Annotated in this window: 60 protein-coding genes (2 of these 60 cut by a window edge); 27 read left to right on the top strand and 33 right to left on the bottom strand. The window is 75.8% G+C overall.

The window, feature by feature from the left end:
* On the top strand, positions 1–293 hold the final stretch of the coding sequence (locus BMW27_RS09115) for a glycosyltransferase family 2 protein (RefSeq protein WP_245743414.1). Its footprint begins 589 nt before the window's first position; 293 of the gene's 882 nt are visible here — the last part of the coding sequence; the start codon falls outside the window, past its left edge; its stop codon occupies positions 291–293.
* Positions 294–361: 68 nt separating this feature from the next.
* On the opposite strand, the gene BMW27_RS23950 is transcribed toward BMW27_RS09115, so the two are convergent.
* The 4 genes from BMW27_RS23950 to BMW27_RS09095 all read right to left on the bottom strand — a co-directional run bounded on the left by BMW27_RS23950 (position 362) and on the right by BMW27_RS09095 (position 3174).
* Positions 362–655, bottom strand: a complete 294-nt coding sequence (locus BMW27_RS23950; RefSeq protein ID WP_245743412.1) for a TraR/DksA family transcriptional regulator — start codon at positions 653–655, stop codon at positions 362–364.
* A gap of 82 nt (positions 656–737) precedes the next feature.
* Positions 738–1415 (bottom strand): class I SAM-dependent methyltransferase, encoded by a 678-nt coding sequence (locus BMW27_RS09105; RefSeq protein ID WP_245743410.1) that lies wholly within the window; start codon positions 1413–1415, stop codon positions 738–740.
* Complete coding sequence (locus BMW27_RS09100) at positions 1412–2698, bottom strand: YibE/F family protein (RefSeq protein ID WP_091442600.1); 1287 nt, start codon at positions 2696–2698, stop codon at positions 1412–1414. The genes BMW27_RS09105 and BMW27_RS09100 overlap by 4 nt, the downstream gene beginning before the upstream one ends.
* A 50-nt stretch (positions 2699–2748) precedes the next feature.
* Positions 2749–3174 carry an STAS domain-containing protein gene (locus BMW27_RS09095; protein WP_091442597.1) on the bottom strand — a complete coding sequence of 142 codons (426 nt, stop codon included), beginning with the start codon at positions 3172–3174 and terminating at the stop codon, positions 2749–2751.
* Between the two features lie 244 nt (positions 3175–3418).
* On the opposite strand from BMW27_RS09095, the gene BMW27_RS09090 reads away from it, so the two are divergent.
* The 7 genes from BMW27_RS09090 (at position 3419) to BMW27_RS09060 (ending at position 8696) form a co-directional block, all read left to right on the top strand.
* Positions 3419–3916, top strand: a complete 498-nt coding sequence (locus BMW27_RS09090; RefSeq protein ID WP_091442595.1) for an Hsp20/alpha crystallin family protein — start codon at positions 3419–3421, stop codon at positions 3914–3916.
* Between the two features lie 73 nt (positions 3917–3989).
* The gene (locus tag BMW27_RS09085; RefSeq protein WP_091442592.1) at positions 3990–4358 is read left to right on the top strand and encodes a helix-turn-helix domain-containing protein; all 369 of its coding nucleotides are present in this window, start codon (positions 3990–3992) and stop codon (positions 4356–4358) included.
* A gap of 81 nt (positions 4359–4439) precedes the next feature.
* Positions 4440–4742 (top strand): metal-sensitive transcriptional regulator, encoded by a 303-nt coding sequence (locus BMW27_RS09080; RefSeq protein ID WP_012949613.1) that lies wholly within the window; start codon positions 4440–4442, stop codon positions 4740–4742.
* A 26-nt stretch (positions 4743–4768) separates the two neighbouring features.
* The gene (locus BMW27_RS09075) at positions 4769–4978 is read left to right on the top strand and encodes a heavy-metal-associated domain-containing protein (protein WP_175486441.1); all 210 of its coding nucleotides are present in this window, start codon (positions 4769–4771) and stop codon (positions 4976–4978) included.
* 25 nt (positions 4979–5003) lie between these two features.
* Positions 5004–5903 (top strand): hypothetical protein, encoded by a 900-nt coding sequence (locus BMW27_RS09070; protein WP_091442589.1) that lies wholly within the window; start codon positions 5004–5006, stop codon positions 5901–5903.
* Positions 5904–5914: 11 nt separating this feature from the next.
* Positions 5915–8218 carry a heavy metal translocating P-type ATPase gene (locus BMW27_RS09065; RefSeq protein ID WP_091442585.1) on the top strand — a complete coding sequence of 768 codons (2304 nt, stop codon included), beginning with the start codon at positions 5915–5917 and terminating at the stop codon, positions 8216–8218.
* Positions 8219–8309: 91 nt separating this feature from the next.
* Positions 8310–8696 carry a hypothetical protein gene (locus BMW27_RS09060; RefSeq protein ID WP_091442581.1) on the top strand — a complete coding sequence of 129 codons (387 nt, stop codon included), beginning with the start codon at positions 8310–8312 and terminating at the stop codon, positions 8694–8696.
* A 57-nt stretch (positions 8697–8753) separates the two neighbouring features.
* On the opposite strand, the gene BMW27_RS09055 is transcribed toward BMW27_RS09060, so the two are convergent.
* The 3 genes from BMW27_RS09055 to BMW27_RS09045 form a co-directional block, all read right to left on the bottom strand.
* Positions 8754–9860 (bottom strand): epoxide hydrolase family protein, encoded by a 1107-nt coding sequence (locus BMW27_RS09055; RefSeq protein WP_175486440.1) that lies wholly within the window; start codon positions 9858–9860, stop codon positions 8754–8756.
* 169 nt (positions 9861–10029) lie between these two features.
* Positions 10030–10959, bottom strand: coding sequence for a M56 family metallopeptidase (locus BMW27_RS09050; protein WP_091442578.1), 930 nt, complete (start codon positions 10957–10959; stop codon positions 10030–10032).
* A gap of 17 nt (positions 10960–10976) precedes the next feature.
* Positions 10977–11342: a BlaI/MecI/CopY family transcriptional regulator gene (locus BMW27_RS09045; protein ID WP_091442574.1), complete on the bottom strand. Its 366-nt coding sequence runs from the start codon at positions 11340–11342 to the stop codon at positions 10977–10979.
* A 114-nt stretch (positions 11343–11456) separates the two neighbouring features.
* Here BMW27_RS09045 and BMW27_RS09040 point away from each other — a divergent pair, with 114 nt between their 5' ends.
* The 3 genes from BMW27_RS09040 to cydC are packed head-to-tail and all read left to right on the top strand — an operon-like array spanning position 11457 to position 17424.
* Positions 11457–13007: a cytochrome ubiquinol oxidase subunit I gene (locus BMW27_RS09040; protein WP_091442570.1), complete on the top strand. Its 1551-nt coding sequence runs from the start codon at positions 11457–11459 to the stop codon at positions 13005–13007.
* Positions 13008–13042: 35 nt separating this feature from the next.
* Positions 13043–14059 carry a cytochrome d ubiquinol oxidase subunit II gene (gene cydB, locus BMW27_RS09035; RefSeq protein ID WP_091442568.1) on the top strand — a complete coding sequence of 339 codons (1017 nt, stop codon included), beginning with the start codon at positions 13043–13045 and terminating at the stop codon, positions 14057–14059.
* On the top strand, positions 14056–17424 hold the full coding sequence (gene cydC, locus BMW27_RS09030; protein ID WP_091442565.1) for a thiol reductant ABC exporter subunit CydC: 3369 nt from the start codon (positions 14056–14058) through the stop codon (positions 17422–17424). The genes cydB and cydC overlap by 4 nt, the downstream gene beginning before the upstream one ends.
* 5 nt (positions 17425–17429) lie before the next feature.
* Here the strand turns inward: cydC and BMW27_RS09025 are convergent, their stop codons facing one another.
* Positions 17430–17789: a hypothetical protein gene (locus tag BMW27_RS09025; protein ID WP_091442562.1), complete on the bottom strand. Its 360-nt coding sequence runs from the start codon at positions 17787–17789 to the stop codon at positions 17430–17432.
* A 119-nt stretch (positions 17790–17908) separates the two neighbouring features.
* On the opposite strand from BMW27_RS09025, the gene BMW27_RS09020 reads away from it, so the two are divergent.
* Together BMW27_RS09020 and BMW27_RS09010 are read left to right on the top strand one after the other, a co-directional pair.
* Positions 17909–18463 carry a dihydrofolate reductase family protein gene (locus BMW27_RS09020; RefSeq protein ID WP_091442559.1) on the top strand — a complete coding sequence of 185 codons (555 nt, stop codon included), beginning with the start codon at positions 17909–17911 and terminating at the stop codon, positions 18461–18463.
* Positions 18464–19105: 642 nt separating this feature from the next.
* Complete coding sequence (locus BMW27_RS09010; protein ID WP_091442557.1) at positions 19106–19333, top strand: hypothetical protein; 228 nt, start codon at positions 19106–19108, stop codon at positions 19331–19333.
* Positions 19334–19335: 2 nt separating this feature from the next.
* On the opposite strand, the gene rraA is transcribed toward BMW27_RS09010, so the two are convergent.
* From rraA to BMW27_RS08985, 5 genes are read right to left on the bottom strand one after another with little or no spacing between them, the layout of a single operon-like run.
* A complete protein-coding gene (gene rraA, locus BMW27_RS09005) occupies positions 19336–19830 on the bottom strand; it encodes a ribonuclease E activity regulator RraA (protein ID WP_091442553.1) in 495 nt (164 codons plus the stop codon).
* A gap of 60 nt (positions 19831–19890) precedes the next feature.
* Positions 19891–20976 (bottom strand): isocitrate/isopropylmalate dehydrogenase family protein, encoded by a 1086-nt coding sequence (locus BMW27_RS09000; RefSeq protein WP_091442550.1) that lies wholly within the window; start codon positions 20974–20976, stop codon positions 19891–19893.
* Between the two features lie 23 nt (positions 20977–20999).
* Positions 21000–22412, bottom strand: coding sequence for an NAD-dependent succinate-semialdehyde dehydrogenase (locus BMW27_RS08995; protein WP_091442545.1), 1413 nt, complete (start codon positions 22410–22412; stop codon positions 21000–21002).
* On the bottom strand, positions 22409–22855 hold the full coding sequence (locus BMW27_RS08990) for a cupin domain-containing protein (protein WP_091442542.1): 447 nt from the start codon (positions 22853–22855) through the stop codon (positions 22409–22411). The genes BMW27_RS08995 and BMW27_RS08990 overlap by 4 nt, the downstream gene beginning before the upstream one ends.
* Positions 22852–23166 carry a putative quinol monooxygenase gene (locus BMW27_RS08985; protein WP_245743408.1) on the bottom strand — a complete coding sequence of 105 codons (315 nt, stop codon included), beginning with the start codon at positions 23164–23166 and terminating at the stop codon, positions 22852–22854. Before BMW27_RS08985 ends, BMW27_RS08990 begins: the two co-directional genes overlap by 4 nt.
* Positions 23167–23231: 65 nt before the next feature.
* On the opposite strand from BMW27_RS08985, the gene BMW27_RS08980 reads away from it, so the two are divergent.
* Positions 23232–24293 carry an Ldh family oxidoreductase gene (locus tag BMW27_RS08980; RefSeq protein WP_091442539.1) on the top strand — a complete coding sequence of 354 codons (1062 nt, stop codon included), beginning with the start codon at positions 23232–23234 and terminating at the stop codon, positions 24291–24293.
* Positions 24290–25006, top strand: coding sequence for a GntR family transcriptional regulator (locus BMW27_RS08975; protein ID WP_091442536.1), 717 nt, complete (start codon positions 24290–24292; stop codon positions 25004–25006). The genes BMW27_RS08980 and BMW27_RS08975 overlap by 4 nt, the downstream gene beginning before the upstream one ends.
* A 138-nt stretch (positions 25007–25144) precedes the next feature.
* Here BMW27_RS08975 and BMW27_RS08970 read toward each other — a convergent pair whose 3' ends face one another.
* The 3 genes from BMW27_RS08970 to BMW27_RS08960 all read right to left on the bottom strand — a co-directional run bounded on the left by BMW27_RS08970 (position 25145) and on the right by BMW27_RS08960 (position 27920).
* A complete protein-coding gene (locus BMW27_RS08970; RefSeq protein ID WP_091442533.1) occupies positions 25145–25540 on the bottom strand; it encodes a universal stress protein in 396 nt (131 codons plus the stop codon).
* An 80-nt stretch (positions 25541–25620) separates the two neighbouring features.
* Entirely contained in the window at positions 25621–26319 is a 699-nt protein-coding gene (locus BMW27_RS08965; RefSeq protein WP_091442530.1) for a response regulator, read from the bottom strand.
* The gene (locus BMW27_RS08960) at positions 26316–27920 is read right to left on the bottom strand and encodes a sensor histidine kinase (protein ID WP_091442526.1); all 1605 of its coding nucleotides are present in this window, start codon (positions 27918–27920) and stop codon (positions 26316–26318) included. The genes BMW27_RS08965 and BMW27_RS08960 overlap by 4 nt, the downstream gene beginning before the upstream one ends.
* Positions 27921–28207: 287 nt before the next feature.
* On the opposite strand from BMW27_RS08960, the gene BMW27_RS08955 reads away from it, so the two are divergent.
* The 3 genes from BMW27_RS08955 to BMW27_RS08945 are packed head-to-tail and all read left to right on the top strand — an operon-like array spanning position 28208 to position 31340.
* Positions 28208–29215, top strand: a complete 1008-nt coding sequence (locus BMW27_RS08955) for a Bug family tripartite tricarboxylate transporter substrate binding protein (protein WP_091442523.1) — start codon at positions 28208–28210, stop codon at positions 29213–29215.
* Positions 29212–29724, top strand: coding sequence for a tripartite tricarboxylate transporter TctB family protein (locus BMW27_RS08950; RefSeq protein WP_091442521.1), 513 nt, complete (start codon positions 29212–29214; stop codon positions 29722–29724). Before BMW27_RS08955 ends, BMW27_RS08950 begins: the two co-directional genes overlap by 4 nt.
* Positions 29724–31340: a tripartite tricarboxylate transporter permease gene (locus tag BMW27_RS08945; RefSeq protein ID WP_091442518.1), complete on the top strand. Its 1617-nt coding sequence runs from the start codon at positions 29724–29726 to the stop codon at positions 31338–31340. Before BMW27_RS08950 ends, BMW27_RS08945 begins: the two co-directional genes overlap by 1 nt.
* 229 nt (positions 31341–31569) lie before the next feature.
* Here BMW27_RS08945 and eutC read toward each other — a convergent pair whose 3' ends face one another.
* From eutC to eat, 3 genes are read right to left on the bottom strand one after another with little or no spacing between them, the layout of a single operon-like run.
* Positions 31570–32325 carry an ethanolamine ammonia-lyase subunit EutC gene (gene eutC, locus BMW27_RS08940; RefSeq protein WP_091442515.1) on the bottom strand — a complete coding sequence of 252 codons (756 nt, stop codon included), beginning with the start codon at positions 32323–32325 and terminating at the stop codon, positions 31570–31572.
* On the bottom strand, positions 32322–33734 hold the full coding sequence (locus BMW27_RS08935; RefSeq protein ID WP_091442512.1) for an ethanolamine ammonia-lyase subunit EutB: 1413 nt from the start codon (positions 33732–33734) through the stop codon (positions 32322–32324). The genes eutC and BMW27_RS08935 overlap by 4 nt, the downstream gene beginning before the upstream one ends.
* Positions 33731–35200, bottom strand: a complete 1470-nt coding sequence (gene eat / locus BMW27_RS08930; RefSeq protein WP_175486439.1) for an ethanolamine permease — start codon at positions 35198–35200, stop codon at positions 33731–33733. The genes BMW27_RS08935 and eat overlap by 4 nt, the downstream gene beginning before the upstream one ends.
* 200 nt (positions 35201–35400) lie before the next feature.
* On the opposite strand from eat, the gene BMW27_RS08925 reads away from it, so the two are divergent.
* A complete protein-coding gene (locus tag BMW27_RS08925; RefSeq protein ID WP_139206861.1) occupies positions 35401–36126 on the top strand; it encodes a GAF and ANTAR domain-containing protein in 726 nt (241 codons plus the stop codon).
* Between the two features lie 10 nt (positions 36127–36136).
* Here BMW27_RS08925 and BMW27_RS08920 read toward each other — a convergent pair whose 3' ends face one another.
* Complete coding sequence (locus tag BMW27_RS08920; RefSeq protein ID WP_091442504.1) at positions 36137–37036, bottom strand: SDR family NAD(P)-dependent oxidoreductase; 900 nt, start codon at positions 37034–37036, stop codon at positions 36137–36139.
* An 89-nt stretch (positions 37037–37125) separates the two neighbouring features.
* On the bottom strand, positions 37126–37518 hold the full coding sequence (locus BMW27_RS08915; RefSeq protein WP_091442500.1) for a hypothetical protein: 393 nt from the start codon (positions 37516–37518) through the stop codon (positions 37126–37128).
* A gap of 108 nt (positions 37519–37626) precedes the next feature.
* On the opposite strand from BMW27_RS08915, the gene BMW27_RS08910 reads away from it, so the two are divergent.
* From BMW27_RS08910 to BMW27_RS08890, 5 genes are all read left to right on the top strand, one after another.
* Entirely contained in the window at positions 37627–38205 is a 579-nt protein-coding gene (locus tag BMW27_RS08910; protein ID WP_091442497.1) for a hypothetical protein, read from the top strand.
* 39 nt (positions 38206–38244) lie between these two features.
* Complete coding sequence (locus BMW27_RS08905; RefSeq protein WP_012949647.1) at positions 38245–38514, top strand: DUF2277 domain-containing protein; 270 nt, start codon at positions 38245–38247, stop codon at positions 38512–38514.
* An 81-nt stretch (positions 38515–38595) separates the two neighbouring features.
* Positions 38596–39135 carry a hypothetical protein gene (locus tag BMW27_RS08900; RefSeq protein ID WP_091442493.1) on the top strand — a complete coding sequence of 180 codons (540 nt, stop codon included), beginning with the start codon at positions 38596–38598 and terminating at the stop codon, positions 39133–39135.
* Positions 39136–39170: 35 nt separating this feature from the next.
* Positions 39171–39632: a PGPGW domain-containing protein gene (locus tag BMW27_RS08895; RefSeq protein WP_175486438.1), complete on the top strand. Its 462-nt coding sequence runs from the start codon at positions 39171–39173 to the stop codon at positions 39630–39632.
* Between the two features lie 248 nt (positions 39633–39880).
* Positions 39881–40396: a DUF6328 family protein gene (locus BMW27_RS08890; RefSeq protein WP_091442486.1), complete on the top strand. Its 516-nt coding sequence runs from the start codon at positions 39881–39883 to the stop codon at positions 40394–40396.
* 4 nt (positions 40397–40400) lie between these two features.
* Here the strand turns inward: BMW27_RS08890 and BMW27_RS23670 are convergent, their stop codons facing one another.
* Positions 40401–40646: a DUF559 domain-containing protein gene (locus BMW27_RS23670; protein WP_217638092.1), complete on the bottom strand. Its 246-nt coding sequence runs from the start codon at positions 40644–40646 to the stop codon at positions 40401–40403.
* Positions 40647–40658: 12 nt separating this feature from the next.
* Positions 40659–40889 (bottom strand): very short patch repair endonuclease, encoded by a 231-nt coding sequence (locus BMW27_RS23665; RefSeq protein WP_217638091.1) that lies wholly within the window; start codon positions 40887–40889, stop codon positions 40659–40661.
* 89 nt (positions 40890–40978) lie between these two features.
* Between BMW27_RS23665 and BMW27_RS08880 the strand changes: the two genes are divergently transcribed.
* Together BMW27_RS08880 and srmL are read left to right on the top strand one after the other, a co-directional pair.
* The gene (locus BMW27_RS08880) at positions 40979–42418 is read left to right on the top strand and encodes a glycosyltransferase family 39 protein (protein ID WP_245743406.1); all 1440 of its coding nucleotides are present in this window, start codon (positions 40979–40981) and stop codon (positions 42416–42418) included.
* A 216-nt stretch (positions 42419–42634) separates the two neighbouring features.
* The gene (gene srmL, locus BMW27_RS08875) at positions 42635–43762 is read left to right on the top strand and encodes a PheS-related mystery ligase SrmL (RefSeq protein WP_091442478.1); all 1128 of its coding nucleotides are present in this window, start codon (positions 42635–42637) and stop codon (positions 43760–43762) included.
* A 98-nt stretch (positions 43763–43860) separates the two neighbouring features.
* Here the strand turns inward: srmL and BMW27_RS08870 are convergent, their stop codons facing one another.
* The 7 genes from BMW27_RS08870 to BMW27_RS08840 all read right to left on the bottom strand — a co-directional run bounded on the left by BMW27_RS08870 (position 43861) and on the right by BMW27_RS08840 (position 51388).
* Positions 43861–45117, bottom strand: coding sequence for an HNH endonuclease signature motif containing protein (locus BMW27_RS08870; protein ID WP_091442475.1), 1257 nt, complete (start codon positions 45115–45117; stop codon positions 43861–43863).
* A gap of 223 nt (positions 45118–45340) precedes the next feature.
* The gene (locus BMW27_RS08865) at positions 45341–46003 is read right to left on the bottom strand and encodes a glycosyltransferase (RefSeq protein WP_091442473.1); all 663 of its coding nucleotides are present in this window, start codon (positions 46001–46003) and stop codon (positions 45341–45343) included.
* Positions 46000–46854 carry an NAD-dependent epimerase/dehydratase family protein gene (locus BMW27_RS08860; RefSeq protein WP_091442471.1) on the bottom strand — a complete coding sequence of 285 codons (855 nt, stop codon included), beginning with the start codon at positions 46852–46854 and terminating at the stop codon, positions 46000–46002. The genes BMW27_RS08865 and BMW27_RS08860 overlap by 4 nt, the downstream gene beginning before the upstream one ends.
* Entirely contained in the window at positions 46851–47636 is a 786-nt protein-coding gene (locus BMW27_RS08855) for an aldolase (protein ID WP_245743405.1), read from the bottom strand. The genes BMW27_RS08860 and BMW27_RS08855 overlap by 4 nt, the downstream gene beginning before the upstream one ends.
* Positions 47637–47656: 20 nt before the next feature.
* On the bottom strand, positions 47657–48730 hold the full coding sequence (locus tag BMW27_RS08850; RefSeq protein ID WP_091442466.1) for an ABC transporter ATP-binding protein: 1074 nt from the start codon (positions 48728–48730) through the stop codon (positions 47657–47659).
* 40 nt (positions 48731–48770) lie between these two features.
* Positions 48771–50204, bottom strand: coding sequence for an ABC transporter permease (locus BMW27_RS08845; RefSeq protein WP_245743403.1), 1434 nt, complete (start codon positions 50202–50204; stop codon positions 48771–48773).
* A 152-nt stretch (positions 50205–50356) separates the two neighbouring features.
* Positions 50357–51388 carry an iron ABC transporter substrate-binding protein gene (locus BMW27_RS08840; RefSeq protein ID WP_091442464.1) on the bottom strand — a complete coding sequence of 344 codons (1032 nt, stop codon included), beginning with the start codon at positions 51386–51388 and terminating at the stop codon, positions 50357–50359.
* Positions 51389–51542: 154 nt separating this feature from the next.
* Between BMW27_RS08840 and BMW27_RS23945 the strand changes: the two genes are divergently transcribed.
* Positions 51543–52364: a GNAT family N-acetyltransferase gene (locus BMW27_RS23945; protein WP_245743401.1), complete on the top strand. Its 822-nt coding sequence runs from the start codon at positions 51543–51545 to the stop codon at positions 52362–52364.
* Between the two features lie 130 nt (positions 52365–52494).
* Here BMW27_RS23945 and BMW27_RS08825 read toward each other — a convergent pair whose 3' ends face one another.
* From BMW27_RS08825 to BMW27_RS08815, 3 genes are all read right to left on the bottom strand, one after another.
* Complete coding sequence (locus BMW27_RS08825) at positions 52495–53472, bottom strand: bacteriorhodopsin (RefSeq protein ID WP_217638090.1); 978 nt, start codon at positions 53470–53472, stop codon at positions 52495–52497.
* A gap of 225 nt (positions 53473–53697) precedes the next feature.
* Positions 53698–54954, bottom strand: a complete 1257-nt coding sequence (locus tag BMW27_RS08820; RefSeq protein WP_091442460.1) for an RNA polymerase sigma factor — start codon at positions 54952–54954, stop codon at positions 53698–53700.
* 16 nt (positions 54955–54970) lie between these two features.
* A protein-coding gene (locus BMW27_RS08815; protein WP_091442455.1) for a YciI family protein crosses the window boundary here: on the bottom strand, positions 54971–55281 show its 3' portion. The gene runs 115 nt beyond the window's last position; the window shows 311 of its 426 coding nt (coding positions 116–426); its start codon lies off the right edge, out of view; its stop codon occupies positions 54971–54973.

Below are 55281 nucleotides of genomic sequence, written 5' to 3'. Positions count from 1 at the left end.
ACCACCAGGCGTCCACGGCGCGGGACTCCCACCGCCGGCGCCGCGACGGCATACGCAACACCCTCTGGACGACGTGGCTGCGCCGTCCCGCCCGCCCGGCGCTGCGCCGCACCGTGCACCTGCTGCGCACCCTCCCCCGCGACCGGGTGACCGCCCAGGGGCTGTGGGCCGCCACCCGCGGGCTGCCGTGGGTGCTCCGCGAGCGGCAGGTGCTGCCCCCGCACGCGGAGGCCCGGTTCGCCGCTCTGGAGCACGCCCAGCGGACCTCCACCGCCCGCCGCTACGTGAGCTGACCCGACGCGGACACCCCGCCCAGGGCACCGCCCCGAGCCTGCGGGGGTGGGGTGGACGGGGTCCTCCCTCAGGTCGCGCAGTCGATGCAGGTGCGCGCGGCGGGGCGGGCCGCCAGGCGCTCGGGCGCGATCGGCCCACCGCAGGACTCGCAGCGGCCGTAGGTGCCGGCCTCGACGGCGGTGACCGCGGCGTCGATGTCGGCCAGCCGGCGGCGCGCCTGCTCCAGCAGCGCCGCCACCTGCTGGCGCTCGAACGCGATCGTCGCGCCCTCCGGGTCGTGCTCGTCGTCGGCGTTCGACGCCTGCGACGCGGCGACGATGGCGTCGAACTCGCGACCCAGCGACTCGATCTGCGCCCGCACCGCGTCCCGCGCACGGTCGAGGGCGGCCCCGTCCGGGGCACCGCCCCGAGCCTGCGAGGGGTGGGGAGGACGGGGTCCTTGCTCAGTGCTCACGGCGCAGCAGCCGCAGCGACCCGGTACCGGCCAGCTCGGTGAACTCCCCCGAGGCCACCACCCGCCGGTAGACGCCATAGGGCGCCTGCCCACCGTCGGCGGGGTCGGGGAAGACGTCGTGGATGGCCAGCGTCCCGCCGACGGCGAGCTTGGCCACCCAGGCGTCCTGGTCGCGGCGCGCGGACTCCTCGGTGTGGCTGCCGTCGAGGAACAGCAGCGCCAGCGGCGTGGTCCACAGCGGGGCGAGCGTCTCCGAGCGGGCGACGACGGCGACGACGACGTCCTCGGCGCCGGCGTCGGCGATGGTCCGGCGGAACCGGGGCAGGGTGTCGATCCGGCCCACCGCGGGGTCGACCAGCGTCGGGTCGTGGTACTCCCAGCCGGGCTGGTGCTCCTCGGACCCGCGGTGGTGGTCGACGGTGACGACCTGCCGGCCGGTCTCCCGCGCCGCGGCGGCGAGGTACAGCGCGGACTTGCCCATCCACGAGCCCACCTCGAGCAGCGGCCCGGGGACGGCGACCGAGCGGGCCGCCTCGTACAGCGCCGTCCCCTCGTCGTCGGGCATGAAGCCGGGGGCGGCGCGGGCGGCGCTGAGCAGTTGAAGGACCCCGTCCTCCCGCCTCGCAAGCTCGGCGCGAGCCTCGGGACGGGGCCGATCCGCGCTCATCGGGCGAACCGGGCCCGCAGGGCGGTCACCCGCTGCTCGGTGGCCGCGCCGGCCGCGGTGCCGGCGGCCTTGGCGAAGAACGCGCCGGCCGCCGTCGTCACCGGGACGGCGAGCACCAGCGCGATCGAGCCGACCAGCGTGCGGATCACCTCCTCCGCCAGGTTGGACGTGGTCAGCACGACGTCCCACGGCTGGGCGTAGACCTCGAAGAGCATGAGCAGCGGCAGCGAGGCGCCGGCGTAGGCGAAGACGATCGTGTAGACCGTCGAGGCGATGTGGTCGCGGCCGACGACCATCCCGCGGCGGTAGAGCTCCCGCCAGGTCATCTGCGGGTCCACCTCGTGCAGCTGCCAGATCGCCGACGCCTGGGTGATCGTCACGTCGTTGAGCACCCCGAGCCCGGCGACGACGACGCCGGCGAGCACCAGGCCGGAGAAGTCCAGCGCCGGGTCGAAGGTCTGCAGCTGCGTGGTCTCCTCGCTGGTCAGGCCGGTCAGCCGCGCCGTGGCCACCGATACCGCGCCGAGGACGGCGACCAGCGCCAGGCCGAAGAGGGTGCCCACCAGCGCCGTCGTCGTCCGCGCGGAGAAGCCGTGCGCCAGGTAGAGGACGACGAACATGATCGCCGCCGAGCCGACCAGGCTGATCAGCGTCGGCGAGGAGTCGCCGAGCAGGCCGGGCAGCAGGAACTGCAGCATCACGAAGAAGGCGAAGGCCAGCCCGAACAGGGCCGCCAGTCCGCGCAGCCGGGCCACGGCCACGGTCACGACGGCGAACACGACGGTCAGCGCGACCATCGGGAAGTCGCGGTCGTAGTCGTAGAACCCGTACCCGCCACCGCCCTCCGCGGCGGCGTCCCGGGTGAGCACCAGGACGTCGCCCTCGGAGATGCCCGCGGCGTAGATCTCGGCCGGCAGCGTCAGTTCCTGGAACTCCCCCGCGCCGTCCCCGTCGAGCACCTGCACGACGACGGTGGCGCAGGTCAGCTGCTGCGCCACCTGGCCCTCGCCGCCGGGTACCGAGCAGTCGAACGGCTCGACGGCGGACACCCGCCCCTCGGGGTAGGTGGTGCCCGGCGGGAGGAACAGCTCGGCGGCCTGCTCGGCGCGGGTCGGCTCGTCGCCGGGCCAGAGCACCACCAGACCGACGACCGTGGCCAGCCCCACGGGCACGAGCAGCAGGAGCATGAGCCAGACCGCGCGCCGTCTCCGGGTGAGGACCTCCGGGGTCGGCGGCGGCGCGTCCGGGTCGGGACCGTGGCTGTGGGGGTGGCTGGGCGGCACCTGGTCAGGCTAGGAGTTCCACGCCGGCGCGCCCCCCGCGACACCGGTCCTCAGCGTGGACCGCCCTCCCGGTCCACGCGGTCGTCCTCCATCGCCTGGTCCTCCTCGATCGGGAAGCGCAGCCACAGGCCGGACAGCTGCAGCGGCCGGGCCACCGCCACCGGCGGCGCCACCAGCGCGACGTCCACACCCCGCGGCTGGCCGAGCTTCTGCAGCTGCACCAGCACGGCCATGCCGGCGGAGTTCAGGTAGGTGGCCCCGCGGAGGTCCAGGCGCACCCGCCGCAGGTGCGGTCGGCCGAGCATCAGGTCGGTCATCGTCCGGACCAGCGGCCGGCGGGCCCCCTCGGTCAGCTCGCCGCCCAGGGTCAACGTCGCGACGTCGCCGTCCAGGTCGGTGGTCACCTCCGGTTCCGCGTCGCCGTTCCGCTGCCGCTCCGGTTCCCCCTGCGCTGGGGAGGCGCTGGTGTCGTCCACGGTCGTCTCCTGCCCCGGGAGGCCGCAGCTCACGCGTGGGGCCCCGCGTCCCGCTCCCCCGCCACCGGAGCCGGGCGGGGGCGCCGGCGCCGACCTCCTGTGCCACCGCTCGACGCACAGTGGAAGAAATCTGCGAGATGGATGTTTACTCCAGTGCGTGCGCGAGGTAATCTCTAGTCGCCACAAGAGGTTCACCTCGGGCAGCGAACTCGCCACCAGGAACACACAGGAGGTTGACACAGCCATGGCCATGCTGACCGCCTACGACCCGTTCGCCGCCACGAACGCCGCCTTCCGGGCGCTCGACCAGCTGGCCGGCCGGGGCGGCGGGCTCACCGCCCGTCCGCTGTCCGGCATGCCGATGGACGCCTACCGCGTCGGCGACAACTTCGTCGCCCACTTCGACCTGCCCGGCGTCGACCCTGGCTCGATCGACCTGCAGGTCGAGGGCACCACGCTGACCGTCACCGCGGAGCGCTCGGTGCCGCAGCTGGAGAACGCCGAGTGGGCGATCGCCGAGCGGCCGTACGGCAGCTACACCCGGCAGCTCGTCCTCGGCCGCAGCCTGGACACCGACCGGCTCGAGGCCCACTACCACGACGGCGTGCTCACCGTGAGCATCCCGGTCGCCGAGAAGGCGCGGGCCCGCAAGATCAGCGTCACCCGCGCCGACACCCCGACCGCCGTCGAGGGGCGCACCATCGAGGGCGAGTCGTCCGAGCGCCGATCCGTCGAGAGCTGATCGGCGGCGACTCCGCGAGGGCCGGGTCCGGGCGGACCCGGCCCTCGCGCCATTCGAGACCCGGAGGACCGCCATGACCGCACCCGGCTCCCGGGACGGGGACCCGGCAGGAGGGCGGGTCGAGCGCATGGACGACCCGGACTTCCCCGTGCTGACCATGAGCCAGGCAGCCGCGCTGCTCGGCGTCCAGGCGGCCTTCCTGCGCAGCCTCGACACCGCCGGCGTCCTGCAGCCGCACCGCTCCCCCGGCGGGCACCGCCGCTACTCCCGCCACCAGCTCACCCTGGCCGCCCGGCTGCGCGGCCTGCTCGACGAGGGGCACACGCTGGCGTCGGCCGAGGTGATCCTCGGGCTGCAGGACGAACTGGCCGACGCCCGGGCCGACAGCGAGCGACTGCAGGCCACCGTGGACCGGCTGCGGGACCGCCGCACCCGCGAGTGACGGACGACGCACGTCACCATATGCCCTAGGGGGGTATGGTTCTCCTCGAGCGCCCACCGCGACGCGTCGGGAGGACACCCCTTGGAGAGCACCGGAGCCGGTCAGCACGGCTACATCCACCGCAAGGACGACTACCTCAAGCGGCTGCGCCGCATCGAGGGGCAGGCTCGCGGGCTGCAGCGGATGGTCGAGGACGAGAAGTACTGCATCGACATCCTCACCCAGGTCTCGGCGATGACGAAGGCGCTGCAGTCGGTTGCCCTCGGCCTGGTCGAGGAGCACCTGTCGCACTGCGTCGTCCAGGCGGCGCAGGCCGGCGGCCGCGAGGCCGACGAGAAGGTCCGCGAGGCGTCCGAGGCGATCGCCCGCCTCGTCCGGTCCTGACCCACCCACCCGAGAGGAACCCGATCGTGAGCACCGTGAGCTACACCGTCGTCGGCATGACCTGCCGCCACTGCGTCGACGCCGTGACCGAGGAGGTCAGCGCCGTCCCCGGGGTCACCGCCGTCGACGTCGACCTGGCCAGCGGCGGTCTGACCGTCACCAGCACCGAGCCCGTCGACGACGGCGCCGTCCGCGCCGCGGTCGAGGAGGCCGGCTACGAGGTCGCTGCCGGCTGAGCCGGCGCGCACGGGAGGATCCGTCATGCAGACGCCGGCGCGGCTCGCCGTGGTCGCCGGAGCCCTGGGTGCCGTCTTCGCCGCCGCGGTCGGCGTCGGCGCGGCGGTCGGGCCGATCGGCGCGGCGGTCGGGCCGATCGGCGCCCCGGAGGCGCACCCGTCCGCGGCCGCGCCGACGACCGCGCACCAGACCCCGGTGGGCACCGGGTACGTCCTCGACGTCCTCGAGGAGCGGCCCGCCGCGGGGACGGCGGCGGTGGAGTTCCGCGTCCTCGGCCCCGACGGCGTCCCGGTGACGGAGTACACCGAGGACCACGGCGAGGACCTGCACCTGGTCGCCGTCCGCAGCGACCTGACCGGCTACCAGCACGTGCACCCCGATCTCGGGGACGACGGCACGTGGCGGGCGCCGCTGACCCTCACCCCGGGCAGCTGGCGGCTGGTCGCCGACACGACGCCGGCCGCCGCGGACGAGGACCTCGCGCTGACCGCCGACCTGCAGGTGGCCGGCACCTACGACCCCCAGCCGCTGCCCGGACCCGCCCCGGTGGCCGAGGTCGACGGCTACACCGTCGTCCTGACCGGGGAGCTGACCACGGGCGCGGAGTCCGAACTCACCTTCAGCGTGAGCCGCGACGGGCACCCCGTGACGGACCTGCAGCCCTACCTCGGCGCCTACGGGCACCTGGTCGCACTGCGCGACGGCGACCTGCACTACCTGCACGTGCACCCCGTCGAGGACGACGCCGTCGCCCCTGCTCCGGGGCCGCACGTGGAGTTCGCCGCGACCGCGCCGTCCACCGGCACGTACCGGCTGTTCCTCGACTTCCGGCACGGCGACACCGTGCACACCGCCGCGTTCACGGTCCCCACCGCCGGGAGCGCGGCACCCGACGAGCCGGCCGGCCACGGGCACGGCGGCTGAGGAGACCCACGATGAGCACCCCCGACGTCCGGACCGGCGAGGTCGAACTGCTGATCGGCGGCATGACCTGCGCGTCCTGCGCCGCCCGCGTCGAGAAGAAGCTCAACCGGATGGACGGCGTGACCGCCACGGTCAACTACGCCACCGAGAAGGCGCGGGTCAGCTTCGCCGAGGACGTCACGCCCGACGACCTGATCGCCACCGTCGAGAAGACCGGCTACACCGCCCGGCTCCGGCCCCGTCCCGAGGCTCGCCCCGAGCCTGCGAGGGGTGAGGAGGACGGGGTCCTCCTACTGCGGCAGCGACTGCTGGTGTCGACCCTGCTCAGCGTGCCGGTGGTCGCGATGGCGATGGTCCCGGCGCTGCAGTTCACCTACTGGCAGTGGCTCTCGCTGACCCTGGCCGCGCCGGTCGTCGTGTGGGGCGGGCTGCCGTTCCACCGCGCCGCGTGGACCAACCTGCGGCACGGCGCGGCGACCATGGACACGCTGGTCTCCCTGGGCACCGGGGCGGCGTTCCTCTGGTCGCTGTACGCGCTGTTCCTCGGCACCGCCGGCGAGCCGGGCATGACGCACCCGTTCGAGCTCACCATCGCCCGCACCGACGGCAGCGCGAACGTCTACCTCGAGGCCGCCGCGGGCGTGACCACGTTCCTGCTGGCCGGCCGGTACGTCGAGGCCCGCTCCAAGCGCCGGGCCGGGGCGGCGCTGCGCGCCCTGCTGGAGCTGGGCGCCAAGGAGGTCACGGTGCTGCGCGGCGGCACCGAGACCCGGGTGCCGGTCGACCGGCTCGCGGTCGGCGACCTGTTCGTCGTCCGGCCCGGGGAGAAGCTCGCCGCGGACGGCGTGGTGACCGAGGGCGCCTCGGCCGTCGACGCCTCGATGCTCACCGGCGAGTCGGTGCCGGTGGAGGTCGCCCCGGGGGACACGGTCGTCGGCGCCACCGTCAACGCCGGCGGCCGGCTGGTCGTGCGGGCCTCGCGGGTCGGCGCGGAGACCCAGCTGGCGCAGATGGCGCGGCTGGTGGAGGAGGCGCAGAACGGCAAGGCCGAGGTGCAGCGGCTGGCCGACCGCGTCTCCGGCGTCTTCGTACCCGTCGTGCTCGCATTGGCCGTCGCGACCCTCGGCTTCTGGATCGGCGCGGGTGCCGGCCTGCCCGCCGCGTTCACCGCCGCGGTCGCGGTGCTGATCATCGCCTGCCCGTGCGCGCTGGGGCTGGCCACGCCGACCGCGCTCATGGTGGGCACCGGCCGCGGCGCCCAGCTCGGCATCCTCATCAAGGGCCCGGAGGTGCTGGAGTCCACCCGCGCGGTGGACACGGTCGTGCTGGACAAGACCGGCACCGTCACCACCGGCCGGATGACCCTGCAGGACGTCGTCCCCGCGGCCGGGGAGGACGCCGACCGGGTGCTGGCGCTGGCCGGCGCGGTCGAGTCCGGCTCCGAGCACCCGGTCGCCCGGGCCGTCGCGGAGGCAGCCGCCGAGCGCGCCGGGCCGCTGCGGCCGGTCACCGGCTTCGCCAACGAGGCCGGGCTCGGTGTGCGCGGGGTCGTCGACGGGACGGTGGTGCTCGTCGGTCGGGCCGGCCTGCTGGCCCGCACGGGCGTGACCGTGCCGGCGGAGCTCGAGCGCGCGCAGGCCGCCGCGGAGGCGGACGGCCGGACCGCCGTGCTCGTCGCCGCGGACGGCGTCGCCCGCGGCGTGCTCGCCGTCGCCGACGCGGTCAAGCAGACCTCTGCCGAGGCGGTCCGCCAGCTGCGCGACCTGGGCCTGCACCCGGTGCTGCTGACCGGCGACAACGCCACCGTGGCCCGCGCGGTCGCCGCCGAGGTCGGCATCGACGAGGTGGTCGCCGAGGTGCTGCCGCAGGACAAGGTCGACGTCATCCGGCGGCTGCAGGGCGAGGGCCGGGTCGTGGCGATGGTCGGCGACGGGGTCAACGACGCCGCGGCCTTGGCGCAGGCCAACCTGGGGCTGGCCATGGGCACCGGCACCGACGTGGCGATCCAGGCCTCCGACCTCACCCTGGTGCGCGGCGACCTGCGCGCGGCGGCCGACGCCATCCGGCTGGCCCGCCGCACCCTCGCCGTGATCAAGGGCAACCTGTTCTGGGCGTTCGCCTACAACGTCGCGGCGGTCCCGCTGGCCATGACGGGGTTGCTGAACCCGATGATCGCGGGCGCGGCGATGGCGTTCAGCTCGGTGTTCGTGGTGACCAACAGCCTGCGGCTGCGCCGGTTCGCCCCGCTGCCGGGCAACGCGGGTGCGACCACCGCCGTCCCGGCCGGCCGCCGCGCCGCCGTCCCCGCGGCCTGACCACCCCTCCTCCCCCGGGAAGTCGTGCTCTGCCCACACTGGTGGGCAGAGCACGACTCCTGACCAGGACCACCTCGGAGGGTCGACGACCATGGCCGGGTACGACCAGCGCCGCCTGCTCACCCGTCTCCTCGCCGGGGCCGGAGCCGCCTGGGGACTCGCGCTCCTCGTGCGGTCGGACCGGGTGGTCGGCGCTCTCTGCCCCGAGCTGCCCCGGTCCCGGCGCTGGGCGGTGAAGCTGCTGGGCGCCCGGCTGGTGGTCCAGCACGCCGTCGTGCTGGCCGTCCCGGAGGCGCGGACCGTCCGGATCGGCTCCGCGGTGGACCTGCTGCACGCGGCGAGCATGGTGCCGCTGACGCACTCGGCGCCCCACCGGAGGGCGGCGGTCATCAGCGGAGCGGTCGCGGCGGGGTACGCGGTCCTGGCGCCGGCCGTCGCACCTCGCCCGGAGCACCGGCAGGAGCCAGGGCGCCGGTAGCACGACCGGGGTCGTCGGCAGGACCGGCCGAGGCCCCCCCGCGGCGACCGACCCCGCTCACCGCGCGACCGCGCGCACGAACCGCCGGAGCTCCTCGACCAGCAGGTCGGGGACCTCCATCGCCGCGAAGTGGCCACCGCGGTCGAACTCGGTCCAGGAGACCAGGTCGACCACCTGCTCCACGGCCGCGCGCGACGGCCGGAAGAGGTCGTGCGGGAGCACCGCCACCCCGGTCGGCACGTCCCGCGACCAGCCGGGCGTGGGCGCGTGCGCGCGCTCCCAGTAGAGCTGCGCCGACGACGGGCCGGTGCGGGTGAACCAGTAGACGGCGACGTCGGTCAGCAGCTGGTCGGCGTCGATCTCGCTCGCCGGGTCGGTCCACTCGGCGAACCGTTCGGCGATCCAGGCCAGCAGCCCGGCCGGCGAGTCGGTCAGCGCCGGGGCCAGCGCCAGCGGCCGGGTGCCCTGCAGCTTGGCGTAGCCGGACAGCTCGCGGGCGTAGTGCGCCGCCTTCCCCTCGGCGGCCGGCTCGCCGTCCACCGGCACCCCCGGCGCCATGGTCACGTGCAGACCGACGACGTGCGCCGGGTCGGCGGCGGCGAGGTCGCGCCCGACGTGCGAGCCCCAGTCGCCGCCGTGGACGACGTAGCGGTCGTGACCGAGCCGGGCGACCAGCTCGGCGATCGCCCGGGCCATCCGGGCCGGCGTCCACCCACCGTCGGGCGTCGGCCCGGAGAAGCCGTACCCGGGCAGCGACGGGACGACGAGGTGGACCGCCTCGGCCGGGTCGCCGCCGTGCGCCGCCGGGTCGCTCAACGGCCCGAGCACGCGGAGGAACTCGACCACGGACCCCGGCCAGCCGTGCAGCAGCACCAGCGGGACGGCGTCCGGCTCCGGGGACCGCACGTGCACGGTGTGCACGCGGGTGCCGTCGACCGTGGTCGTCACCTGGGGCCAGGCGTTGAGCGCCGCCTCCTGCGCGCGCCAGTCCCACGCCGTCGCCCACCGCTCGGCCAGCGCGCGGACCCGCTCGACCGGGATGCCGCGGTCGCCGGATAGGTCCTGCCCGACCGGCCAGCGGGTGCGGCGCAACCGCTCGGCGAGGTCGTCGACCTCCGCCTGCGGCACGTCGACGCGGAACGGGGTCACGGCGGTCTCGGACACGTCCGCCAGCCTGCTCCCCCGCCGCAGGCCCGGCGACCTGCCGCCGTCCAGGCGGTCGATCACGGGGCCGGTGCAGGCGACACGCGCCGACACGCCGTCCGGGTGCGCAACGACACCGTGATCGACGCCGGGGCGGGCGCCGTCGGGGCTCGGACGACGGGGGCGGGACCTAGAACGCGGGGAGCAGCAGCAGCGCGGTCGGGACCAGCAGCAGCAGACCGGCCGACAGCAGCGCCGCCGCCCGCGCCCAGGCCGGCAGCGGGGACGGCGGCTCGAGCAGCCGCACCACGCGCGCCCCGACCGCGCTGCCGGTGACCGCGAGCGCCCCGGACGGCACGCCCGCTCCCCCGGCGCCGCCGGCCGCGACGACGATCGCCTGGGCCAGCGTCCGTCGCGGCGCGGGCCCGGCCAGCGAGCTGAGCGCGACGTCGTCCGCGCGCATCTCCACCAGCGTGCGCACCGCGACGTGCGCACGGGCCGCGGCGGGCAGCACCGGCAGCGCGGCCTCCCACGCCACGAACGGCAGCAGGTACAGGTGGTGGTGCTCGCGCAGGTGCGCCCGCTCGTGCGCGACGACGGCGGCCAGCTGGGCGTCGTCGAGCTCGGCGACCATCCCGGAGGACAGCACCAGCAGCGGCCGCGCGCCGGGGATGCAGAAGGCGACCGGAGCGGGGTGCTCGAGCAGCCGCGCGTCGGGGAGCTCGGCCGGCTGGACGACGAGCTCCAGCAGCTCGCGGTGCCGGCGGCGGGTGCGGGTGGTCCGGACCCAGGAGAGCAGCAGGACACCGACCAGCTCGGTGGCGAGCACGCCGGCCAGGGTCAGCGCCACCCAGTGGTCCCCGCGGACCGGCGCCGCGGCGGGGTGCCCGGTGAGCACCGACCAGGTCGCCTCCGGCAGCGAGTGGCCCCACGGGGCGAGGCCGTGCACGAGCAGCGCGCCGATGATCGACAGGCCGCCGGCCAGCCCGATCGCCTGCCAGCAGACCAGCGCGACCAGGGGGTCCCGCCGCGGCCAGCCGGCGCGGGCCAGCAGCGCCGGCACCGGCCACGCCAGCAGCGCGGCCAGCACGGCGAGGGCGGCTGCGGTCGCGGGCAGCACGAGGACGGCGGGGAGGGTCAGCGCGGCGCGTCGTCCGGACCGGCCGCGGCCAGCAGCTCGCGCAGCAGCCGGGCCTCGTCGGCGTCGACCCCACCGACGAAGCGCGCCAGCACCGCCTGCCGGTCGCCGGCCTGGCCGAGCACCTCGTGCATCAGCTCGGCGGCGTGGTCCTCGCGGGTGCCGCGGGCGCGGAAGCGCCGGGGTCGCGCGTCGTCGTGGACGACGAACCCCTTCTGCTCCAGCCGGGACAGCACGGTGTGCACGGTGGTCAGCGCCAGGCCGCGTTCGGCCAGGCCGTCGCGCAGCTCGGGCGCCGCCAGCGCTCCCTCGGCCGACCAGAGCCGGTCCATGACAGCCCGCTCGAGGTCTCCCAGCGACGCCACGGCTCCTCCTGTCCCCGGGATCACACCGGACTTTTCTACATGTCGTAGAAGTTGTTCTTCTACGAGGCGTAGAAAGAACGCGTCGATCGTACGACGCCCGGAGAGGGGCAGGCCGTGGACGTCCTGGACGTGGCGCGCTGGCAGTTCGGCATCACGACCGTCTACCACTTCCTGATGGTCCCGCTGACCATCGGCCTGGGGGTCCTGGTCGCCGTCATGCACACGATGTGGGTGCGCTCGGGCAAGCCCGAGTGGCTGCGGATGACCCGCTTCTGGGGCCGGATCTACCTGATCAACTTCGTGCTGGGCGTGGCCACCGGGCTGGTGCAGGAGTTCCAGTTCGGCCTGGCCTGGAGCGAGTACTCACGCTTCGTCGGCGACGTCTTCGGCTCGCTGCTGGCCCTCGAGGCGCTGCTGGCCTTCTTCCTCGAGTCGACCTTCCTCGGCCTGTGGATCTTCGGCTGGGGCCGCATCCCGAAGAGGCTGCACCTGGCCGCGCTGTGGGCCGCGGTGGTCGGCTCGATCGTCAGCGCGTACTTCATCATCGCGGCCAACTCCTGGATGCAGCACCCGGTCGGGGTCGAGGTCGACGACGCCACCGGCCGCCCGGTGCAGGTCGACTTCCTCGCCGTCCTGACCAACAACACCGCGCTGGCCGCGTTCAGCCACGCGATCGTCGCCGCGCTCGTGGTCGCCGGCGGGCTGCTGGTCGGCATCGGCCTGTGGCACCTGCGCCGCCGGGAGCTGGCCGGGCAGCCGACCACGGACGTCGATCACGCCGTCTGGCGGCGCTCGGTCCGGCTGGGCGGCTGGGTCTCGCTGGTCGCGTTCGTCCTCGTCGCCCTCACCGGCGACTGGCAGGGCAAGCTCATGTACGAGCAGCAGCCGCTCAAGATGAGCTCGGCCGAGGCGCTCTGCGAGACCGAGGCGCCGGCCCCGTTCTCGGTCTTCGCGTGGAGCAAGCTGGGGTCCAACGAGTGCGACGACGTCCACTCGATCACCATCCCCGGGCTGGTGTCCTTCCTCGCCCACGGCGACTTCTCCTCGGCCGTGCCCGGCGTCAACCAGCTGCAGGAGGAGTACGCCGCGGTCTACGGGGAGACCTACCCCGACGACCCGTCGCGCTTCGGCGCGCTGGCCGGCGAGGAGATCGACTACACGCCGCTGCTGGCGGTCAGCTACTGGAGCTTCCGGCTCATGATCGGCATGGGCGGGGTCTCCGCCGGCGTCGCCGCCTACGCGCTGTGGGCCACGCGCAGGGGCCGGGTGCCGACCTCGCGGATCGGCGTGTACGGCTCGCTGCTCGCGGTCGCCGCGCCGTTCGTGGCCAACGCGACCGGCTGGGTCTTCACCGAGATGGGCCGCCAGCCCTTCGTCGTCCACCCGAACCCGGACGTCCCGGTCGGCGAGCAGACGTGGTTCTTCACCGCGCAGGCCGTCTCCCCCGGCGTCACCGCCGCCGAGGTCTGGACGTCGCTGTCGCTGCTGACCCTCGTCTACGGCGCGCTGGCCGTCATCGAGCTGTGGCTGATCACCCGGTTCGTGCGCCGCGGCGTGACGACCGGGGACCACGCTCCCGACCACCCGGCCCCCACCCCCGGCACCCCGACGGAGGGGACGCCGGGGTCCCGCGAGGACGACGACGTCCTCCAGTTCGCGTACTGAGTCCTCGTCCACCCACCCACCCCAGGAGCCCACCCGTGGACCTGCAGACCCTCTGGTTCGCCGCCGTCGCGCTGCTGTGGACCGGCTTCCTGCTGCTCGAGGGCTTCGACTTCGGCGTCGCCGCGCTGCTGCCGGTGCTCGGCCGCCGTCCCGCCGAGCGGCACCTGATGCTGCGCACCATCGGCCCGCTGTGGGACGGCAACGAGGTCTGGCTGATCACCGCCGTCGGCGCGGTGTTCGCCGCCTTCCCCGGCTGGTACGCCACCTGGCTGCCGGCGCTGTACCTGCCCTTCGTGCTGGTGCTGTTCGGCCTGATCGTCCGGGCGGTCGCCTTCGAGTGGCGGCACTCGCACTCCACCGAGGCGTGGGACACCACCTGGACGCGCGTGATCACCGCGGGTTCGCTCATCGCCGCGGCCGGCATCGGCGCCGCGCTCGGGGCCACCACCCTGGGTCTGCCGATCGACGCGGACGGCAACCGGGTCGGCGGCGCGTTCTCCGGGCTGGGCTGGTCGGCGCTGCTGGGCGCGGTCGCCGTCCTGGCCTTCTCGGTGGTGCACGGTGCGGTGTTCCTGTCGCTGAAGACCGACGGCCCGCTGCGGGTCGCCGCCCGGCGCTTCGCGCTGCGGTGGGCGCCGGTGGCCGCCCTGCCGCTGCTGGCCTGGGCCGGCCTGGTGCACCTGCGGTCCGGCACGCCGGTCACCGGGGTGCTGTGGCTGGTCGCCGCGCTCGCCGTGCTGGTCGCCTGGGCGCGGCTGCGGGTCGGCCGGGAGGGCCAGGCGTTCACCGCGTGGGGCGCGGTGCTGGTCGCAGCGGCCGCCACGGTGTTCGGTGCCGCGTACCCGGTCGTCGTCCCCTCGACGATCGACCCGGCCTTCGACGTGACGATCGCCGACGCCTCGGTCAGCGACTACACGCTCACCGTGATGACCTGGGCCGCCGGCATCGGCCTGCCCGTGGTGCTCGGCTACCAGGCGTGGACCTACTGGGTGTTCCGCCGGCGGCTGACCGCCGAGCCGCAGCACGGCGAGCCCGCCGGGACGCACGCATGAGGTCGGACCGGGGGCCGCTCGGGGCGCTGGCCGGCGTGCCGGGGGTCACCGGGGCGCTGGTCCGCGCCGCGGTCGCCGCACTGGGCCAGGTCGCCGGGCTGGTGCTGCTCGCCGCCGGGCTCGCGCACGCGGTCGCCCGCGCGGTCGGCCAGGCCGACGGCGCCCTGACCGGTCCGCTGCTCGCCGCCTCCGCCGGGGTCGTGCTGCGCGCGCTGGCCGGCTGGGCCGGTGAGCTGGTGGCCACGCGGGACGCCCGCCGCGCCGAGGAGCAGCTGCGCGCAGCGCTGACCGCCCGGCTCGCCGCCTCCCCGGCGGCGGTCGCGGCGGCCGGCGGCCCCGGCCCGGCCGCGCTGCTGGCCACCACCCGGCTGGCCGAGCTGGGGCCCGCGCTGGCCACCCGCCTCCCTGCGCTGGCGCAGGCCCTGGTCGTGCCGCCGGTGCTGCTCGTCGTCCTCGCCTGGACCGACCTGCTCTCGGCCGCCCTCGTCGCGGTCACCCTGCCGCTGGTGCCGCTGTTCATGGTGCTGGTCGGGCTGACCACCCGGGACGGCACCACCGCCGCCGCCCGGGCGCTGGACCGGATCGCCGCGCACGTCGCCGAGCTGGTCCGCGGCCTGCCGGTGCTCGTCGGGCTGGGCCGCGCCGCCGAGCAGGCCGCGGCGCTCGCCGAGCTCGGCGAGGCCTCGCGCCGCCGCACGCTGTCGGTGCTGCGGCTGGCCTTCCTCTCCGCGCTGGTGCTCGAGCTGCTGGCCACGCTGTCGGTCGCGCTGGTCGCGGTCACCGTCGGCCTGCGGCTGGTGCACGGCGACCTCGACCTGGCCGTCGGCCTGACCGCGCTGCTGCTCGCGCCGGAGGCCTTCGCGCCGCTGCGCGCCCTGGGCGCGGCCCACCACGCCGGCGAGGACGCCGCGCTGGCCGCCGCCGAGGCCCGCGCGGTGCTCGCCACCCCCGTCGCCACCCCGTTCCCGACCGCGGACGACGGCGGCGACCCGCGCGGCGCCGACGTCGCCGTCCGGGGGCTGACCGTCCGCTTCCCCGGCCGACCGGTCGCGGCGCTGCCGCCGGTGGACCTCACCGTCCGGCCCGGGGAGCTGGTCGCCCTCCGCGGCGCCAGCGGCTCGGGCAAGTCCACGCTGCTCGCCGTCCTCGCCGGCCTGACCGACCCGGCGGCGACCGTCGAGGGCGGGGTGTCCGGCGTCCCCGCCGGCGGGGTGGCGTACGTGCCGCAGCACCCGCGCACCACCGGCGCGACCGTCGCCGACGAGCTGCGCCGGCACGCGGGCTCGGAGGCCGGCGCGGACGAGGTCGTCGGCGAGGCCCACGTCGTCGAGGCGCTGGCGCGGGTCGGCGCCACCGGGCTGGCCGGCCGGGACTGCACCACCCTCTCCCCCGGCGAGCTGCAGCGGGTCGCGCTGGCCCGGGCGCTGGTGCGGGTGCGCCGCGGCGCCCGGCTGCTGCTGCTCGACGAGCCGACCACGCACCTCGACGACGCGGCCGCCGCCCGGGTGGCCGCGGCGCTGGCCGGGCTGCGCGGCACGGTGAGCGTCCTGCTGGTCACCCACGACCCGGCTCTGGCCGCCCTCGCCGACCGCACCGTCGACCTGCCCTCGGCGCCGCCCGCCGCCGCACCCCCCGCGGGTGCGACGACGTCGTGGCCGTCAGCCGCCGATGGCCACGAGGTCGTGGCACCCGCCGCGGCTCCGGCACCGGCGGGTGCGACGGACCCCGGCCCGGGGCTGCGCTGGCCGCGGCGGGCGCTGGTGCGCGCGGTCGCCGCCGGCACCGCCTCGGCCGGCGCGGGCGTAGCGCTCACCGCGGTCTCCGGCTGGCTGATCGTGCGGGCGGCCGAGATGCCGCCGGTGCTCACCCTGCTGGTCGCGATCGTCGGTGTGCGGGCCTTCGGCCTGGGCCGGGCCGGGCTGCGCTGGGTGGAGCGGATGACCGCCCACGACGCGGCGCTCCGGCTGGCCGCGGACCTGCGCGTGCGGGTGTGGCGGGCGCTGGCCGCCCAGGGCCTCGCGGCCGACCGCACGCCGGGCTCGGCGCTGGCCCGCGTGGTCGGCGACGTGGGCCTGGTGCAGGACCTGTCGGTGCGGGTCGTCCCGCCGGCGCTGGCGGCCGGCGCCGTGACCACCGCGACCGTCGGCGCGCTCGCCCTGGTCTCCCCCGCCGGGGCCGGCGCCGCGGCGCTGGTCCTGGCGGCCACCGTGGCGCTGGTGCTGCTCGCGCACCGGCGGGTGGACGCGGGCGCCGCGCGCGCCGAGGCCGCGCTGCGGGTGGCGGCGCTGCGCGACACCACCACCGCGCTCGACGGCGCGGCCGACCTGCGGGCGCACGGCCTGGCCGGGCGGACGGCGGCCGACCTCGCCGGGCTCGCCGCCGACCGCACCGCGGCCGACCGCGCGCGCACCCGGGCCGGCGCGCTGGGCGCCGGCGTGGTCGTCCTCGGCACCGGGCTCGCCGCGGTCGCCGCCGCGGCGGCCGGCGCCGCGGCCGGGGTGACCGGCCCGGCGATCGCGGTGCTCGCCCTCGCCCCGCTGGCCCTGGGCGAGCCGCTGGCCGGGCTGGTCCCCGCGCTGCAGCGGCGCGGCGCCCTCGCCGACGCCCGCCACCGCCTCGACGCCGTCCTCACCACGCCGGTGCCGGCCGACCCCGCCGACCCGCTGCCGGCACCCGCGCCGGTGCGCTCGCTGGCCACCGACGAGCTGGTCGCCGGCTGGCCCGGCGGGCCGGACGTGCTCCGCGGCCTGGCCACGCGGGCGGACGTCGAGGGCGGCTGGCTGGTGGTGCGCGGACCCTCGGGCTCCGGCAAGTCGACGTTCCTGGCGGTGCTGCTCGCGGCGCTGCGGCCGCGGGCGGGTGGGTACGCGCTGGACGCCGTCCCCACCGACCGGCTGACCGGGGACGGCGTCCGCTCGCGGATCGCCTGGCTGCCGCAGGAGGCGCACGTGTTCGCCTCGAGCATCCGCGCCAACCTGGCCCTGGCCGCGCCGAGGGGCGAGCTGGCCGGACCGGGCGGCGAGGCCCGGCTGCGCGCCGCGCTGGCGGCCACCGGCCTGGGCGGGTTGCTCGCCGGGTTGCCCGGGGGCCTCGACACCCCGGTCGGCGCGGGTGGCACCGCGCTGTCCGGCGGGGAGCGGCGCCGGCTGGCCGCGGCCCGGGCGCTGCTGGCCGACCGGGACGTCGTGCTGCTCGACGAGCCGACCGCGCACCTGGACCCGCCCACCGCCGCGGCGCTGGTGCGCGACCTGCGCGCCGCGCTCGCCGGGCGCGTCGTGGTCTGCGTGACCCACGACGACACCGTCGAGCAGCCCGGCGACACCGTCGTCCGGCTGGGGGAGCCGGTGCCCGCGCTCGCGGGCTGAGCCGCTCAGGCGGCGCCGCGCAGCCGGACGGGACCGCCCGGCCGGACCCGCTGCACCTCGAAGCCGGGGCAGCCGGGCAGCGCCGGGTCGATGACGACCGGCACGCCGGCGGGCTCTCCGAGCAGGCCGTGATCGGTCAGGGCCACCCGCGCGGCCGGGTCGAGCTCGGCGAGCAGGCGGTCGTGGAGCTCGGGCCGGACGCGGATCTGGCGGGGCGGGGCCAGGCCCGGCGCCCAGGCGAGGGCGAGGACGTCCCGGGCGGCGTCCGGCCGGGCCCAGTGCTGGGAGCGCGCGGTACCGGGCGACGGCTGGGGCGGGACGCGGCGGTCGACGACCGGTCGGGTGCTCGTGACGGCCTCGGACATGATGGCCTCCTGGCGGTTCCCCCCGTGGGTCCTTGCCTATCGCAGAGGGCTGACACTTCCCGGCTGATACCGGGAGCCCGAACCCCTGCTCCGCCGACACCGTCGGGCACGCTGCCGGCATGGACGCGCCCTTCACCGGTTCGGTGTTCCTCGGCATGAGCGTCGACGGGTTCATCGCCCGGCCCGACGGCGACCTCGCGTGGCTCACCGGCGGGGACGACGCCGGCGGCGCTCCCGACGACGGCGAGGGCGGCGACTTCGGCTTCGCCGAGTTCGTCGCCGGCATCGACGCGCTGGTCATGGGCCGCGGCACCTACGAGGTGATCGCGCCGCTGGCCGAGTGGCCGTACCAGGGCAAGCCGGTGCACGTGATCAGCACGACGCTCGAGCCCGACCCCCGCACCACCCTGCACCGCTCCTTCGACGAGGCCGTCGCCGCGCTGACGACGGCCGGGTACCGCCGCGTCTACGTCGACGGCGGCCGGACGGTGCACGACTTCCTCGCCGCCGGGCTGGTCGGCGACCTGACGCTCTCCCGCGTGCCGGTGCTCATCGGGGAGGGCCACACGCCGTTCGGGCCGCTGCCGGCCGACGTGCTGCTCGAGCACGTGCGCACGCGGACCTTCCCCGGCGGGATGGTGCAGACGACCTACCGGGTGCGCCGGGAGGGCTGAGCCGCCGGGACGTCGACCGGGATCTCCGGCCCAGCCGCGCTCCCCGGAGCAGCTGCAGGTCGTCGCCGGACCAGAAGCTGCCCGGGTCGTAGGCGTTGCGCGGACGGCGGCCGTCGAGCAGGCCCATGGCGGTGTAGGTCGAGGCCACCAGCTCGGCGCAGTACACCGTCTCCGCCGACGTCCCCCGGCGCAGCCGCCCGGTGAGCCAGCCGCGCGCCAGCCCCGGCGTGGTGGGGAACGGCCGGCCGTCGAGGCGGGCGATCGTCCGCAGGACGGCGTCCTCCATGTCCGGGGTCACGCCGCCGTCGTCGGCCGGGCCGACCAACTGCCGCAGCCAGGCCCGCTGCCCGTAGCGCTGCCGCCAGGTGCGGACGGCGTCGGCGAGGTCGTGCAGCTGGACGCCGCGCTGGTGCTGCCCGGTCCACACGTCGGGCAGCGAGCGGCCGAGCTCGGCGTGCCAGAGCAGCGGCGGCAGGTCCTCCAGGACGACGGCCATGCCGACGTGGTTGACCGGGGCGTTGGTGAGCGTCCGGATCGCCCGGTCGGCCACCGAGCCGCCGCGGAAGACCCACACGTCGCCGGTGCGCGTGAGGTCGACCGCCTCGTCCAGGCTCAGGCTGGGCACGGCGATACCGTGGGTCCGTGCGCCTGTGGAAGCTGCTCGGCCTGGCCGGTCTGGCCGGCGTCGCGGCGACCGGGGCGGTGCTGGCCCGGGGAGAGCGGCAGCGCCGGGTGCACACCCCGGAGGAGGTCCGCGCCCGGCTGCGGGAGCGGCACGCCGCGCTGGCCGACGTCCCGGAGCCGGGGACGACCGCGGAGCTGGTCTCCGGGCGCGCGCACCGGGTGGCCCGCCTGCTGCGCCGTCGCTGACCTCACCTCTCCGGCGCCGCGGGCAGGACGACGACGCCGTCCCGGTCGGCGCACAGCCACTCCCCCTCGCGGAACACCACACCCGCGAAGACGACCGGCCGGCCCGCCTGACCGGAGTGCAGCCCGCGCTCGCTCTTGCGGGGGTGGGCCGCAAGAGCGCGGACCCCGATCGGCTGCTCGGCCAGCTCGTCGGCGTCCCGGATGCAGCCGTACACGACGATCCCGGCCCAGCCGTTGGTCGCCGCGGCGACGGCCAGGTTGCCGCCGACCAGCCCGCAGCGCCGCGATCCGCCGCCGTCGACGACCAGCACCCGGCCCTCCCCGGGCCCCTCGACCGCCTGCTTGACCAGGGTGTTGTCCTCGAACACCTTGAGCGTGGTGACCGGCCCGCAGAAGGCGGCGCGGCCGCCGAAGGCCTGGAACACCGGCTCGCACACCTGCGCCTCCGGGTGGGCGTCGCAGACATCGGTGGTGGCGGGCACCCGCGGTTCGGTCATGGTGCGGAGGCTAGGGCCTGGCGCTGCGGGGAGGCAGCGCGAGAGGTGCTCACGACGCCCTCACGCCCCGGCCGCGGTGCGCTCGACGACGGCGTCGGTGAACTCGCCGGTCGAGGCCCAGCCGCCCAGGTCGCGGGTGCTCACACCGGCGCGCACGGCGGCGCGGACGCCGTCCTCGACCCGGACTGCGGCGTCGGTGAGGCGGCGGTCGCCGTGCCGGGTGCCGAGCCAGTCCAGCAGCATCCCCGCGGACAGGACCATCGCGATCGGGTTGGCCAGCCCCTCCCCGGCGATGTCGGGCGCCGACCCGTGCGCGGCCTGCGCCATGGCCCGGTCGTCCGAGGCGTTGACCGACGGCGCGATGCCGAGCGACCCGGCCAGTTCACCGGCCATGTCGGAGAGGATGTCGCCGAACATGTTCTCCGCGACCACGACGTCGAAGGCGGACGCACGACGCAGCAGGTGCACCGTCATCGCGTCGATGTGGAAGTCGTCGACCGCCACGTCCGGGAACTGCTCGGCCACCTCGAGGCAGACCCGCTTGAACAGGCCCGAGCTCAGCTGCAGCACGTTGGCCTTGTGCACGATCGTGAGCTTGTTCCGCCGGCGCCGGGCCAGCTCGAACGCGGCCCGGGCGATGCGCTCGACGGCCGGACGGGTGAAGACCCCCATCGCGATGGCGACATCGGGCGTCGGCATGTACTCGCCGGTGCCCGCGTGGGTGTTCCGGTCGGCGTAGAAGCCCTCGGTGTTCTCCCGGACGATCACCAGGTCGGTCTCGGGGGCGATCGCGCGCCCGCCCTCGAAGGCGCGGGCCGGGCGGATGTTGGCGTACAGGTCGAAGTGCTTGCGCAGCGTGCCGCTCGGGTTCAGCTGCGACCGGAACGGCTCGGGGTACGCGGCGCTGTCGTGCGGTCCGAGCAGCCAGCCGTCGAGGCCGGCCAGCGCCGCCAGCGTCGTGTCCGGGATGGCGCTGCCGTGCGTGTCGATGGCCGAGGCGCCCAGCGGCAGCTCCTGCCACTCGACCGGATCGGCGCCCGCGGCGGCGAGTGCGGCGTCGACCACCCGCACGGATGCGGGGACGATCTCCGGGCCGATGCCGTCGCCGAGCATCACGCCCAGGCGGTAGCGGTGGGTGGTGGTCATGGCTCTCCTCGGAGGATGGCGTGTCACTCGCTGACGGGGGCGGTGGCGGCGGGCTCGTCGAGGACCCACCAGGTGCGGACGTTGACGAACTCGCGGATGCCGGCCGCGGCCAGCTCGCGGCCGTAGCCGCTGGCGCGGGTGCCGCCGAAGGGCATCCGCGCATCGGAGGCGACCAGGGCGTTGACGAAGGCGGCGCCGGAGCGGATCCGACGGGCGACGGCGACGCCGCGCTCGGGGTCCGTCGTCCAGACGCTGGCGCCGAGGCCGAAGCGGGTGTCGTTGGCGATGCGCACGGCGTCGTCCTCGTCCCGCGCCACCATGACCGCGGCCACCGGGCCGAAGACCTCCTCGTCGTACGCCGGGACCCCCGGGACGACGTCGCCCAGCACGGTCGGGGCGTAGAAGCACCCCGGGCCGGGCAGCGGGCGGCCGCCGGTGAGCAGCCGCGCCCCGGCCGCGACCGAGGCCTCCACCTGGCGGTGCACGCCGTCCCGCAGGTCCGCGCGGGCCATCGGCCCGACGTGGGTGCCGGGCGCCTCCGGGTCGCCGACGACGAGGGCCTCGACCTCGGCCACGAGCAGCCGGGTGAACTCCTCGGCGACCGACGCGTCGACGACCAGCCGCTTCGGCGAGATGCAGCTCTGCCCGGCGTTCACCAGCCGGCCGCGCGCCGCCAGGGCGGCCACCCGCGGCAGGTCGGCATCGGCGAGGACCACGAACGGGTCCGAACCGCCGAGCTCCAGCACCGACTTCTTGATCGCGTCGCCCGCAGCGGCGCCGACCGCCCGGCCGGCCCGCTCGCTGCCGGTGATCGTGACCGCGCCGACTCGCGGGTCCGCGATCAGCCGCTGCGTCACGGCGGGGACGTCGGCCTCGGCGACGACCAGCGCACCGAACAGGCCCTCCGGTCCACCCGCCGCGGTCACGATCCGCTGCACCGCCACGGCGCACCCGGTGGTGTTCGGCGAGTGCTTGAGCAGCGCGGCATTGCCCGCCATGAGCGCGGGTGCGGCGAAGCGCAGCACCTGCCAGAGCGGGAAGTTCCACGGCATGACGGCGAGCACGACGCCGACCGGCTCGTGGGAGATCCAGCTGCGGTCGGCCGACGTCGCCACCGGCTCGTCGGCGAGGAGGGCCGCGGCGTTGTCGGCGTACCAGTCGCAGGTGGTCGCGCACTTCTCCACCTCGGCCCGCGCCTCGACCAGCGGCTTGCCCATCTCGCGGGTGACGAGCAGGGCCAGGTCGTCGATCTCCCCGCGGAGGATCGCGGCGACGCGGCGCAGCACGACGGCCCGCTCGCCGATGGGCAGCGCCGCCCACTCCTGCTGCGCCGCGGCGGCGCGGTGCAGGGCCGCGTCGACCTCGGCATCGCTGAGGACGGCGTACTCGGCCAGCGGCTCGCCGGTCGCCGGGTTGGTGGTGACGAGGGCGCTCATGCCTGCTCCCCGGACGAGGGCACGGCCCCACGGTCGCTCTCGGACAGGTGCTCGAACGTCTCGCCGGTGGCGGTGATGGTCCGGGTGACGTCGCGGCCGCCGTAGACCCAGTAGATGGTCATCGTCCCCTCGCCGCGGTTGCGGAAGCAGTGCGGGACGCCCGCCGGCACCCAGGTCGCCTGGCCGGCGACGAGGTCGAACTCGTCGTCGCCGACGACCGCCGTCGCCTCGCCCTCGTACACCAGCACCGACTCCTCGACGTTGTGCGAGTGCAGCGGGATGCCGGTGCCGGGCGCGAAGACCGTCATCCCGGTCGTGACCAGGTTCGACTCGCAGTTCCACTTCCCGACGAACGGGATGGTGACGACGCCGCTGCCGCGGTCGAAGCGCTGGATCTCCTCCGGGCGCAGGACCATCGACGGCGGGACGGGCTGGGTGCTCATGCGGACTCCTCGGAGGTGTGGGTGACCAGCAGCTCGCCGGGGGTGTTGACCTGCCTCGCGAGAACCTGCTCGGCGATCTGGCGCCACCGCGCGAAGTGCGGGGACGCCTTGTGGGCGGCGAACGCCTCGGCGTCGGTGAAGAGCTCGTAGAGCACGAACCGGTCCGGGTCGTCGGCGACGGAGCAGACGTCGAACCGCAGGCACCCCGGCTCGTCCCGGACCGACGCCTCGGCGTTGGCAGCCATGCCGGTGAGGAACTCCTCGCGCCGGCCGGGCCGCACTTCCATCTGGACCACCAGGCTGAACACCATCGACCTCCGACGTTGTGTGTGCAAGACTGTATACAGGTCAGCACACAACCGCTGAGGAGGCAAGGGTGACAGCGGAACGGATCGAGCCGGAGTTCCTGAGGGCGTTCGGCACCGGGGTCCTGACGGCGCTCGGGGTGCCCCGGGTCGACGCGGCGCTGGTCGCCGACTCCCTCGTCCAGGCCGACCTCTGGGGCCACCAGTCGCACGGCCTGCTCCGGCTGCCATGGTACGCCGCCCGCCTCCGCTCCGGCGCGGTGCGTGCGGTCCCCGACCCGGCGGTGCTCTCCGACACCGGCCCCTTGGTGCTGCTCGACGGCCGGGACGGCATCGGCCAGGTGCTCACCGAACGGGCGCGGCGGCTGGCCGTGGAGCGGGCCCGCACCCACGGCGTCGGTGTCGTCGGCGTCCGGAACTCCAACCACTTCGGCACGGCCATGTACTTCACCCGACGCGCCGCGCAGGACGGGTGCGTCGCCGTCCTCACCACCAACGCCAGCCCGGCGATGGCACCCTGGGGCGGACGCGAGAAGCGCGTGGGCACCAACCCGTGGTCGATCGCCGCACCCGGGCCCGACGGCACGGTGCTCGCCCTCGACATCGCGAACACCGCGGTCGCCCGCGGCAAGATCCACCTGGCGAAGAACCGCGGCGAGCCCATCCCGGAGACCTGGGCGCTCACCGCCGACGGCGCACCGACGACCGATCCGGAGGAGGGGGTGCTGGGCGTGCTGCTGCCGATGGCCGGCCACAAGGGCTACGCGATCGCGTTCATGATGGACGTGCTCTCCGGCGCCCTGACCGGCAGTGCCGTCGGCACCGGTGTGCACGGCCCGTACGAGCCGGACGCCCGCAGCGGCTGTGGGCACCTGTTCCTGGCCCTGGACCCCGACGCCTTCGGCGACCGCGCCGGGTACGAGGCGCGGGTGCGGCAGCTGGTCGACGAGGTGAGGTCCGTCCCGACGGCCCAGGGCTTCGACGAGGTCCTCCACCCCGGCGAGGTGGAGGACCGGGCCGAGGCGGCGAACCTGGCGGCCGGCGGCGTCGTCCTCGCCCGGGACTCGCTCGCCGGGCTGCGCCGGCTGGGCCACGAGGTCGGCGTGCCGTTCCCCGCGGGGAGGCGGGGATGACGGCGGGCAGCCGCGCCGGGGAGACCGAGGAGGTCAGCAAGGCCGACCAGGTCCACCGGCAGCTGCGGACCGAGATCGAGCTCGGTGAACTGGCACCGGGGACGCCGCTGTCGGAGCTCTCGCTGGTCGCGCGCACCGGGGCCTCGCGGACGCCGGTGCGCGAGGCGCTGCGCCGGCTGGCCGCCGAGGGGCTGGTCGACCTGGTGCCGAGGCAGGGCGCCCGCGTCTCGCGGGTGTCGGCGCGCAGCGTCCGCGACCTGTTCGAGTTCCGCTCGCTGCTGGAACCGGCTGCCGTCCGGCAGGCGACCGAGGCCGCGACCGCCGACCCCGCGCTGCACCGGACCTTCGCCGAGCTGCGCGAGGCCATCGCGGGCGTCCTGGAGCGCGACCCGTCGACGGCGCGGTCCCGGTCGTTCTACGAGCTGGCCGACCGCTTCGACTGGACGGTCATCCGGGCGACCCGCAACGAGCACCTGCGCCGCACCATCGCCGAGCTGCGGCCGCACACCGCGCGGCTGCGCAACCTCTCCCACCTGGACCCGCGGCGGGTCGAGGTGTCCGTCGGGGAGCACCTCGCCGTCTGCGACGCCCTGCTCGCCGGGGACGCCGAGGGTGCGGCGACCGCCCTCGCCGGGCACCTGGCGCGGAGCCTGGAGACGATCTTCCGCAACCTGGCCCACGGCCCCGGCGAGGGCGTCGACCTGCTGGGCTGAAGGCGCCCGCTCGGACCCCCTGCAGATGCCGCAGCGGCCCGGTCCCGGGTCCCACCCCGAGCCTGGTGACGTGCTGGTACGGCCCCCTGCAGGGGCCCGCCGCGAGCTGGCGAGCGGTGGGGAGCAGGGGGTCCTTCTTCAGTAGGTGGCCTTGACCGCCAGCACCGGGCAGTGGGCATCGAGCAGGATCCGCTGCGCCTGGCTGCCGGTGATCAGCTTCCCGGTGGGCGTGCGGCGGCGCATGCCGATGACGATCAGGCTGGCCTTGACGCGTTCGGCGGCTTCCACGACCTCGTCCGCGGCGTCGTGACCGGCCACCCGCTGGTCGATCTCGTAGACCACCCCGGTCGCGTCGAGCTTCTCCCGGACCTGGTCCAGCACCCGCTCCGAGGCGAACCGGGGGTCGGCCAGGACGTCACCGCGGGCGCTGTTGACGACGTGCAACGGCTGCTCGCGCAGCGAGGCCTCGGCGATGGCGGCGGCGAGGGCGGCCTCGCCCTCGGGGGTGGGGACGTAGCCCACGACGATGGTCATGGCCGGAGCCTAAGCAGGAGGCAGCGGCACCGCCGCGTTGCGCCCGTAGCGGTCGTTGCGGTCGTTGCGTACCCGGCCGCTCACCCGGCGCGGTGGCCGCCCCCGCGCCGGGTGAACCGCCGCTCCGGCCGGCCCGCGGTGCCGTAGCGCTGCCGGACGTCGGCCTCCTCCAGGGTCACCAGCTGCTCCAGGTAGCGGCGGGCGCTCACCCGCGCCAGGCCGGTGCGCTCGCTGCACTGGGTGGCCGAGAGCCCCTCCTCCCCGGCGTCCCGCAGCGCCTCGCGGACCAGCTGCAGCGTCTCCGGCGCGATCCCCTTCGGCGTGGGGGCCGCCGGGCGCGGTCCGCTGCGCGCGCCGGCGAACAGCCGGTCGACGTCGGCCTGCCCGGCCTCCTGCAGCACGGCGAGCTCGCTGCGCAGCGCGGCGTACTCCCGCAGCCGGGCCTCGAAGGTCTGCCGGTCGAACGGCTTGACCAGGTAGGACAGGACGCCGCCGTGCAGCGCGCTGCGGATGCTCTCGACGTCTCGCGCGGCGCTGATGACCACGACGTCGACCGGGACGGCGTCCGCCCGCAGCCGGCGCAGCACCTCCAGCCCGGTCATGTCCGGCAGGTAGACGTCGAGCAGCACGAGGTCCGGCTGCAGCCGGGCGACCTGGGCGAGTGCCTCCGCGCCGCTGGACGCGGTGCCCGCCACCTCGAACCCGTCGAGGGCCGCGACGAACCCGGCGTGGACCTTGGCGACCATGAAGTCGTCGTCCACGATCAGCACCCGGGTCATGCGTCCACCAGTGCGGGGCCGGCCGGGAGCCGGGCGGTGAACACCGAGCCGTCCGCGGAGCTGGCGGTCACGCTCCCGCCGCGGCGGGTGCACACCAGGTGCACCAGGGACAGCCCGATCCCCCGGCCGCCCGGGGCGGCTGCGTCGTGGGGGGCGGAGCCCTTCGTCGAGACGCCGCGCCGGAACACCTCGGCCTCCATCCCGGCCGGGACGCCGGGACCGGAGTCGCGGACCACGACGTCGACCTCGTCGTCGACCAGCCCCAGGCCCACCTCGACCCAGCGCTGCGCCGCGTCCGAGGCGGCGTCCATGGCGTTGTCGACCAGGTTGCCCACCACGGTCGCGACGTCCGTGCTGAGCTCGGGGGCGAGCACGGGCAGCGCGGAGTCCGGTGCGATGCGCAGGTCGACGCCCCGCTCGGCCGCCTGGCTGGCCTTGGCGACCAGCAGCGCGGCGATCGCCGGGTCGCGCACGGCGGCGGTGACCGCGCTGCCGAACTCCGACCGGCTGGTGCTGATCCGGTGCACGAACCGCACCGCCTCCTCCGCCTCCCCCAGCTCGATGAGCCCCGCGATGGTGTGCAGCCGGTTGTCGAACTCGTGCGCCTGGGCCCGCAGCGTGTCGGCGACGTGCCGGTTCAGGTCGAGCTCGCGGCGCAGCTCGAGCAGCTCGGTGCGGTCGCGCAGGGTGGCCACCGACCCGATGGGCCGGCCGCGGCTGGTCAGCGGCAGCCGGTTCACCACGAGCACCCGGCCGGCGGTGCCCACGGCCCGGTCCCGCTCGACGCCCGTGGTGAGCAGCGCCTCGGCCACCTCCGCGGCAACCCCGAGCTCGTCGAGGGTGCGGCCGAGCGCGTCGCCGGGGATCCGCAGCAGCCGGACGGCCTCGTCGTTCACCAGCGTCACGCGGCCGTGCAGGTCCAGTCCCACGACGCCCTCGCGGATGCCGTGCAGCATGGCGTCGCGGTGCTCCACCAGGCCGGCGATCTCGGCCGGCTCCAGCCCCAGCGTCTGCCGCTTCACCCGGCGCGCCACCAGCAGCGACCCGCCGATGCCCAGCACGCTGGCCAGGCCCAGGTAGGTGAGCAGGTTCGGCGCGGCCGCCTCCAGGCTCCCCAGGACGCCCGGGTAGGTCCGCTGCACCGCGACCAGGCCGAGCACGCGGTCCCCGCGCGCGGAGTAGACCGGCGCCATGGCGACCGCGGCGTGACCGCCGGGCAGCTCGACGTCCCCCACCCACGACCGCCCCTCCAGCACCCGGCTGGCGCCGAGGTCCAGCGGCCGGCCGAGCAGCTCGGGGTCGGCGCTGGCGAGGACGGTCCGGTCGGCCCCCGCGACGACGACGTCGGCGGACCCGGAGGTGCTGCGGCTCTCCTCCGCGGTGATGCCGATGTACTCCACTCGGCCCAGCTCCAGCGCCGCGCGGGTGGCCCGGCTGTTGGCCAGCGTCTCGGCGATCTCCACCGCGCGGCGGCCCTCCACCTCCTCGGCCCCCTGCATCGACTGGGCGACGGTGACGGCCGCGACGCCGACGAGCACGACGCAGACGACGACCACCTGCAGCACGAGCAGCTGGCCGGCGAGCGTCAGCCGCCGGGTCACGGGACCTCCTCGCCGGCGCTCGTCGCCCCCGTGCCCCGGGGTGCTGCGCCCGTGCGTGACCTCGCGAGCTCGGTCACGAGACCTCCTCGCCGGCGCTCGCGAGCTCGGTCACGAGCCCTCCTGACTGGTCGGGGACGTGGCACGCCATTGAACTCCCGGCCGGCGCCCGGGCGGCCGGGCACACAACGACCACAACGCCCAATGCGCACGCAAGCGTGACACGCGCCACGGGCGTTGCGACCTTGCTTGCGAGCGGCGGACGTCCGCCGGACACACAGGAGGAACCCATGCGCAATGCTTCCCTGCGGAAGCTCACCGTCGGCACCGTGGCCGCCGGGCTGCTGCTGACCGGGTGCGGCACCACCGCCGAGGGCGGCTCTGCCTCCGGCGGCGGCACCCAGGAGGGCCCGGTCTCCGGCCTGCGGGTGCTGGTCCCGAACTCGCCCGGCAGCGGCTACGACACCACCGCCCGCGCCCTGGCCCAGGTCGCCGAGGAGGAGGAGCTGGCCCAGACGATCGAGGTGTTCAACCTCGAGGGCGCCGGCGGCACCGTCGGCCTGCAGCGCCTGGTCAACGAGACCGGCAACGCCGACATGCTCATGCAGATGGGCCTGGGCGTGGTGGGCGCGCAGTACAGCAACCAGTCCGAGGCCACCCTCGAGCAGACCACGCCGATCGCGCGGCTCATCGAGGAGGCCGAGGCGATCGTCGTCCCGGCGGACTCGCCGTTCCAGAACATCGACGACCTGGTCGCCGCCTGGAAGGCCGACCCGGGCAACACGCCCGTCGGCGGCGCGTCCAACCCCGGCGGCCCGGACCACCTGACCCCGATGCTGCTGGCGCAGCAGGTCGGCGTGACGCCGACCTCGGTCAACTACGTGGCCTACGACGGCGGCGGCGAGCTGCTCGCCGGCATCCTCGGCGGCGACGTGGCCTTCGCCGCGACCGGCATCGGCGAGGTCACCGAGCCGGCCGCCTCCGGTGACGTCCGCATCCTCGCGGTCACCAGCGAGGCGCCGGTCGAGGGCGTCGACGCGCCGACCCTCACCGAGTCCGGCGTGGACCTGACGTTCACCAACTGGCGCGGCATCGTGGCGGCCCCGGACATCACCGCCGAGGAGGCCCAGCGGCACATCGACCTGATCACCCAGGTCCACGACAGCGAGGCCTGGCAGCAGGTGCTCGAGGACCAGGGCTGGACCGACTCCTTCGCCACCGGTGACGAGTTCGGCTCCTTCCTCGACGAGGAGAGCCGGCGGGTCGAGGGCGTGCTGAGCGAGCTGGGCCTGACGTGACCTCTGCCCCCAGGGGCAGCGCCCAGGACCAGGGCCGCTCCGAGTACGGAGTGGCCCTGTTCCTGGCGGCGCTCGGCCTCCTCGTCATCGTGCAGGCTCTCCTCCTGCCGGAGAGCCGGATCGTCCGCGGGCCGGTCGGGCCCGCCGTCGTCCCCCTCGTCGTTGGCGGCCTGCTGGTCGTCGTCGGGGTCGTCCTGGCCATCGACGTGAAGCGCGGCGGCCGCGGCGAGCCCGAGGGCGGCGAGGACGTCGAGCTCACCGGCGGCACCGACTGGACGACGATCGCGATGCTCGCCGCCGCGTTCCTGGCCAACGCGCTGCTGATCGAGAGCCTCGGCTGGGTGTTCTCCGGTGCGATCCTGTTCTGGGGATCGGCGTTCGCCCTCGGCAGCCGCCACTACGTGCGGGACGCCGTGATCGCCTTCGCCCTGTCGATCGGCTCCTTCTACCTGTTCGCCCTCGGGCTCGGCATCGTGCTGCCCCCGGGCATCCTGAGGGGGATCCTCTGATGGACGCGTTCGGCTCCCTCCTCGAGGGCTTCGGCACCGCCCTGACGCCGACCAACGTGGCGTTCGCACTGCTGGGCGTGCTGCTCGGCACCGCGATCGGCGTCCTGCCCGGCATCGGCCCGGCCATGGCGGTGGCCCTGCTGCTGCCGCTGACCCGCGGTCTGGACGTCACCACCGCGCTCATCATGTTCGCCGGCATCTACTACGGCGGCATGTACGGCGGGTCCACGACGTCGATCCTGCTGAACACCCCGGGTGAGAGCGCCTCGGTGGTCACCGCCATCGAGGGCAACAAGATGGCCCGGTCCGGCCGCGCGGCGCAGGCCCTGGCCACCGCGGCGATCGGCTCGTTCGTCGCCGGGACCATCGCCACGCTGCTGCTGGCCCTGGTGGCCCCCCTGGTCGCCGACCTCGCCGTGGAGGTCTCGCCCGCCGACATGTTCGCGATCATGGTGCTGGCGTTCATCGCGGTCACCTCGGTGCTCGGCAGCTCCCGGGTGCGCGGCCTTGCCTCGCTCGGGCTCGGCCTGGCCATCGGGCTGATCGGCATCGACGCCACCTCCGGCCAGCAGCGGCTCACCTTCGGCATCGGCGAGCTCGCCGACGGCATCGACATCGTCGTCGTCGCGGTCGGCCTGTTCGCCGTCGGTGAGGCGCTGTGGACCGCGGCCCACCTGCGCCGCCGCCCGGTCGAGGTCATCCCGGTGGGCAACCCGCGGATGAGCCGGTCGGACTGGCGCCGCTCGTGGAAGCCGTGGCTGCGCGGCACCGCGATCGGGTTCCCCTTCGGCGCCGTCCCGGCCGGTGGGGCCGAGGTCCCGACGTTCCTCTCCTACGTCACCGAGAAGCGGCTGTCCCGGCACCCCGAGGAGTTCGGCACGGGCGCCATCGAGGGCGTCGCCGGGCCGGAGGCCACCAACAACGCCTCGGCCGCGGGCGGGCTCGTGCCGCTGCTGACCCTGGGCATCCCGGTGACGGCCACCGCGGCGGTCCTGCTCGCCGCCATCGAGAGCTACGGCATCCAGCCCGGGCCGCAGCTGTTCGACAGCGAGCCGGAGCTGGTGTGGGGCCTCATCGCCAGCCTCTTCATCGGCAACACGGCGCTGCTGGTGCTGAACCTGCCACTGGCGCCGCTGTGGGCGCGTCTGCTGCGGATCCCGCGCACGTACCTGTACGCGGGCATCCTCTTCTTCGCCAGCCTGGGCGCGTACGCGACGAACGCCAACGTGTTCGACCTGTTCATGCTGCTGGTCATCGGCGCGCTCGGCTTCATGATGCGCCGCTTCGGGCTGCCCCTGCTGCCGGCCATCGTCGGCGTGATCCTCGGGCCGTTCGCCGAGGCGGAGCTGCGGCAGGCGCTGCAGATCAGCAACGGGGCGATCGGCGGGCTGATCGACCCGCTGTCCGTCGTCGTGTACGTGATCGTGGCGCTGGTCCTGCTGTGGCCGCTGGTCCGTCTCCTGCTGCCGACGAAGGGAGTGCACGTCCCCGTGCTCGACGAGGCGGTGCACGAGATCGAGGAGGCGCACCACCACCACGGGACGACCGACGCGATCTCGGTCGAGGCGCAGGCGAAGCGGCGGTTCGACCGGTCGCAGGACTCCGACAGCAGCTGAGGGACGACGCCCGGAGGGGGCGGGGAGGCCGAGTGCCTCCCCGCCCCCTCCGGCGTTCCGCGTGCTGACCCGGCCGGACCCGCCCCGGGACGGAGGGCGACCGCCACACCCGGCCGCTGCCGCTCCCCTTCCCCGGCGGGACGGCCGAGTCGACACTGCATGCGCCCGCCGGTGTCGCCGAGCGTCGTTCTGGGTCGTCCGCTCGGCGACGCCGACGCGGTCCGTGCCCTCAGCCCGCACCGGCGGGCAGCGCCGGGCCCTCGTCCTTGAGCACCACGCCGGAGGCGCCGAGCTCGCGCGCGGCCCCGAGCAGCGCGGCCACCGTGTCGGCGGCCTGCGGGTAGGACAGCCCGTGCGGGGGGCGGACGTTGGAGACGCAGTTGCGCTCGGAGTCCACCCGCCCGGGCCGCGGGCCCCAGGTCAGGTAGACGCCGAGCGAGTCCGCCGACGACAGCCCCGGCCGCTCGCCGATCAGCACGACGACGGCCCGGGCGCCCAGGGCCTCCCCCACCGCGTCGCCCAGTGCGACCCGCGCCTGGTGCGCCAGCACCAGCGGCGCGACGGTCCAGCCGGGCAGCCGCTCCAGCAGCGCGGTCACCAGCCCGGCGGCGTGCTCGTGCACCGCACGCGGAGAGAGCCCGTCGGCGACCACGACGGCGAGGTCGGCGTCGCCACGCGGCAGCTCCGTGCCCTCCGCGAGCTGCCGGCCGAGGTCGGGCCGCTGCAGGTAGGTGGCCCGGTCAGGGGCAGCCGAGTGCACCTCGACGAGCTCGACGCCCGGCAGCTGGGCGCGGACGAGCGCCGGGTCCAGCGGCTGGTGCACCGCGTCGCGGGCGGCGGCGTGCGCGGCCCGGAACTCCAGCTCGCGGGCGGTCGGCAGCGCGTCGCCGGCCCGGCCGAGCGCGACCCGGGCGCGGGTGGCCGCGCGGAGCACCGCCCACGGGTCGTCGCCGGGCGGCAGCGGCGCGTCCAGGGCCGAGCTCATGCCGACGCCGCCGCGAGCAGGGCGCGGGCGGCGGGCGCGTCGGCGGTCAGCTCGCGCACCCGGCCGGCGTCGTCGAGCAGGTCCATCCGGGCCAGCCACGCCTCGAACTCCGGGGCCGGCCGCAGCCCCAGCACCGAGCGGGTGGTCAGCACGTCGGAGAACGCCAGCGACTGGTAGTGCAGCATCACGTCGTCCATCCCGGGGACGGCGATGAGGAACGTGCAGCCCGCCGCGCCCAGCAGCAGCATCAGCGCGTCCATGTCGTCCTCGTCGACCTCGGCGTGGTTCGTGTAGCAGACGTCCACGCCCATCGGCAGGCCGAGCAGCTTGCCGCAGAAGTGGTCCTCGAGCCCCGCGCGCAGCACCTGCTTGCCGTCGTAGAGGTACTCCGGGCCGATGAAGCCGACGACGGTGTTGACGATCAGCGGGTCGAAGTGCCGGGCGACGGCGTAGGCGCGGGCCTCCAGCGTCTGCTGGTCGACCGGCCGGCCGCCGATGCCGCGGTGGGCGTCGGCCGACAGCGCCGAGCCCTGCCCGGTCTCGAAGTAGGTGACGTTCGACCCGACCGTGCCGCGGCCCAGCGCCAGCGCCCCGGCGCGGGCCTCGGCGAGCAGGTCGAGGGTGACGCCGAAGCCGCGGTTGGCCGGCTGGGTGCCGGCGACCGACTGGAACACCAGGTCGACCGGGGCGCCGGCCTCCAGCGCGCGCAGCGTGGTGGTCACGTGCGCCAGCACGCAGGACTGCGTCGGGATGCCGTAGCGGCCGATCACCTCGTCGACCAGCTGGAGCAGCGCGACCGTGCGGGCCGGGGAGTCGGTGGCCGGGTTGATGCCGATGACGGCGTCCCCGCAGCCCTGCAGCAGCCCGTCGACGATGGACGCCGTGACGCCCAGCGGGTCGTCGGTCGGGTGGTTGGGCTGCAGCCGCGAGGCCAGCCGCCCGGGCAGGCCGAGGGTGCTCCGCAGCCCGGTGACCACCCGGGTGCGCCGGCCGACGGCGACCAGGTCGGCGTTGCGCATCAGCTTCGACGTGGCCGCGACCATCTCCGGCGTCAGGCCGGGGGCCAGGTCGCTGATCGCCGCCTCGTCGCCCGCGGCGGCCCAGGCCAGCAGCCGGTCCCGGAACTCCCCCACCGTGAGCGACGCGACCGGCGCGAAGGCGACCGGGTCGTGGGTGTCCAGCACCAGCCGGGTGACGTCGTCCTCGTCGTAGCCGACCACCTGCTCGTCGAGGAAGGTGGCCAGCGGCAGGTCGGCGAGCACCGTCTGCGCGGCCACCCGCTCGGCGGCCGACTCCGCGGCGCAGCCGGCCAGCACGTCGCCGGAGCGCAGCGGGGTCGCCTTGGCCATCAGCTCGACCAGGGTCGGGAACTCGTAGGTGTGCCCGCCGACCGTGCCGACGCGTCTCACCGGACGTCCTCCTCCGCGTCGGCCAGCAGCTCGAACTCCTCCTCCGGCGCGGAGGCCACCAGGTGGTGGCGGCTGTAGAGCGCGAAGTACGCGAGGAAGGCGGCGTACGCCGCGAGCGTCCACAGCGCGGCGGTGACGTCGACGAGAAAGGTGGCCACCACCGCGGCGGCCGCGAGCACCAGCGCGACGCCGGTCGTCGCCGTCCCGCCCGGCGTCCGGTACGGACGCGGCAGGTCCGGCTCGCGGCGGCGCAGCACGATGTGGCTGACCATCATCAGCACGTAGGACACCGTCGCCCCGAAGACGGCCATGTTGAGCAGCATCGCGCCCTGGCCGGTCAGCGACAGCATGAAGCCGATCGCGCCCGGGACGAGCAGCGCCAGCACCGGCGCCCTGCGGCCGTTGGTCACCGAGAGGGCGCGCGGCAGGTAGCCGGCGCGGGAGAGCGCGAAGGTCTGCCGCGAGTACGCGTAGATGATCGAGAAGAAGCTGGCCACCAGCCCGAACAGCCCGGCGTAGTTGACCACCCGGGTGAGGGCGTCCGGTGCGCCGGCGCCGGCCAGCGCGTCGACCGGCGGGTTGCCCGATGCGGCGATCGCCGACGACCCCGCCGCGCCCGGGGTGAACACCAGCATGAGGACGGCGAGGACGACGAGGACGCCCATCGCGGCGACGATCCCCCGCGGCATGGACCGGGCCGGGTCCCGGGCCTCCTCGGCGGCCAGCGGGACGCTCTCGACGGCGAGGAAGAACCAGATGGCGAACGGGAACGCCGCCCAGACGCCGATCAGCCCGTACGGCAGGAACGCCGAGGCGCCGGCGGCGTCGGTGGGCGCGATGTCGAGCAGGTTGCCGGCCTCGAACCGCGGGACGGCGCCGACGAGGAAGACCACCAGCCCGGCGAGCGCCACGACGGTGACGGCGAACATCGCCTTGAGCGCCTCGCCGACGCCCATCAGGTGGATCCCGATGAACAGCGCGTAGACGACCAGGTAGACCCACCAGCCGTCGGTGATGCCGAAGAGCCCGAGGGACTCGACGTAGGCGCCGATGAACGTGGCGATCGCGGCCGGCGCGATCGCGTACTCGATGAGCACGGCGACGCCGGTGGCGTAACCGCCCCACGGGCCCAGCGCGCGCCGGGCGAAGGTGTAGCCGCCGCCGGCGGTCGGCAGCGCGGAGCCCAGCTCGGCCAGCCCGAACACCATCGCGGTGTACATGACCGCCATGAGCACGGTGGCGATCAGCAGCCCGCCGAACCCGCCCTCCGCCAGGCCGAAGTTCCACCCGGCGTAGTCGCCAGAGATGACCGCCGAGACGCCGAGACCGGCCAGCAGCAGCCAGCCCGCCGTCCCGGATCGCAGCCGGCGCCGCTCGAGGTAGCCGGTGTCGACCCGCTCCGCCTCGACGCCGGCGTGCGCAGCGGTCCGGGCCGGGGTGGATCGGGCGGTGGGATCGGCGGTCACGGGCACCTCCGGGACGAGCCCGCCGGAGGCGGGGAGGGCCAGCCTGGTCCGGCGTCCCGGCCGGGTCAACGGGCTGGGCCGGCGGCAACACCCTGTTCACAGCGCCGTTCGCGGGGAGTCTCCCCGCGCCGCCGGTGCGTGCTGGATACTCGACCGGCCGGACACGACCGGACGGGGCACCACACGGAGGACGGGCGGCAGTGACGCCGAGGCTGGGCACGGGGTCGGACGGCGGCGAGCTGCTCGCCCTGCTGGCGTCCGGGGGCGACCTCAGGTCGTTCCTGGGCGACCTGGTGCACCTCGCCGGGCGACAGGTCCCCGGCGCCGTGGCATGCGGACTGACCCTCACCCGCGACAGCACCGGGGTGACGGTGGCGAGCACCGGGCCGCTGGCCCAGCGGGCCGACGAGCGGCAGTACGAGGTGGACACCGGCCCGTGCCTGGAGTCGATGCGCACGGGCACCGTCGTCCGCGTCGACGACATGTCCACCGAGGACCGCTGGACCCCCTACCCGGCGCGAGCCGCGGAGCTCGGCGTCCGGTCCTCGCTGTCGCTGCCGCTGGTGGTCGAGGGCCGCAACAGCGGTGCGCTGAACCTCTACGCCACCGAGCCCCGGGTGTTCAGCGCCGACCACGAGGCCACCGCCGCGGACTGGGCGCAGCAGGCCACCGGTGCGCTCGCGGTGGCGCTGCGGATCGCCGACAGCGACGAGCGCACCGAGTCCCTGCTCGGCGGCCTGGACACCCGGGCCACCATCGGCCAGGCGGTCGGCCTGCTCATGGCGCAGGAGCGGTGCACGGCCGACCGGGCCTTCGACCTGCTGCGTATCGCTTCCCAGCGGCGCAACGTCAAGCTCCGCGACGTCGCCGCCGGCGTGGTGACCGCGTTCGAGGAGGGCCTGGCCGACCGGCGCGAGCGCTGGTGACCGGGAACGCTCAGACGCCGCGCCAGCGGCCGTCCCTGGCGTTGCGCTCCGTCCGGGAGGCGAAGACGTTGCCCTCGCTGGGCGGTGCACCGTCCCCGGCCAGGGCGAACACCCGGAACAGCGGCCCGACCAGCGCGTCGTAGACGGCCGGGAGCAGCCGGAAGCCGGCGATGACCACCGGGTTGGCGATCCCCGACTGCACCAGCCGCCGCGGCCGGTCCAGCCGCGCCACCACTGCGCGCGCCACCCGTTCCGCCGAGTACACGGGGGGCGGCGGCCGGCCGGTGCTGCCGGCCCACGTGGCTCCCTGGTAGTAGATCGGGGTGTTGACCCCGCCGGGGGCGACCGCCGAGACGTGCACCCCCGGCGCGTCCCGCGTCTCCTGCTGCAGCGTGCGGACCAGCCCGAGCTGACCCCACTTCGCCGCCGCGTAGGTGCCCATGAGGGGCGCGGTCACCGACGCCAGCAGCGAGCTGACGACGACCAGGTGCCCGGCGCCCTGGCGGCGGAACACCGGCAGCGCGCTGCGGGCGACGTTGGCGGTGCCGTGCAGGGAGGTGTCGACGACGGCCTCGAAGACCTCGCGGGGCACGTCCTCGATGCGGCCGTAGGCCATCGTCTGCGCGGAGTGGACGACGGCGTCGAGGCGGCCGAGGCGCTCGACGGCGGTCTCGACCGCCCGCTGCACGGCGTCGGCGTCGGCGACGTCGGCCGGGCAGACCAGGACGTCGGCGGCGCCCTTCTCGCGGGCCTCGGCGGCGGTCTCCTCCAGCGCATCGCGGCCCCGGGCGACGAGCACCAGCCGGGCGCCGCGGGCGGCGAGGGTGTGCACCGTGGCCCGGCCGATCCCGCTGGAGGCTCCGGTGATCAGGGCGGTCGGGGGGCGAGACGGCGGGACGGCGGGCGGCATGCGGATCCTCGTGCTCGGGAGGGGTGCGGACGCGCGCGCAGGTCTCGATCTCGCGTCGGTGGAGTCGCTCTACCCTCGCGCCCTCCGGGTCATGCGGGCAGCACCTCGTACAGCCAACCGGGGCCGGTGACGGTGGCGCCGTCCGGCAGCCGCGCGCGCAGGCCGCGGTCGGCGGTGACCACCAGCACCCGCCGACCCTCCGCCGCGAGCCGGCCGGCGTAGGAGGCGAGCGCGTCGTCCCCGCTGCCGGGAGCGCGCACCAGCGTGACGCCCTCCGGCGCGCGGACCGTCGACGCCGCCCCCTCGACGACCGCGACGACCTCGCCGAGGAGCAGCCGCCCGCCCCCGGGCGCGGGCACGATGCGGCCCGGCAGCGCGGTCAGCCGGGCCAGCAGCCGGGACGTCGCTGCCGGCCGGTCGCGCCACCAGCCGTCGGGCCGGGCGCCGACCACGTTCGCGGCGTCCACCAGCACCACGACCACCGCTCCTCCTTCGACGCCTCGTCGTGCCCACAGTGCACCGTTTGTGCCCACCGGCCCGGGGCACCCCGCCGGGCACGTCCGACTCCGATCTTCCCCAGGAGGCCCGCCATGGCGAGCAGCGACCGCACCGCCCCCGAGGGTGCCTCGGCCACCTCCGGCGTGGCGCGGGACGCCGTCGCCGCCCAGCAGTCGGCGTTCGGCGGGATCGCGTGGGGGGCGGCGTTCTTCGGCTGGCTGTCGGCGACCGGCCTGGCGGTGCTGCTCGTCGCGCTGGTGTCGGCGGCCGACGTCGCGCTGGGCCTGACCGAGGGGGCGTCGGCCGGGGAGGTGGGCCTCGGCGGGGCGGTCGCGCTGCTCGTCGTCCTTTTCCTGTCCTACCTCGCCGGCGGGTACGTCGCCGGGCGGATGGCGCGCTTCACCGGCTTCCGGCAGGGCCTGGCGGTCTGGCTGGTGGGCCTGGTCGTCGTCCTGCTGGTCTCCGGCGCCGCGGTGGCGCTGGGCAGCGAGTACAACGTGCTCGCGCGGCTGGAACTGCCGCGCATCCCGGTCGAGGAGGGCACCGCCACCACGACCGGCCTGGTCACCCTCGCCGCCGCCGCGGCGGCGGCGCTGGTCGGGGCGCTGCTCGGCGGCGGTCTGGGCACCCGCTACCACCGGGAGGTCGACCGGGCCGGCTTCGCCGTCTGAGGCTCCCGGACGTCAGCCGGCGCTCCTACGCTGCGGCGCATGTGCCGCAACATCCGGCCCCTGGCCAACTTCGAGCCCCCCGTCACCGAGGACGAGGTGCACGCCGCCGCGCTGCAGTACGTCCGCAAGATCAGCGGGACGGCGCGGCCGTCGCGGGCCAACGCCGAGGCCTTCGACCGTGCCGTCGCCGAGGTCGCCGAGGCCTCCGCTCGGCTGCTGGCCGCGCTGGTCACCACCGCTCCGCCCAAGGACAGAGAGGAGGAGGCGGCCAAGGCGCGCCGCCGGGCCGCGCTGCGCTACGGCACCTGAGCACGAGTGGTGCGCGATCGAGTGTGAACACGGGATGCGGGGTAGAGCGACCCCACCTGTCCCCTCCTGAGGAGATCACCAATGGCGCGCAACACCCTGTCCCGCTCGCTGCACGACCTCGGACTCTCCGCCTGGTTCGGCGGCACGCTGGCCAACGCCGTCGCGCTCAACGCCGCGGCCGGTGAGGCCGGCAGCGCATCGGACACCGGCCGGGTGGCCAACGCCGGCTGGGACCGGTGGACGCCGGTCAACGCCGCGGCCATCGGCGCGCACCTGATCGGCAGCGTCGGCCAGCTGCTCGGCAACCGCAGGCGCGTGGCCGAGCAGCAGGGCGTCGCCGGCATGAGCGCGCTCAAGACCACGCTCACCGCGGCCGCCCTGGGCGTCACCGCCTACAGCCGGGCGCTGGGCAAGGTGGTCTCCGACGCCGGCGGCACGCCGTCCCGCTCGGGCACCAAGCCCAGCAAGCGAGCCAAGGCCGAGGTCGCCGCGGCGCAGGCCAAGCTCGACCAGCTGCAGTGGGTGATCCCGGCGCTGACCGGCGCGCTCGTGGTGGTCAGCTCCTACGCCGGTGAGCAGCAGCGGCCCAGCGAGGTCGCGCGCGGGCTCGCCCAGCGCTGACCGCTCCTCCACCCCGCGCCGATCCAGGAGTCCCGGTGACCCACACGCTCGACACCCAGGGCACGCCTGCCCGCGGCGGCGCGACCCGGTGTGCCGACTGCACCGACGGGCTGGGCCGGCCCCGACCGGTCGAGCCCGGCTCGTGGCGCGACCGGATCCGGCAGAAGCCCGGCCTCGGCATCGCCTACCGGGTCGGGGTGTTCGTCGTCGGGCTGCTGTTCGTGCTGCTGGGGCTGGCCCTGACCGTGCTGCCCGGGCCGCTCACCATCCCGCCGGTCCTGGTGGGGCTGTGGGTGTGGTCGACGGAGTTCCAGTGGGCGCGGCGCTTCTTCGTCGCCTTCCGCCGGCAGGCCCGCGACGCCTGGGCACACGCGAGACGGCACCCGGTGAGCTCCGCGGCGATCACCGTGGGCGGCCTGGCGGCGGCCGGCGTGGTGTTCTGGGCGGTGGGCCACTACGACCTGGTGGACCGCGCCCTGGCCGCCATCGGGGGCTGACCGACGCGACGAGGCCCGGCGGACCACACGGTCCGCCGGGCCTCGTCGCGTCTGCGCCCGGTGGTCCTCGGGGGAGTGCTCCGCCGTCGCCTCCCCGGCCGGGGTCCGGGCGCCACGGGCGTCTCCAGCGACACGTCGTCCTCTGCACGCCGAAGGGGTGACCGGGCCGGGCGCACCCGGCCCTGCTCCGTGGGACCATCCCGCTCCACCTCGATCGGGCGGAACGGCGACGGCAGGAGGTGCGGGCCATGACGGGCGTGCGGAGTCCGCAGCACCGCGGCGACTCGTCACACGACGGTGAGAGCCGCAAGGAGCGGATCGACCGGGAACTGATGGAGCTGCTCAACGAGCTGCGCGTCGCGCTGCCCGGGGTGCAGTTCCTCTTCGCCTTCCTGCTCGTGGTGCCCTTCCAGCAGCAGGGCACCCGGCTCACCGACTTCCAGCGGGACGTCTACTTCTTCACGCTGCTGGCCGCCGCCGTGGCGACCGGGCTGCTGATCGCGCCCGCAGCGCAGCACCGGGTGCTGTTCCGGCAGCACGACAAGGAGGCGCTGCTGCGGCGCAGCAACCGTTCGGCGTCCCTCGGTCTGGCCGTGCTCGCCGTGGCGATCGTCGGCGCGGTGCTGCTGGTGACCGACGTGGTGTTCGACCGGACGCTGGCGTGGATCACCGCCGCGGTCGTCGGTGCCCTGCTCGCCTGGTGGTGGCTGGCGGTCCCGTTCTGGAAGCGCGCGCACAACGAGCAGGACGAGCCGGACGACTGAGCGGTCACCCCACGGACGGGCGGCCGAGGGCGGCGCAGATCGCGTCCGCTACCGCGTCGGGGTCCTCGTGTTCCCAGAAGCGGAGCACGCGCCAGCCCTCGGCGTGCAGCACCGCGTCGGCCCGCCGGTCGCGGGCGACGTTGTCGGCCAGCTTGGCGGCCCACCACTCCCGGTTCGATCGCGGGAGGTGACCGCAGGCGGCGGCCACCGTGCAGGGCCCCGCCACGAGCCTGCGAGTGGTGGGGGGCACGGTGGTCCTTTCTCAGAAACAGCCGTCGAGGAAGACGACGAGCCGCCGTCCCTTCCAGACAATGTCTCCGCGCGCCCGGGTGCCGGCGCACGGCCGGACGTCGACGCGGTAGCGCACCCCGCGGGCGTGCAATCGGCGACGAACGGCGAGCTCGTGCGCGGTGTCGCGGCGCGGCTGCCGGCGGAAGCGCCGGGCGACCGTCTCCGACGACGGCGGCGGCGCCGGCCCGGGACCTGCGGTCACCTCTCCCCTCCCCCCGCTGAGGGTCCGGGACGCTACGCCACGGCGGTGACACGTCGGCTGCCGAGGAAGGGTCGCCTAACCTGCTCGGCGTGAGCACGACGGCGGAACGGGTGTCCGCACCGCCCGCGCCGGTCCGCGCCCCGTCGACCCGCTGGTCGGTGCTCGAGCTGGTGCCGCCGCTGGCCGTCGTCCTGCTGGGGACGGTGCTGCTGCTGCCGGGACACGGGCTGTGGTTCGACGAGCTGTTCACCGCCGAGGTGGGCCGCCGGCCGTACGGGGAGATCCTCGCGGCGATCGTCGAGGGCCGCGGGACGACGGGCTACCTGGCCGACGTCCCCCCGTCGTACAACGCGCCCTGGTACTTCGTGGTGCACACGTGGGTCTCGCTGCCGGGGCTGGGCGGGGACACGTCGCTGCGGGTGCTGTCGCTGCTGGCGACCGCAGGCGGGCTGGCCCTGATCACGCGCGCGGTGACCCGGCTGACCTCGCGGGCGGCCGGGGTGCTGGCCGGGGTCGTGTTGGCAGCGAGCCCGCTGCTGCTCGAGCAGGCAGTGGAGGCCCGCCCGTACGGACTGGCGGTGCTGGCGACCGGGGGCGCACTGCTCGGGCTGGTGCGCTGGCTGCAGGGGTCGCCGCGGGGGCTGCTGCTGTTCGGGCTGGCGGGCGCGGGGATGGGGCTGGCTCACTGGTACGCGGTGACGGCGCTCGCCGGCTTCGTCGTCGCGGCGCTGCTGCTGCGCGGCCGGCGGGCGCTGCCGGTGGTGCTCACCGGTGCGGTCGCGGCGCTGCCCGCCGTGGGGCTGGTCGGGGTGAACCTGCTCAACGGGACCGGCGCGCGCAACGCCGAGCACCTGCGGGACACCGAGGGCACGCTGGCCGACCTGGCCGTCGAGGCGTGGACCGGCGGATCGAGGTCGTTCCTGTACCTGACCGTGGGGCTGGCCGTGCTGGGCGCGCTGCGTGGCGCCGGGGTGCGGGTGGTCGGCACCTGCTGGCTGCTCGTGCCGCTGGGGCTGCTGCTGCTCGCCGAGACGGTGCGGCCGGTGTACCACCCGCGGTACCTGCTGGCCGGGCTGCTGTCGTTGGGCGTGCTGGCGGCGGTGGGTGCGCTGACCGTGCCGCGCGCGGCCCGGGCACCCGTCGCCGCACTGCTGGTGGCCTGCTCGCTGCTGGCGGCCTCGCCGTTGGCCGTGCGCGAGCCGCGGGAGCGGGCCGACGACGTGGTGGCGCTGCTCGCCGCGCGGCAGCGCCCCGGCGAGCCGATCGTCGCCGCGGACCAGCGCTCGGCGACCGGGCTGGACCACTACGTCCGGACGGCGGCTCCCCAGCTGCGGCCCGACGTCGTCCTGCCGCCGGACGACGCCCCGTCCGCGGCTGACCGGGTGTGGCTGGTCCGCCGGGTGATCCGCGGCGAGGTGGTGTCCACCGACGACGACGACGTCCTGCTCGGCGCCGGGCTCCGGGTGGTCGACGAGTACGCGTTCGACGCCTCGAGGACCGACCTGCTCGTCCAGCTCTGGGAGCGCTGAGCCTGCTCGGTCGACCGACGGACCGGCGCCGGAACTCACGGGACGTGTCGCTCGGGGACCGCTACCTTCGGTCCGTGCACGAGCACGGGACCTCCTTTCCCCGCCCCCGGCTGCCGAGCAGCCGTGGGGGCGCCGAGGTCTGCCGGTAGCCCGTCACGGAGCCGTCGGCCGGGGGTGATCGCCTCCCCACCCGCCGACACCCCAGGAGGGTTTCCCGTGACCACCCTGCTGTCACCCCACGACATCGAGGTCGCGCTCGAGCTGCGCGACCTGTCCGACCCCGCCGACGGTCCGCACGCGATGCAGGTGCTCCTCGACGACGTGCTCGCCGCCCTGACCGGCGCCTGGGACTGCGCCCTCGACGTGCAGCGGCGGCGGCCGCTGGTGAGCGTCGAGGACAACTACGACCGCCTGGGTTACGCGGTCGCCGACATCACGCGCGACGCCCGCTACAGCCGTTACGCCGCCGAGACGGTGATGCTGCGCAGCCACACCAGCGCCGGCGTCCCTCCTGCACTGCGCGCGCTCGCCACCGCCCGAGCCGCCGATCCCGAGGTCGACGTGCTGCTGGCCCTGCCCGGCCTCTGCCACCGCCGGGACAGCATCGACCGGCTGCACGTGGGCACGCCCCACCAGGTGGACCTGTGGCGCGTCGGCACCCGGCGGCTGGGTGCCGACGACCTCCGGCGGATGGTCACGCTGGTGGTCGGCGCCGTCCTGCCCGGAGCGCGCTGGCGCACCTCACCGGCCCGGCACCCCTACACCACGCGAGGTCTGCAGGTCGACGTGTGCACCGCGTCGGGCTGGGTGGAGCTGGCGGAGTGCGGCCTGGCCGCCGAGCACGTGCTCACCGGCGCCGGTCTCGACGCCGACCGCTACAGCGGCCTGGCGCTGGGCATGGGCCTGGACCGGGCGCTGATGGTGCGCAAGGGCATCGATGACATCCGCGTGCTGCGCTCGACGGAACCGCGCATCGCCGCACAGCTGCTCGACCTGGCCCCGTGGCGACCGGTGTCGTCGCAGCCACCCGTGCGCCGGGACCTGTCCATCGTCGTGGACGCCCCGGTCGATGCGGAGCTGCTCGGGGACACCGTCCGCACCGCTCTGGGCCCCGCGGTCGAGGACCTCGAGTCGGTGACCGTGCTGGCCGCCACCGCCCACGCCGACCTCCCGGACGCCGCCCGCCGCAGGCTCGGGCTGCGCCAGGACCAGGTCAACGTGCTCCTGCGGCTGGTGCTGCGTCCCCTGTCCGGGACCTTGACCGACCAGCGCGCCAACGAGCTGCGCGACCAGGTCTACGCGGCCGTCCACCGCGGACCGCGCCAGGAGTGGGCCGCCCGCTGAGGTGCGTGTTCCCGCCGGTGCCGACGTGCGGGCAGCCGGCAGCCGACCGGTGCCCCAGGGTGGGCGTCGGTCGGCTGCCGGCTCGGCCGGGTGCCGGCTCAGGCGGCGGCGGGAAGGGGTGGGCCGGTGCGGCCCGGTCCGGTGCGGCCCGGTATGGTGCGCAGGGGTCCGGTGCGGATCTCGCTGCCATCCGGGCGCTGGGTGCGCCATCGCCCGTCGGGTTGCCGCTCGACCCGGAAGCCGTGGTGGACCTTGGTGTGGTGCCGTTCGCACAGCAGCGCGGAGTTGGCCAGCGACGTCTCACCACCGTTGACCCACTCCAGCAGGTGGTGCACGTCGCACCAGTGGGTGGGAGCCCCGCAGCCGGTGAACACGCAGCCGCCGTCGCGGACCTCCGCGGCGCGGCGGACGTGCGGGGGTACCAGGCGCACGGTGCGGCCGTGGTCCAGCGGCATCCCGTCCGGGCCCAGCACGATCCGGGTGACGGCCCCGTCGCAGGCCAGCCACCGGGCCCGCGCCGCGGAGACGGTCGCCCCGAACCCCAGCTCGGCGGCACCGGCGCCGACCGCGGGATCGACCAGATCCTCGACACCGACCTTGACCGGCACCTGGGGCTTGTGCCCGCGCAGCACCGGCAGCTGACCGGCGGCCAGCTGGTGGTCGCACAGCTGCACCAGCGCATCGGCCAACTGCTGGCCCCTGGTGCGCTCGTCCCCGGCACAGCGGCCGGCCTGCACCACCGACTCCAGCGCGGCCTGCAGCTTCTCCCCACCCACCGCGTCCAGGTCGAACCGGCCGGAGATCGACCCGTCGGCGTGCTTGGCGATGACCACCCGCCGCCCCCCGGTCGGATCCGGCTCCGGCCCGTCGGCATCCAGGCGCTGCAGGTAGTGGTGCACCGCCCTGGCGACATCGGCGTGCGGACGGGTGATGGCCACCTCGGTCAGCACGGTGTCCACGCCGCCCAGGTCCACGCCCTGCTCCGCGGCGCGGGTGAGGTGCTCCGGCTCGGCCACCCGGCCGACCACCGCCGCCTGCTCGCCGGTCACCGCACCGGCTGCCAACGCCGCAGCCAGCACGGGCAGCTGCACCAGCGCCCGCCCGGTGCGCACCACCCGCGCGGCCTCGCCCGTGGACAGGTGGGCGTGCCCGCGCAGCCAGGAGGCCATCGTCTTCAGCCCGTCGACCTCCGCCGCGCCGGACACCTCGGCCTCCCGCACCGTGCGGGCGACCTCGGCGGCCAGCCGGTTCTGCGCGGCCAGCAGCGGACCCAGCCGGTCGAGCAGCGCCGGGCCGAACAACGGCCCCAGGTCCTCGGCGGCCAGCGCGTCCAGGGAGGCCAGCAGCTGCTCCACGACACCTCCCCAGCGCTTCGATCAAGCGTTCGAATCCTACTGGAGTCAGAACCCCGCAGCAGTACGACTCCCCAGCTCCGGAACCTGTACACAGACCTGGCGGAGGCCTTGACGACGGCCGCAGCCGGCCCTCGGGCAGCGGCCCCGGGATTCCAGAGGTGGGTCCAGTGAGGCGGCGCCGGAGCGGCCTACGGTGAGAGACGGCCCAGACGCCTCGAACGAGCTACCGCTGGCGCAGCGCCCAGCCCAGCGAGCGGACCGACTGACCCAGCCGGGCCCACGCCGTCCACGCCGACCGGCCCTCCGGCCGCACGTCCCGCGACACCGGCACGCTGGCCACCGGCCGGCGGGCCACGCCCACGGCCAGCACCACGCTCGGCGCCCCGGAGGCGGCGAGCACCGCCGAGCGCACCAGCGGCCCCAGCGCGAGGAACGCGCCGGCGTCCGGCGGCAGGCCGGTCAGCCGCGCGGCCACCCGCCGGTGCAGCCCGCCGGAGGAGCGCCGCAGCCACGACTCGTACGCCCCGCGCCGCCCGGCGAAGACCGCCTCGACGTCCCCCACCGCCAGCCGGTCGAGCAGCAGCGGCACGGCCTCGGGCGGGTCCTGCAGGTCGGCGTCCATGCACACCCACACGTCGGCGTCCGGCTCGTCGGCCAGCCCCCGCCGCAGCGCGGCGTGCTGCCCGCCGTTCACCCCGAGCAGGGTCGCCTCGACGCGCGGGCCGGCCAGGGACAGGGCGACGTCGGTACTCCCGGCGGGACACGCGTCGACCACCAGCCGCAACCGCCAGTCCCGGCCCGCCAGCGCGGCACCCAGCCGCGCGGCCAGCGGCTCGAGCGTCGCCGCGTTCCGGTACACCGGGACTATGACGGCGACGCGGGTCACGACAGCGCGGCCCAGGTGCGCGAGAGCCCCTCGGCCAGGTCGACGGAGGCCCGCCAGCCCAGCAGCGATGCCGCCAGGGACGGGTCGCTGACCCAGCAGTCGGTGTCCCAGTCGCGGCCCGGGTGCGCACCCGCCGCACCGGCGATCGGCCGGCCGGTCACCCGCGACGCCACCGACACCAGCTCCTCGGTCGAGGTCTGCACGCCGGTGCCGATGTTGAGCACCTGACCCGGCGGCAGGTCGTCGGCCAGCGCGCCCCGGACGCAGGCGTCCACGACGTCGCCGACCCACACCCAGTCCCGCCGGCTCACCCGCGCCGGCAGCGGGACGACGGCGCCGGTACGGGCGGCGTCGAGCACGACCGGCACCAGCCGGGCCGGGTGGTCGCCGGGCCCGTAGACCTGGAACGCGCGCAGCACCGCCGACCGCACCCCGCGCTCGGCCGCGGCGGCCTGCAGCAGCAGCGACCCGGCCGCCTTGGTCGCCCCGAAGAACCCGCGCGGGCGCAGTGCGGCGTCCTCGGCCAGCGGCACCGGCGCGGCGGCGTACTCGGTCGACGACCCCAGGCGCACGACGGCACGGCACCGTGAGGGCAGCGCGTCGACCAGCCACGGCGACGTGTTCACCGCGACGGTGTCGGCCCGGTCCCCAGGCGTCGCCTTGCGCCGCGCCGCGGCCAGCGAGAACACGACATCCGGGTCGGCATCGCGCACGAGGGCGGCAGCAGCGACCGCATCGGTCAGGTCGACCGATGCGCGCGTCAGCGGGACGACGTCCCACCCGTCGCCGCGCAGCCGCGCGACCAGGTGCCGGCCGACGAAGCCGCCGGCACCGGTGACCAGGGCCCTCACGCCGGCTGTGCCACCGGCACGCCGGTCACGGCGGCGACGAACGCGGCCCGGCGCTCGGCCACGTCGGCCGCGGTGGCGGTCGCCAGCCCGGTGAGGACGTCGAGCAGCCGGGGCACCTCGACGAACGGGTCCCGCCCGGCCATGTCCGCGGTGAACGAGCGCCGCAGGAAGGTGAAGTCGGCGCCCACGCGGACGAGCTCGGCGGCGAGCAGCCAGGCCGGGACCGGCGCGCCGGCCCCGGGCAGGGTCAGCCCGCCGACCCCGAACGGCCCGGGCACCGCCGCGCGGACGGCGTCCACGGTGCCGTCGACCAGCGGCGTGAACAGCTGGTCCGAGCCGCGGTCGATGCGCAGGTCGTTGAGGCCCACGTACACCCGCGACAGCGGACGGCGGGCCAGCTCGGCCGCGCACGCCACACCGTCCTGGGTCTCGACCAGGATGCCCAGCCCGCAGCGGCCGGCCACCAGGTCCAGGGTCCGGTCGACCTCCTCGGCGGTGCGCACCATGGGCAGGAACAGCTCGTCGGCGCCCCGGGCGACCGCGTCGTCCACCTCGGCCCGGGTCCACGGGCCGAAGCCGTTGATCCGGCACAGCAGCCGGCCGTCGGTGGCGGCGCGCATCCGGCTGAGGTCGGCGGGGGTGTCGCCGTTGATCTGGGTGCCCTCGCCGAGCTGGCGGCGGTGCTTGCCACGCCGCTCCCAGTCCACGACGACCCCGGTCGCGCCCGCGGCGACCACGTCGGCGCCCCAGCCGGGGTCGACCGTGAAGAGGAAGAGGTCCACGCCGGTGAGCTTAGGCACACCTAACTCGACGCGGGCACCCGACCCACCCCGGACCGGACGGCGTCCCCCGGGAAGGGCAGCGCCGCACCGAGGACGCCGACCGTCACGTCGTCCCCCACCGCCGGCAGGTCCCAGCCCTCCAGCCGCGCGCTGAACGCCATCCCGGACGACAGCTCCAGACGCACCCGCGCGTCGTGCCCGAAGAAGTCGACGCCGCGCACGCGGGCGCGCGGCCCCGCCCCGGCCACCGGCCCGAGCCGCAGCTGCTCCGGGCGCAGCAGCACCCGCACCGGCCCGTCGGGGCAGGTGCGCTCGAGGTCGAGCACGCCGAGGGCCGAGTGCGCCCGGCCGGCCCGGACGTCGGCGTCGAGCACCACCGACTCCCCCACGAAGGTCGCGACGTCGAGGTCCTGCGGGCTGCGGTAGAGCGTGCGCGGATCGGCCAGCTGCACCAGCCGGCCGCCGCGCAGCACGGCCACCTGGTCGGCCATCGACAGCGCCTCGGCCTGGTCGTGGGTGACCAGGACGGCGGTCGCGCCGGCCGCGGTCAGCGCGTCGGCCACCGCCTGCCGCGTCTCCTCCCGCAACGACGCGTCCAGCGAGGAGAACGGCTCGTCGAGCAGCACCAGGGACGGCGCCGGTGCCAGCGCCCGCGCCAGCGCGACCCGCTGCTGCTGGCCGCCGGACAGCTGGTGCGGCGAGCGCTGCGCGAGGCCGGCGTCCAGGCCGACGAGCTCCAGCAGCGACGCCACCCGGCCGGCGTCGCGGCGCTGCCGGCGGGGCAGGCCGAAGGCGACGTTGCCGGCGACCGACAGGTGCGGGAACAGCCCGCCCTCCTGCGGCACGAAGCCGATGTGCCGGCGTCGCGCGGCCACGCTGCGGCCGGGACCGGCCACTCGGCGCCCGCCGACGTCGACGGTGCCGCGGTCGGGGTCGTCGAAGCCCGCGACCAGTCGCAGCAGCGTCGTCTTGCCACACCCGGAGGGCCCGAGCAGCGCGGTGAAGCTGCCCTCGGGCACGTGCAGGTCCACCCCGGTCAGCACCGGCGTCGCGCCGTAGGACTTGGTCACGTCGGTGACCGTCAGCGAGCTCATGGCAGCGGGTCCCGTCGAGGAGGAGAGGGCGGTCGGGGGGTCACGTCATCAGCCCCCGCCGGGCGTCGCGGGAGAGCAGCACGGTGGCCGGCGCCGAGAGCAGCACCATGACGACCGCGTACGGGGCAGCGGCGCCGTACTCCAGCGCGCTGCTCGCCGACCAGAAGGCGGTGGCCAGCGTCGTGGTGCCGATCGGTGCGAGCAGCAGCGTGGCGGTGAGCTCGGTGACCACCGCGAGGAACACCAGCGCCGCGCCCGCGCCGAGGCCGGGCGCCAGCAGCGGCAGCGTGATCCGGCGCAGCCGGTCGACCGGTGAGGAACCCAGCGAGGCGGCGACGTCGTCGTACAGGGGTGGCGCCTGCTCGACGGCGGCGCGCACCGTGACGATCGCGCGGGGCAGGAAGAGGATCGCGTAGGCGGCCAGCAGCACCGGCACCGTCTGGTAGATCCACGGCGTCACCTCGAGGGAGACGGTGACCAGCGCGAGGGCGATGACGATCGCCGGCACCGAGCTGCCCAGGTAGGTGCTGCGCTCCAGCAGCGTGGCCACCCGGCCCCGGGCCCGGACGGCGAGCCAGCCGGTGGGCAGCGCCATCGCGGTGGTGACGGCGGCTGCGACCGCGGCCAGCCCCAGCGTCGTCCCCGTCGTCTCCAGCAGCGCGGACCGGTCCAGCGCCGTCGACGAGCCGCGGACCATCCACAGCGCCAGGCTGCCCAGCGGCACGGCCAGCGACAGCGCGACCAGCCCGCCCAGCCCCAGCAGCGCGGGGACGGCGAGGGCTCCGAGCCGGACCGGCCGCCCGGCACGCGCCACCCCCGCTCCGGTGCGGGCGTAGCCACGGCGGCCGCGGAGCCGCAGCTCGGCCAGCAGCAGCGCCAGGCACAGCAGCATCAGCACGCCGGCCAGCGCGGTCGCGCCCGGCCCGTTGAAGGTGGCGCGGTACTGGTCGTAGATGGCGGTGGTGAAGGTCGGGTAGCGCAGCATCTGCAGCGCACCGAACTCGGCCAGCACGTGCAGCGCGACGAGCAGCGAGCCGCCGAGCAGCGCCACCCGCAGCTGCGGCAGCTGCACCCGACGGAACACGGCGGGGCCGGAGAGCCCCAGCCCGCGGGCGGTGTCCTCCAGCGCCGGGTCCAGGCCGCGGAAGGCGGCGACCACCGGCAGGTAGACGAAGGGGAAGTAGGACAGCGTCACGACCAGCAGCGCGCCGCCGTAGGTGTCCAGCCCCGGCAGCAGCGAGATCCAGGCGTAGCTGTTGACGAACGCCGGCACGGCCAGCGGCGCCACCAGCAGCACGTGCCAGACCCGCCGTCCCGGCAGCGCCGAGCGCTCCACCAGCCAGGCCGCGCCCACGCCGAGGACGGCGCACAGCAGCACCGCGCCGCCGACCAGCCGCGCCGTGTTGCCCAGCAGCTCGGCCACCCGCGGGCGGAACACCAGCTCCCGCACACCGGCCCAGCCGACGTCCGCCATCCCCGCGACGACGAAGCCGAGCGGCAGCAGCGCGAGCAGCGCGACCGCCGCCGCGAGCAGGAGCGTCAGCGGGGTCCGGCGCGTGCGCGACCGCCCCGGGACGGCCGGCCGGACCGCCGTCCCAGGCGCGGCGGCCGGCGACGCGGGAGCGCTCAGAGCAGCCCCACGTCCTGCATCAGCTCGGTGACCCGCTGCTGGTCGAGGGAGCCCGGGTCGACCTGCGGCGCCTGCAGCTCCGCCAGCGGCGGCAGCGCCTCCGCGGAGGGGACGTCGTTGCCGACGGCGTACTCCAGCGCCGTGCTCTCGGCCAGCCGCTGCTGCGCCGGCGGCGAGGTCAGGTAGGCGACCAGCCGCTGGGCCTGCTCGGGCTGGTCGGACGAGGCCAGGACACCGGCGCCGGAGATGCTGAGGAAGGCGCCCGGGTCGGAGTTGCGGAAGAAGTGCAGCTCGGCGTCGTCGCTCTTCAGGCCGTTCTCGGCGCGGTCCCGGTAGAAGTAGTAGTGGTACATGACGCCGGCGTCGATCTCGCCCTCGTCGGCGGCGACCATCACCGCGCTGTTGCTCGGGTACACGTTGGCGTTGCGCTGCAGGCCCTCCAGCCAGGCCCGGGTCGCCTCCTCGCCGCGCAGCGCCAGGACCCCGGCGACGATCGCCTGGAAGTCCGCGCCGCCCGCGGCGATGCCGATCCGGCCCTGCCACTCCGGGTTCGCGAGGTCGAGGATCGACGCCGGCAGCTGGTCGGCGGGCAGCTGCGCGGGGTTGTGGACCAGCACGGTGGAGCGGGCGGCGAAGCCGGTCCAGTTGCCCGAGGAGGGCCGGAACTGCTCGCCGACCTGGTCCAGCGTGGCCGGGTCCAGCGGGGCCAGCAGGCCCTCGCGGTCGAGGACGTCGATCGACGGGCTGTTCTCGGTGAGGAAGACGTCGGCCGGGCTGGCCTCGCCCTCCTGCACGATCTGGTTGGCCAGCTCGGCGTCGTTGGCGTCGCGGAACTCCAGCGCGATGCCGGTCTCCTCGGTGAAGCCCTCGAGCATCGTGCGCACCAGGCTCTCGTGCTGGGCGCTGTAGACCGTCAGCGTCTCCGCGGCCTCCGCGTCGTCCCCGCCGCAGCCGGCGAGCGCCCCGGCCGCCACCAGGGCGGTGAGCGCGGCGGCGGTGCTCCGCCCGAGCCTGGTTCCTCCGAGCACGTGGGCCTCCTCGCCGACGGATCGCCGGACCCCGTGCCCGGCGGGACCGCCCCGTGAGGCGGCGTCCTCCGGAAGACAGGTTAGGCACACCTGACTTGAAGGTGTACCACGGGTCGCGGCGGGGCGGACAGGACCGATCGGCTACAACTCCCGCATGACCGCTGCACCGCTCCGCATGCGCACGGCCCGCTTCGCCGAGCTCACCGGCACCGAGGTCTACGGGCTGTGCCGGCTGCGGGTCGACGTCTTCGTCGCCGAGCAGCGGTGCGCCTACCCGGAGCTGGACGGCCGGGACCTCGAGCCGGCCACGGTGCACCTGTGGTTCGAGGACGGCGAGGGCGGCGCCGCCGCCACGATCCGCGTGCTCGACGACGGCGGCACCCGCGCCATCGGCCGGGTCGCGACCGCGGCCGGGCACCGCGGCCAGGGACTGGCGGCCCGGCTGATCGAGGCCGGGATCGCGCTGTGCGACGGCGTCCCGATCACGCTGGGCGCGCAGGCGCACCTGGAGGGCTGGTACGAGCGGTTCCGGTTCCGCCGCAGCGGCCCCGGCTACGTCGAGGACGGCATCCCGCACGTCCCGATGCGTCGCGAGCCGACGGCCGGGGACCCGCCTGCCTCACCGTGGCGGCCCCGTCCAGAGGCTCGCCGCGAGCCTGCGAGCGGTGAGGAGGACGGGGTCCTTCTCCTGCTGCGGACGGCGGCCGACCGGCTGGAGGCCCTCGCCGCCCGGACGACGCCCGGCGACTGGCGGGCCGGGGGTCTGCTGGCGACCCGTCCCGAGGTGGTCGCGCACTCCCCGGACGGCGACACCGAGCACGTGGCCGAGGCGCGGGCGGGGACCGGTGCGTGGATCGCGGCGCTGTCCCCCGCACTGGCCGCGCCGCTGGCGGGCTGGCTGCGGGCCGCGGCGCACGGACCGGTCGACCCGGCGGCCGAGTCGTTCGCCCGGGCGCTGCTGGCCCGGCTCCCCTGAGGGCTCCGCCGCCTGGGGCACCTGTGTCGGCCTCCTGCTCGGTGCCGCCGCGGCCCCGTCCCGGGCACCGCCCCGAGCTTGCGAGGGGTGGGGAGAACGGGGTCCTTCTACGGTGGCAGCAGGTCCTCCGTCAGGTGTCCTCGCGGCGGCGGCCGGCTGCGCTCGGAGCCGCGTCGGGCCGGCGGAGGAGCTCGGGTCCCCGGGAGGTGCCGAGCCGGTCGAGCAGGGCCGGGGCGATCCGCCCGACCTCGGGCAGCACGCCGTCGCTCTTGTGCGCGTTGCTCGACCACACCGGTTCGGGGTGCGTGTCGACCCCGGCCACGACGTCCTCGGCGGTGCGCAGCTTGGCGACCTTGTGCACGAGGACCCCGAAGCCGATCTTGGCCACGACGTCGGCCGCGGAGTAGCCGACCTGCATGGCGGTGAACCACGCGGGGGTGACGTCGGCGAAGACGGGGACCGCGTAGACCAGCGGGTAGACGCCGAAGCTGCTGAGCAGCACGATCGTGGCGTTCCGGAGGCTCACGGCTGCCTCGGGACCCATCGTCGGCAGCGACCGGCGCACCGCGCCGATGAGCGCCACGTACAGGTAGGCGAAGAACGCGGTGCTGATCAGCCCCCACACGACCAGGGCGAGCCGGTCGCGCCCCTGGTCGAGCACCTGCGCGCCCAGGTAGCCGGTGACGATCATCAGGAAGGCCGCGGCCATGGTGCTGGAGCGCAGCCGGCGTGCCGCGGCCCCGGTGACCGAGCAGACGGCCAGCAGCTCGACGGTCAGCAGCGGCACCGTGATCGACCAGTCGATGTAGCGGGTGCCCTCCGTGGTCCGCGCCTCCTCGTTCGGCACGTACACGCCGTCCTCGAGCCGGAAGCCGCTGTCCCAGTCGAGGTAGAGGAGCAGGTAGGCCACCGTCGCGACCGCGGCCAGGCAGAGGGCGGCGTACGACGAGGGCCGGTACCGGGCCGACACCTCGTCGCGGCTGGTCAGCGAGTACAGGAAGTAGGCCAGCAGCGCGAAGCCCGCGCCGAGGATGGCGAACTGCACCACGTCGTAGAGGCCCAGCGGCATGGTCTGCAGTTCGGGCACGGGCGGGTCGGTCGGGTCCACGGACCACTCCGGAGGCTAGGGGGCGGGCGAGCCCGCCCCCGGTACCCGGCCGACCGCGCCGGGCAACCGGACGATCGGCTGCGACGTGAGGGTGTCCGGCGCCCCCGTGACGCCGGACACCGTCACTGTACGAGACCGCGAGGTCCGGTAACCACCCGTGGGCGGGCAACCACCCACCGGAGCGGGCCGCCTGCCGTCAGACCGACTGCAGCGACTCCTCGATCCTCACCCGGGCAGGCACCCGGCCGCACGGTCGAGCAGCAGGGTGCGCTCGCGCTCGTTGCGGGTGAGGCCGGCGGCCTGCTCGAACTCCGCCCGCGCCTCCGCCGTCCGGCCGAGCTGCAGCAGCAGGTCACCGCGGGCGGCGGGCAGCAGGTGGTAGCCGCGCAACGCGGGGACGGCGGTCAGCGCGTCGACGATCGCCAGGCCGGCGGCCGGGCCGTAGGCCCGGGAGACGGCGACCGCGCGGTTGAGCTCGACGACCGGGGACGGCGCGAGCTCGGCCAGTGCCTCGTAGAGGGCGGCGATGCGCAGCCAGTCGGTCTCCTCCGCCGTGCGCGCGCGGGCGTGGCAGGCGGCGATCGCGGCCTGCAGCCCGTAGGGCCCGAGGCCCGCGCCGGTCTCCTCGGCCCGGCGCAGCGCGGCCAGCCCGCGGCCGACGAGGACGTGGTCCCAGCGGGCGCGGTCCTGGTCGAGCAGCAGGACCGGGGCGCCGTCCGGACCGGTGCGGGCCCGGATCCGGGAGGCCTGCAGCTCCATCAGGGCAACCAGGCCGTGCACCTCCGGCTCCCGCGGCGTCAGCTCGGCGAGGACTCGGCCGAGGCGCAGCGCCTCCGAGCACAGCTCCGGCCGGGTCCAGTCCCGGCCGGCGGTCGCCGCGTAGCCCTCGTTGAAGACCAGGTAGACGACCTCGAGCACGGAGGCGAGCCGGCCCGGGAGGTCGGCGGCGGTGGGCAGCTCGAAGGGCACCTGCGCCGCGGCGAGGGTGCGCTTGGCGCGGACGATCCGCTGGGCGACGGTCGACTCCGGGACGAGGAAGGCGCGGGCGATCTCGGCGGTGGTCAGCCCGCCGAGCAGCCGGAGGGTCAGCGCCACCCGGGCCTCGCGGGAGAGCACCGGGTGGCAGGCGGTGAACACCAGCCGGAGCAGGTCGTCCTCGACCACCTCGTCCAGCGCCGCGGCCCAGTCGGGCTCCTCGGCCTCGACCAGCTCGCGGCCCAGCAGGGCGGTCTTGCGCTCCAGCCGCTCGGCGCGCCGGAAGACGTCGACCGCCCGGTGCTTGGCGGTGGCCATCAGCCAGGCCGCCGGCTTGTCGGGGACGCCCGTCTCCGGCCACCGCTCCAGCGCCGCCACCAGCGCGTCCTGGGCCAGCTCCTCGGCCAGGCCGACGTCCCCGGTGACCCGGGCGAGGGCGGCGACGAGCTTGGCGGACTCGATCCGCCACACGGCCTCGACGACCCGGTGCGTCGTCCCGCTGCTCACCGCCGCCCGCCCGCCGTCAGGAGCCGTGCTGCTGCTCGACGGTGGCCCGCATCCGGTCCTCCTGCTCGCGCAGCTCGGGGGTCATCGCGTCGCCGAAGTCGTCGGTCTCGAAGACCTGCCGGACCTCGACCTCGCTCCCGCGGAACGGCGCCCGCCGCACCCACTGCTCGACCTCCTCGCGCGAGCTGACCTGGAGGATCCAGAAGCCGGCGATCAGCTCCTTGGTCTCGGCGAACGGGCCGTCGACCACGGTGCTCCCGCCGTCGGCGTCGTAGCGGACCCGGAAGCCGCGGGAGCTGGGGTGCAGGCCCTCTCCGGCGAGCATGA

This window comes from Geodermatophilus poikilotrophus (assembly GCF_900111455.1).
In the GTDB taxonomy this organism is placed as follows: Bacteria; Actinomycetota; Actinomycetes; order Mycobacteriales; family Geodermatophilaceae; genus Geodermatophilus; species Geodermatophilus poikilotrophus.
Note: the sequence above shows the minus strand (reverse complement) of the source record. Positions and strands in the feature narration are given on the sequence as shown.

Excerpts from the sequence above, each read along its gene's own strand:
- BMW27_RS09105 (WP_245743410.1), bottom strand. The coding sequence starts at position 1,415 with ATGAGCGCGGATCGGCCCCGTCCCGAGGCTCGCGCCGAGCTTGCGAGG.
- BMW27_RS09090 (WP_091442595.1), top strand. The coding sequence starts at position 3,419 with ATGGCCATGCTGACCGCCTACGACCCGTTCGCCGCCACGAACGCCGCC.
- BMW27_RS09085 (WP_091442592.1), top strand. The coding sequence starts at position 3,990 with ATGACCGCACCCGGCTCCCGGGACGGGGACCCGGCAGGAGGGCGGGTC.
- BMW27_RS09070 (WP_091442589.1), top strand. The coding sequence starts at position 5,004 with ATGCAGACGCCGGCGCGGCTCGCCGTGGTCGCCGGAGCCCTGGGTGCC.
- BMW27_RS09065 (WP_091442585.1), top strand. The coding sequence starts at position 5,915 with ATGAGCACCCCCGACGTCCGGACCGGCGAGGTCGAACTGCTGATCGGC.
- BMW27_RS09060 (WP_091442581.1), top strand. The coding sequence starts at position 8,310 with ATGGCCGGGTACGACCAGCGCCGCCTGCTCACCCGTCTCCTCGCCGGG.
- cydC (WP_091442565.1), top strand. The coding sequence starts at position 14,056 with ATGAGGTCGGACCGGGGGCCGCTCGGGGCGCTGGCCGGCGTGCCGGGG.
- BMW27_RS09025 (WP_091442562.1), bottom strand. The coding sequence starts at position 17,789 with ATGTCCGAGGCCGTCACGAGCACCCGACCGGTCGTCGACCGCCGCGTC.
- BMW27_RS09020 (WP_091442559.1), top strand. The coding sequence starts at position 17,909 with ATGGACGCGCCCTTCACCGGTTCGGTGTTCCTCGGCATGAGCGTCGAC.
- rraA (WP_091442553.1), bottom strand. The coding sequence starts at position 19,830 with ATGACCGAACCGCGGGTGCCCGCCACCACCGATGTCTGCGACGCCCAC.
- BMW27_RS09000 (WP_091442550.1), bottom strand. The coding sequence starts at position 20,976 with ATGACCACCACCCACCGCTACCGCCTGGGCGTGATGCTCGGCGACGGC.
- BMW27_RS08995 (WP_091442545.1), bottom strand. The coding sequence starts at position 22,412 with ATGAGCGCCCTCGTCACCACCAACCCGGCGACCGGCGAGCCGCTGGCC.
- BMW27_RS08990 (WP_091442542.1), bottom strand. The coding sequence starts at position 22,855 with ATGAGCACCCAGCCCGTCCCGCCGTCGATGGTCCTGCGCCCGGAGGAG.
- BMW27_RS08985 (WP_245743408.1), bottom strand. The coding sequence starts at position 23,166 with ATGGTGTTCAGCCTGGTGGTCCAGATGGAAGTGCGGCCCGGCCGGCGC.
- BMW27_RS08975 (WP_091442536.1), top strand. The coding sequence starts at position 24,290 with ATGACGGCGGGCAGCCGCGCCGGGGAGACCGAGGAGGTCAGCAAGGCC.
- BMW27_RS08970 (WP_091442533.1), bottom strand. The coding sequence starts at position 25,540 with ATGACCATCGTCGTGGGCTACGTCCCCACCCCCGAGGGCGAGGCCGCC.
- BMW27_RS08965 (WP_091442530.1), bottom strand. The coding sequence starts at position 26,319 with ATGACCCGGGTGCTGATCGTGGACGACGACTTCATGGTCGCCAAGGTC.
- BMW27_RS08955 (WP_091442523.1), top strand. The coding sequence starts at position 28,208 with ATGCGCAATGCTTCCCTGCGGAAGCTCACCGTCGGCACCGTGGCCGCC.
- BMW27_RS08945 (WP_091442518.1), top strand. The coding sequence starts at position 29,724 with ATGGACGCGTTCGGCTCCCTCCTCGAGGGCTTCGGCACCGCCCTGACG.
- eutC (WP_091442515.1), bottom strand. The coding sequence starts at position 32,325 with ATGAGCTCGGCCCTGGACGCGCCGCTGCCGCCCGGCGACGACCCGTGG.
- BMW27_RS08920 (WP_091442504.1), bottom strand. The coding sequence starts at position 37,036 with ATGCCGCCCGCCGTCCCGCCGTCTCGCCCCCCGACCGCCCTGATCACC.
- BMW27_RS08910 (WP_091442497.1), top strand. The coding sequence starts at position 37,627 with ATGGCGAGCAGCGACCGCACCGCCCCCGAGGGTGCCTCGGCCACCTCC.
- BMW27_RS08905 (WP_012949647.1), top strand. The coding sequence starts at position 38,245 with ATGTGCCGCAACATCCGGCCCCTGGCCAACTTCGAGCCCCCCGTCACC.
- BMW27_RS08900 (WP_091442493.1), top strand. The coding sequence starts at position 38,596 with ATGGCGCGCAACACCCTGTCCCGCTCGCTGCACGACCTCGGACTCTCC.
- BMW27_RS08890 (WP_091442486.1), top strand. The coding sequence starts at position 39,881 with ATGACGGGCGTGCGGAGTCCGCAGCACCGCGGCGACTCGTCACACGAC.
- BMW27_RS08850 (WP_091442466.1), bottom strand. The coding sequence starts at position 48,730 with ATGAGCTCGCTGACGGTCACCGACGTGACCAAGTCCTACGGCGCGACG.
- BMW27_RS08845 (WP_245743403.1), bottom strand. The coding sequence starts at position 50,204 with ATGGCGGACGTCGGCTGGGCCGGTGTGCGGGAGCTGGTGTTCCGCCCG.
- BMW27_RS23945 (WP_245743401.1), top strand. The coding sequence starts at position 51,543 with ATGACCGCTGCACCGCTCCGCATGCGCACGGCCCGCTTCGCCGAGCTC.